This is a genomic window from Enterobacter sp. LU1 (assembly GCF_008271405.2).
Lineage (GTDB): Bacteria > Pseudomonadota > Gammaproteobacteria > Enterobacterales > Enterobacteriaceae > Enterobacter > Enterobacter hormaechei_C.
The window spans coordinates 2,634,588-2,691,821 of the sequence record NZ_CP043438.2 but is presented as its reverse complement, the minus strand read 5'-3'; the positions used below and the strand labels follow the sequence as shown (position 1 = coordinate 2,691,821).

The following is a 57,234-nucleotide window of genomic DNA, read 5'->3' as shown; positions in this document are numbered from 1 at the left end:
TCATCCAGGCGGCAAAGCTGCGCGGCGATGCGCTCGATCACCTGCTGATTTTTGGTCCGCCGGGGTTAGGTAAAACCACCCTGGCGAATATCGTCGCCAATGAAATGGGCGTTAACCTGCGTACCACCTCCGGCCCGGTACTGGAGAAAGCAGGGGACCTGGCGGCGATGCTGACCAACCTCGAACCGCATGACGTGCTGTTTATCGATGAGATCCACCGTCTTTCACCGGTGGTGGAGGAAGTGCTCTATCCGGCAATGGAGGATTACCAGCTGGATATCATGATCGGTGAAGGTCCGGCCGCGCGCTCGATCAAAATCGATCTGCCACCGTTTACCCTGATTGGCGCCACGACCCGCGCCGGCTCGCTGACCTCTCCACTACGCGACCGTTTTGGTATCGTGCAGCGTCTGGAGTTTTATCAGGTGCCCGACCTTCAGCATATTGTAGGGCGCAGCGCGCGCTACATGGGGCTGGATATGAGCGAAGAGGGGGCGTTTGAAGTGGCGAAGCGCTCCCGCGGTACGCCGCGTATCGCCAACCGCCTGCTGCGCCGGGTGCGTGACTTTGCCGAGGTGAAGCACGACGGCACCATATCGGCCGAGATCGCCGCCCAGGCGCTGGATATGCTGAATGTCGATGCCGAAGGCTTTGACTATATGGACCGTAAGCTGCTGCTGGCGGTGCTGGATAAGTTCTTTGGCGGGCCGGTAGGGCTGGATAACCTGGCGGCGGCAATTGGCGAAGAGCGTGAGACTATCGAGGACGTGCTGGAGCCGTATCTGATCCAGCAGGGCTTCTTGCAGCGTACCCCGCGTGGTCGTATGGCAACGGTGCGGGCGTGGAATCATTTCGGCATTACGCCGCCCGCGATGCCGTAAGCAGCGATAAATTGTAGCCCCGGTAAGCGAAGCGCCACCGGGGACATGCTGACTACTGCGCGGTCTTTTTCATCATACTGAAAATAAACAACACCGCCGCGCACAGTACCACCGACGGCCCCGCTGGCGTGTCATAAAACGCCGAGAAGGTTAACCCGCCCGTCACCGCAATCATTCCGATAATCACCGCGATACCGGCCATTTGCTCCGGCGTACGCGCAAAACGGCGCGCAGTGGCGGCAGGAATTATCAGCAGCGACGTGATGATCAGCGCGCCGACAAACTTCATCGCCACGCCGATGGTTAACGCCGTCACCAGCATCAATAGCAGCTTCACGCGCTGAAGCTTCACGCCGTCGACAAAGGCCAGATCCGGGCTGACGGTCATAGCCAGTAAATTTCGCCACTGCCACAGCAGGATCCCGAGCACCACTGCCACGCCAATGGCAATAGAAATCAGATCTTCGGGCGTGACGGCCAGCAGATCGCCGAACAGGTAGGCCATCAGATCTACGCGGATGTTTGACATCAGGCTCACTACCACCAGGCCCAGCGACAGGGCGCTGTGCGCCATAATGCCGAGCAGGGTATCAATTGCCAGGTGAGGGCGTTTTTCCAGCCAGACCAGACCGGCAGCCAGCAGCAGCGTGACGACAATCACCGCATAAAACGGGTTCACGTCCAGTAACAAACCAAACGCCACACCCAGCAATGAAGCATGGGCCAGCGTATCGCCGAAATAGGACATTCTGCGCCAGACGACAAACGAGCCGAGTGGACCCGCGGCGCAGGCAAGCATAATCCCGGCCAGCCAGCCGGGCAGTAACAGTTCAATCATGAGTGTCCATTTCCCCGACGCAGGACGATTCGTCCCTGTAAATCATGGCGGTGATTGTGATTATGACGATAGATGCCCAGCTGTTCGGCGCCGCGATGGCCAAACATAGAGATAAATTCCGGATGCATTGACACCACTTCCGGCGTGCCGGAACAACAAATGTGATGGTTCAGGCACAGCACTTCGTCGGTTTTGGCCATCACCAGGTGCAGATCATGGGACACCATCAGCACCGCGCAGTTTAGCTCCCGACGGAGCTGGTCAATCAGATCGTACAGCGCAACCTGACCGTTGACGTCAACACCCTGCGTCGGCTCGTCCAGGACCAGCAGCTGAGGGCTGCTGAGCAGGGCGCGGGCAAGTAATACGCGCTGGGTTTCACCGCCCGACAGCTTTTGCAAGGGCGCCCCAACAAGATGTCCCGCCTGAACGCGTTTCAGCGCCGGGAGGATATCCGCTTTACGCGTACCGGGACGGAGGCGCAGGAAGCGGCTCACCGTCAGGGGCAGGGTGGCATCGAGGTGTAATTTTTGCGGCACATAGCCGATACGCAACTTGTCTTGGCGGACGATAACACCTGCGTCAGGGGCTACCAGGCCTAATACGACGCGTACCAGCGTCGACTTGCCTGCACCGTTAGGGCCGAGCAGCGTGAGTATTTTGCCGGGCTTCAGATTCAGCGACACCTCAGAAAGGACGCGGCGCTGGCCGAATGAGACCGAAACATTTTCAAGAGAAACTAAAGTCGTCATGTCAATTTAAGCTTGCAGAAGTCATCGAATGTTATAATATCACATCCCACGCATTCATTACGATGATTAGTCGCATTATGTTACAGAAAAATACGCTTCTTTTCGCAGCTTTATCCGCTGCTCTTTGGGGTACAACAGCACAAGATGTTAACGCCGCCGTTGTCGCTTCGCTTAAACCGCTTGGATTTATCGCCTCTGCCATCGCGGATGGGGTCACTGAGACCCAGGTTCTGCTGCCTGACGGTGCTTCCGAGCATGATTATTCCCTGCGTCCATCTGATGTAAAACGCTTACAGAACGCGGACTTAGTCGTCTGGATTGGTCCTGAGATGGAAGCGTTCATGCAGAAGTCAGCCAGTCAGCTTGCCGCTGAGAAACAGGTGACGATTGCCGGGCTGTCCGGCGTGAAACCGTTACTCATGAAAGGAGCTGAGGACGAGGGTGACGAACACGACCACGACCATGCTCACGGTGAAAAAGGTGACGACCATCACCATCACGGCGAATACAACATGCATCTCTGGCTCTCCCCAGAGATAGCGCGGCTTACAGCGGTTGCAATCCACGACAAATTAGTGGAACTTATGCCGCAAAGTCGAATCAAACTCGACGCCAACCTGAAGGATTTTGAGGCTCAATTAGCTGCAACCGACAAACAGGTAGGTAACGAGCTCGCACCGCTTAAAGGAAAAGGGTACTTCGTTTTTCATGATGCCTACGGGTATTACGAGAAACATTACGGTCTGACCCCGCTGGGGCATTTTACCGTCAACCCTGAAATTCAGCCTGGTGCGCAGCGTTTACATGAAATCAGAACACAGTTGGTTGAGCAAAAAGCGACATGCGTTTTTGCTGAGCCACAGTTCAGGCCAGCGGTCGTAGAAGCCGTGGCCAGGGGAACATCCGTGCGCATGGGAACCCTTGACCCGCTAGGTACGAACATCCAGTTGAGCAAAGCGAGCTATTCGCAGTTCCTCAGCCAACTGGCGAATCAGTATGCGAGCTGCCTGAAAGGAGATTAACGAGGAAGTGAATACGTGCAACAGATAGCCCGCTCTGTCGCCCTGGCATTTAACAATCTGCCTCGACCCCACCGCGTTATGCTGGGGTCGCTTACAGTTCTCACATTAGCGGTCGCCGTCTGGCGGCCCTATGTTTACCACCCGAGTTCCGCCCCAATCATTAAAACCATCGAACTGGAGAAGAGCGAGATCCGCTCTCTGCTGCCTGAGGCCAGCGAGCCTATCGATCAGGCCGCTCAGGAAGATGAAGCGATTCCCCAGGATGAGCTGGATGACAAGATCCAGAATGAAGCCGGCATTCATGAATATGTTGTTTCTACTGGCGATACGCTGAGCAGCGTCCTGAACCAGTACGGTATCGACATGGGCAACATCAGCCAGCTCGCCGCATCCGATAAAGAGCTGCGTAACCTGAAAATTGGTCAGCAGCTTTCCTGGACCCTAACGCCCGACGGCGATCTGCAACGTCTGACCTGGGAGATGTCCCGTCGCGAAACCCGCACCTACGATCGCACTGCAAACGGTTTCAAAATGACCAGCGAATTGCAGCAGGGCGACTGGGTTAACAGCGTCATGAAAGGAACCGTCGGCGGCAGCTTTGTTTCCAGCGCACGCGATGCCGGCCTGACCAGCGCTGAAATCAGCTCGGTGATCAAAGCCATGCAGTGGCAGATGGATTTCCGCAAACTGAAAAAAGGCGATCAGTTCTCTGTCCTGATGTCCCGCGAAATGCTGGATGGTAAGCGCGAGCAGAGCCAGCTGGTGGGTGTTCGTCTGCGTTCAGACGGCAAAGACTACTACGCTATTCGCGCGGAAGACGGTAAGTTCTATGACCGCAGCGGTACGGGTCTGGCAAAAGGCTTCCTGCGTTTCCCAACGGCGAAACAGTTCCGCGTCTCCTCCAACTTCAACCCGCGTCGTCTGAACCCGGTAACTGGCCGCGTAGCGCCGCACCGTGGCGTTGACTTCGCCATGCCGCAGGGCACGCCAGTGCTGGCGGTAGGGGATGGTGAAGTGGTCATGGCGAAACGCAGCGGTGCTGCTGGCTATTACGTTGCTATTCGTCACGGTCGTACGTACACCACCCGCTACATGCACCTGCGTAAACTGCTGGTCAAACCGGGCCAGAAAGTGAAACGTGGCGATCGCATCGCGTTGTCCGGTAATACCGGCCGGTCGACGGGGCCGCACCTGCACTACGAAGTGTGGATCAACCAGCAGGCAGTTAACCCGCTGACGGCAAAACTGCCGCGCACCGAAGGGCTGACCGGCAAAGATCGCAAAGATTACCTGGCGCAGGTGAAAGAGGTGATGCCGCAGCTGCGCTTCGACTAAGCTCTCCTGATTTAAAAAGCCGGCGTCAGTATGCGCCGGCTTTTTCTTTTGTGCGCGGGCGGCAGCCTCGCTACACTATCCGAATATATTTTTGCGTCACCAGACCCTGGAACCCGCATGGAAACCAAAAAAAACAATATTGAGTACATTCCCGAGTTTGAAAAATCTTTTCGCCACCCGCGTAACTGGGGCGCCTGGCTTGGCGTATACGCGTTTGCTGGCATGGCGTTGCTACCTGCTTCCCTCCGCGATCCGGTGCTCGGCAAAGTGGGGCGCCTGGCAGGGCGCTTAGGTAAAAGCGCACGCCGCCGCGCGCAAATAAATCTGTTGTACTGTTTTCCGGATAAAAGCGACGCCGAACGCGAAGCAATCATTGATGACATGTATACCACCGCGCCACAGGCCATGGCGATGATGGCGGAACTGGCGCTGAAAGGGCCGGAGAAGATCGTCGAACGCGTTGACTGGAAAGGGCTGGAGATCATCGACGAGATGCGTCGCAATGATGAAAAGGTGATTTTCCTGGTGCCGCACGGCTGGGGGGTAGACATTCCGGCGATGTTAATGGCGTCGCAGGGCCAGAAAATGGCGGCGATGTTCCATAATCAGGGAAACAAAATCTACGACTTCGTCTGGAATACCGTGCGCCGTCGCTTTGGCGGGCGTTTGCACGCCCGAAACGATGGCATTAAGCCTTTCATTCAGTCGGTACGTCAGGGTTACTGGGGCTACTATCTGCCCGATCAGGACCACGGCCCGGAACACAGCGAGTTTGTCGATTTCTTCGCAACCTATAAAGCCACGCTACCCGCGATTGGTCGCCTGATGAAAGTCTGCCGCGCCCGCGTGATCCCACTGTTCCCGGTTTATGACGGTAAAACGCATCGCCTGAGCATTGAGGTACGTCCGCCGATGGACGATCTGCTGACCGCAGACGATCACACCATCGCACGTCGCATGAATGAAGAGGTGGAGGTGCTGGTGGGGCCGCATAAGGAGCAATATACGTGGATCCTGAAGCTGCTCAAAACGCGTAAACCTGGCGAAACAGAGCCGTACAAGCGTAAAGAGCTTTTCCCGAAGAAATAGGAAACCTTCACCCCTCTCCCCTTAGGGGAGAGGGGATTGGAGCTTACTCTACGGTCAGTACGCGGGTGGTATTGGTTGAGCCGATGGTGCTCATCACGTCACCCTGCGTCACGATAACGATATCACCGGATACCAGATAACCTTTGTCGCGCAGCAGGTTCACGGCATCGTGCGCGGCGGCCACGCCGTCGTTGGTGCTGTCGAAGTATACTGGCGTCACGCCGCGATACAGCGCCGTCAGGTTCAGCGTACGCTCGTGACGGGACATGGCGAAGATCGGCAGACCGGAGCTGATACGGGACGTCATTAGCGCGGTACGGCCAGATTCGGTCATGGTGATGATCGCCGTGACCCCTTTCAGGTGGTTGGCTGCGTACATCGCGGACATCGCAATCGCTTCTTCCACGTTGTCGAACTGAATGTCCAGACGGTGTTTAGAGACGTTAATGCTTGGGATCTTCTCTGCACCCAGGCACACGCGCGCCATGGCGGCCACGGTTTCTGCCGGATACTGACCTGCCGCGGTTTCCGCTGACAGCATCACCGCATCGGTACCATCCAGCACGGCGTTCGCCACGTCCATGACTTCCGCACGGGTTGGCATTGGGTTGGTGATCATGGATTCCATCATCTGGGTGGCGGTGATCACCGCGCGGTTCAGCTGACGCGCGCGACGGATCAGCGCTTTCTGGATACCGACCAGTTCAGGGTCGCCAATTTCCACGCCCAGGTCACCACGGGCAACCATCACCACGTCAGACGCCAGGATCACGTCGTCCATCGCGTCCTGATCGCAGACCGCTTCAGCGCGTTCCACTTTCGCAACGATTTTCGCATCGCAGCCTGCATCGCGCGCCAGGCGGCGAGCATAGTTCAGATCTTCGCCGCAGCGCGGGAAGGAGACGGCCAGGTAATCCACGCCGATCTGCGCTGCGGTCACGATATCCGCTTTGTCTTTATCGGTCAGCGCTTCGGCAGACAGGCCACCGCCGAGTTTGTTGATGCCTTTGTTGTTGGAGAGCGGGCCGCCGACGGTCACTTCGGTGAATACCTTCATACCCTGAACTTCAAGCACTTTCAGCTGTACGCGTCCGTCGTCCAGCAGCAGGATGTCGCCAGGCACAACGTCAGCAGGCAGACCTTTGTAGTCGATACCCACTTTTTCCTTATCGCCTTCGCCTTTACTCAGGTTGGCATCCAGCAGGAATTTATCGCCGATGTTGAGGAAGACTTTGCCTTCTTTAAAGGTCGATACGCGGATTTTTGGACCTTGCAGGTCACCGAGGATAGCAACATGGCGGCCCAGTTTAGCTGCGATTTCACGCACTTTGTCGGCACGTAATTTATGGTCTTCTGGCGTACCGTGAGAGAAGTTCATGCGCACCACGTTGGCACCCGCGGCGATAATCTTTTCGAGGTTATTATCGCGGTCGGTGGCCGGGCCTAAGGTGGTGACGATCTTGGTTCTGCGAAGCCTTCTGGACATGTAATACTCCGTTGACTGAAACAACTTTGGTGTTGCGTGAACATAGAATCGGCCTTCATCTATCGCAAGGCAGTAGCGAGGGGACCGAATGCCGTAAATCGTACATCGTAGTTATTAGGGAACATCGCTCTTTATAAGCAATTCTTTATCAAAACGCGATTCTTTCAGGGCTTCCTTGACCCGCTTCAAGTTATCCCGGAATTTTGCGCCCCGGCGTAAGGTAAAACCGGTCGCCAGCACGTCGATGACCGTCAACTGCGCCAGGCGGGAGACCATCGGCATGTACATGTCGGTGTCCTCCGGTACGTCCAGGGTAATGGCGAGCGTCGCTTCCCTGGCCAGCGGCGTACCTGCCGTCGTCAGGGCGATGACCATCGCATCGTTGTCACGCGCGAGCTGCGCCAGCTCCACCTGGCTCTTGGTGCGGCCCGTATGGGAGATGAGTACCACGACATCATCTTCACTACAATTCATACAGCTCATGCGTTGCAGCACAATGTCATCGGAGTAAATCACCGGCACGTTAAAGCGAAAGAACTTATTCATGGCGTCATGCGCCACGGCGGCGGACGAGCCAAGGCCAAAGAAGGCAATCCGTTTGGCCTGCGTGAGAAGATCGACCGCGCGATTCACTGAACTCATGTCCAGAGACTGGCGAACGTGGTCGAGCGTGGCCATAGCCGATTCAAATATTTTTGCGGTGTAAGCATCAACGCTGTCGTCTTCATCTACATTGCGATTAACATACGGGGTGCCGTTTGCCAGACTTTGGGCCAGATGCAGTTTAAAATCAGGAAAGCCGCGCGTGTCCAGACTACGACAGAATCGATTGACCGTCGGTTCGCTGACGCCCGATTCCTGTGCCAGAGCGGCGATGCTTGAATGAATCGCCTGAGCGGGCGCGGCGAGAATAACTTCAGCCACTTTGCGCTCGGATTTGCTAAGGTGTTCCAGTTGAAACTGGATTTTTTCCAGCATGTTCATTGTTAACAAGACGCTCATGAGGGCATAAACGATTTCATAAAGAGATGAAATCTTGATTCGATTTAGCCGATATTACCCCCGGGACTCCCGAAAGGGTAATCGTCGACAAGAAATGTTGTTGTTTTTTTTCATTACTTGATCGACGTCGGGTTTTGCTCTGACCCTGTTGCGCAAAGAATCGACGTTTGTTGCGTCATCAGACGGGCGTAATGGCCCGGGCGACGAAAAATCACCGTATCGCACGCGACGTTAAGCGCTAATGGTTTCAGGAAACGCGTAAAAGCAGTACAGTGCATTGTAATAAAATTACAACGATACCTGGCAGAGTACCAGGCGATCTAACTGAGGAGAATGACATGGCGGTAACGCAAACAGCCCAGGCATGTGACCTGGTCATTTTCGGCGCGAAAGGCGATCTTGCACGCCGAAAATTGCTGCCTTCCCTGTATCAGCTCGAAAAAGCGGGCCAGATCCATCCCGACACCCGAATCCTTGGGGTAGGGCGCGCAGACTGGGATAAGGAGGCTTATACCAAAGTCGTGCGCGAGGCGCTCGAAACGTTCATGAAAGAGAAAATCGATGAAAGCCTTTGGGATAAGCTGAGCGGGCGTCTCGATTTCTGCAACCTGGACGTCAACGATGTAGGCGCCTTTACCCGTCTGGGTGAAATGCTTGACCAGGAAAATCGTGTCACTATTAACTATTTCGCGATGCCGCCAAGCACCTTCGGCGCCATCTGCAAAGGTCTGGGCGAGGCGAAGCTGAACGCCAAACCGGCGCGCGTGGTGATGGAGAAACCGCTGGGTACGTCGCTGGCGACCTCGCGTGAAATCAACGACCAGGTGGGCGAGTTCTTTGAGGAGTGTCAGGTTTACCGTATTGACCACTATCTGGGCAAAGAGACGGTACTGAACCTGCTGGCGCTGCGTTTTGCCAACTCCCTGTTTGTGAACAACTGGGACAACCGCACTATCGACCACGTGGAAATTACCGTGGCGGAAGAGGTGGGCATCGAAGGCCGTTGGGGCTACTTCGACCAGGCCGGCCAGATGCGGGACATGATCCAGAACCATCTGCTGCAAATTCTGTGCATGATTGCCATGTCTCCACCGTCAGATCTGACGGCCGACAGCATTCGTGACGCCAAAGTGAAAGTACTGAAATCACTGCGCCGTATTGACCGCTCCAACGTACGTGAGAAAACCGTGCGCGGCCAGTACACCGCAGGTTTTGCCCAGGGGAAAAAAGTTCCTGGCTATCTGGAAGAAGAGGGCGCGAACAAGTCCAGCAACACCGAGACGTTTGTGGCGATCCGCGTGGATATCGACGACTGGCGCTGGGCCGGTGTGCCGTTCTACCTGCGTACCGGTAAACGTCTGCCGGCAAAATGCTCCGAAGTGGTGGTCTACTTCAAAAATCCGGAACTGAACCTGTTCAAAGAATCCTGGCAGGAACTGCCGCAGAACAAACTGACCATCCGTCTGCAACCGGACGAGGGTGTGGATATTCAGATCCTCAACAAAGTGCCGGGCCTTGATCACAAACACAACCTGCAAACTACCAAGCTGGACCTGAGCTACTCTGAAACCTTCAACCAGACGCATCTCGCCGATGCTTACGAGCGTCTGCTGCTGGAAACCATGCGTGGTATCCAGGCGCTGTTCGTCCGCCGCGATGAAGTGGAAGAGGCGTGGAAGTGGGTCGACTCCATCACTGAAGCGTGGGCAGCCGATCAGGACGCGCCAAAACCGTATCAGGCGGGAACCTGGGGACCTGTCGCCTCCGTTGCGATGATCACCCGTGATGGCCGCTCCTGGAACGAGTTTGAATAACCACCTTCTCTAGCCCAAAGGTGTTATTTTACCGGTAACATGATCTAACACAGCAAGTGGCATAATTTTTATCTTTTAAGCTCCGCGTGGATTCACCCGCGGAGCTTTTTTTATTACACTCCCTTCAGACATTTTGCCCCTGTGCTCCGGATATCAGGCGTTTCAGCGTTGTTAACAACCGTCAGAAACTGTGTAAACTCCCGAGCCTGGACAGATAAATTAGAGGAGCTTTTATGAATCCGACATTGTTACGCGTAACACAACGCATCGTTGAACGCTCGAAAGAGACCCGTGCTGCCTACCTTGCCCGCATCGAACAGGCGAAGAGTGAAACTGTCCATCGCTCTCAGCTGGCCTGCGGGAATCTGGCCCACGGCTTTGCGGCCTGCCAGCCTGGTGATAAAGACGCGCTGAAAAGCATGTTGCGTAACAATATCGCCATCATTACCTCCTATAACGACATGCTTTCAGCCCACCAGCCGTATGAGGCCTACCCGGCTATCATCCGCAATGCGCTGCACAGCGTGAACGCGGTGGGCCAGGTTGCAGGCGGCGTGCCGGCCATGTGTGATGGCGTAACCCAAGGCCAGGACGGTATGGAGCTGTCCTTGCTGAGCCGCGAAGTGATCGCCATGTCGGCGGCAGTGGGCCTCTCTCACAACATGTTTGATGGCGCGCTCTATCTGGGCGTGTGCGACAAAATCGTCCCGGGGCTGGTGATGGCCGCGCTGTCGTTTGGCCATCTGCCAGCGATTTTTGTGCCGTCAGGCCCGATGGCTAGCGGTCTGCCAAACAAGGAAAAAGTCCGTATCCGCCAGCTGTATGCCGAAGGAAAAGCGGACCGTCAGGCACTGCTGGAAGCGGAAGCCGCGTCCTATCATGCGCCGGGCACCTGTACGTTCTACGGTACGGCCAACACCAACCAGATGGTGGTGGAGTTTATGGGTATGCAGCTGCCGGGCTCGTCGTTCATCCAGCCGGATGCGCCACTGCGTAAAGCGCTGACCGAAGCCGCAGCCCGTCAGGTGACGCGCCTGACCGGTAACGGCAACGAGTGGATGCCAATGGGCAAAATGGTGGATGAAAAAGTCATCGTAAACGGGATTGTCGCCCTGCTGGCGACCGGCGGTTCAACCAACCATACCATGCACCTTGTCGCGATGGCGCGCGCGGCGGGCATTCTGATCAACTGGGATGACTTCTCCGATATCTCCTCCGTGGTACCGCTGATGGCGCGTCTGTACCCGAACGGTCCGGCGGACATCAACCACTTCCAGGCCGCGGGCGGCGTGCCGGTGCTGATGCGCGAGCTGCTGAAAGGCGGCCTGCTGCATGAGGATGTCAACACGGTGGCGGGCTTTGGTCTGCATCGCTATACCCTTGAACCCTGGCTGAACAACGGTGAGCTGGACTGGCGCGAAGGGGCGAGCGACTCGCTCGATCCTCAGGTTATCGCAACCTTCGAACAGCCGTTCTCTCCTCACGGCGGCACCAAAGTGCTGAGCGGTAACCTTGGACGTGCCGTGATGAAAACCTCTGCCGTGCCGGAAGAGAATCAGGTTATCGAAGCCCCGGCGGTGGTGTTTGAAAGCCAGCACGACGTTTTACCTGCCTTTGACGCGGGTCTGCTTGATAAAGACTGCGTGGTCGTGGTGCGTCATCAGGGACCAAAAGCGAACGGGATGCCAGAATTACATAAACTTATGCCGCCGCTTGGTGTATTATTGGACCGCCGTTTCAAAATCGCACTGGTAACCGATGGACGCCTTTCAGGGGCATCCGGTAAAGTGCCTTCAGCGATTCATGTCACCCCGGAAGCCTACGACGGCGGCCTGCTGGCGAAAGTGCGTGATGGTGACATGATCCGCGTTAACGGTCAGACAGGCGAGTTAACCCTGCTGGTGGATGAAGCAGAGCTGGCGGCGCGTCAGCCACATATTCCTGACCTGAGCGCGTCACGCGTGGGTACCGGACGCGAAATGTTTGGTGCGTTGCGTGAGAAACTCTCCGGTGCGGAGCAGGGCGCAACCTGTATTACGTTTTAAGACGACTTGATTTTAACGATCTGGCGAGAGAAAACTCTGATGAAAAACTGGAAAACAAGTGCAGAAGCAATCCTGACCACTGGCCCTGTCGTGCCGGTTATTGTGGTAAACAAACTGGAGCACGCTGTCCCAATGGCGAAGGCACTGGTTGCGGGTGGCGTTCGCGTTCTGGAAGTGACCCTGCGTACCGCCTGTGCGATGGATGCGATCCGTGCTATCGCCAAAGAAGTGCCGGAAGCGATCATTGGTGCCGGTACGGTTCTGAATGCGCAGCAGCTGGCGGAAGTGACCGAAGCGGGCGCACAGTTTGCCATCAGCCCGGGGCTGACTGAGCCCCTGCTGAAAGCCGCAACCGAAGGTTCTATTCCGCTGATCCCGGGTATCAGCACCGTTTCTGAACTGATGCTGGGCATGGACTACGGCCTGAAAGAGTTCAAATTCTTCCCGGCTGAAGCGAACGGCGGCACCAAAGCGTTGCAGGCGATTGCGGGCCCATTCTCCCAGGTGCGTTTCTGCCCAACGGGCGGCATCTCTCCGGCCAACTACCGTGACTATCTGGCGCTGAAAAGCGTGCTGTGCATCGGCGGCTCCTGGCTGGTTCCGGCGGATGCGCTGGAAGCAGGCGACTGGGATCGCATCACTAAACTGGCTCGCGAAGCGGTAGAAGGCGCGAAACAGTAAGTTTGTTTGCCGGATGTCGGCTGCGCCTAATCCGGCCAGCCAGACAGTTAAAACGGGCCTTTCGGCTCGTTTTTTTATCCTGCTACGCTGACGTTCGCAGCCGCTCTTTTTGCTCTCGCGACGGCTTCGTCCACATTTTCCCCGGTCGCTAATGCCACGCCCAGACGACGGCTTCCGTCGATCTCCGGTTTGCCGAACAGCCGGACCTGCAAGCCTGCGCCAACCGCACCTTCGACGTTATCAAAGGTGACATTCTGGCTGGTCAGCTGCGGCAGGATCACCGCCGAGGCTGCCGGGCCGTACTGACGGATGCCGCCAACCGGCAGACCGAGGAAAGCGCGTACGTGCAGCGCGAACTCGGAGAGATCCTGTGAAATCAGCGTAACCATCCCGGTATCGTGCGGACGAGGGGAGACTTCGCTGAAGATCACCTCGTCGCCGCAAACAAACAACTCCACGCCGAACAGGCCGTAGCCGCCCAGCGCCAGCACCGTCTTGCGGGCGATCTCCTGTGCGCGTGCCAGCGCCAGCGCGCTCATCTGCTGCGGCTGCCAGGATTCGCGATAATCGCCGTCTTCCTGGCGATGACCAATCGGGTCGCAGAAATAAACGCCATCCACGGTGCTGACGGTGAGCAGGGTAATTTCAAAATCAAACTTCACCACGCCTTCCACGATGACGCGCCCGGCCCCGGCTCGGCCGCCCTGCTGGGCATAGTCCCAGGCGTTGTCCAGCGTGCTGCTGTCGCGGATAAAGCTCTGCCCTTTGCCGGAGGAGCTCATTACCGGCTTAATGATGCACGGGTAGCCAATCTCCTCTACGGCCTGGAGAAACGCAGCTTTATCCCCGGCAAAACGGTAGCTGGAGGTCGGGAGCTGTAATTCTTCTGCCGCCAGGCGACGAATGCCTTCCCGGTTCATGGTCAGTTTTGCCGCAGTGGCGCAGGGCACCACGCGCTGGCCTTCCTGTTCAAGGGCAATCAACATCTCAGTGGCAATGGCCTCAATTTCAGGTACCACGAAATCCGGTTTTTCGTCGGCAATTAACCCCCGCAGCGCATTACCGTCAAGCATATCGATGACGTGCGAGCGATGCGCGACGTGCATGGCGGGCGCATTCGCGTAACGGTCCACCGCAATCACTTCCACACCTAAACGCTGGCATTCAATGGCCACTTCTTTACCCAGTTCACCCGATCCCAACAGCATGACGCGCGTCGCGGCGGGACGCAGCGCGGTTCCTAAACGAGTCATAAAAATCCCCCTGAAAAAGATGCGGGCAGTATAAACGAAAACGTTTGCGTTTGTCTTGTATGGGGATAACCGGACAGCAGGGAAATTTGCGCTTCTTTAGTACTGATAGACATTTCCTGACACCCGCTCGCTTAGGCTGTGAAGGTTACGCACTGTTACGTGAGGAAAAATATGTCAGGCTGGATGAATCAACTGCAATCCCTGTTGGGACAAAAAGGCTCGTCGTCCGGCGAGCAGGGTCTGAGCAAGCTGCTGGTGCCGGGTGCGCTCGGCGGGCTGGCCGGTTTGCTGGTTGCCAATAAATCATCGCGGAAACTGCTTACCAAATACGGTACCGGCGCGCTGCTGGCGGGCGGAGGGGCTATTGCAGGCTCCGTCTTATGGAACAAATACAAAGACAAGGTGCGCAGCGCGCATCAGGATGAACCGCAGTACGGGAAGCAGGTATCGCCGTTAGATTTACGCACCGAGCGGTTGATCCTCGCCCTGGTCTTTGCGGCCAAGAGCGACGGGCATATTGATGCCAGTGAACGTGCCGCAATTGAACAGCAGATGCGGGAAGCGGGCGTTGAGGAACAGGGCAGGGCGCTGGTGGCGCAGGCCATCGAACAGCCGCTTGATCCGCAGCGTCTGGCGCAAAGCGTGAAAAACGAAGAAGAGGCGCTGGAACTCTATTTTCTGAGCTGTGCCGCCATCGATATCGATCACTTTATGGAGCGCAGCTACCTGAACGCCCTGGGCGATGCGCTGAAGATCCCACAGGATGTTCGTGAGGGAATTGAGCAGGATATTCAGCAGCAGAAGCAGACCCTCGTGGGCTAGAAGGCCATGTTTCGCTTGCATCATACGTGTGTTTTGCCAACCTTATAGGATGTAAAACGAAAAAGTAAGAATGCCATGCCTCCAAAAGCCCGACGTACTCCTTATGCGATCACCACGCATGGCGATACGCGTATCGATAACTACTACTGGCTGCGGGACGATTCTCGTTCCCGGCCAGAGGTGCTGGACTATCTGCACGAGGAAAACGACTATGGCCGCCAGGTCATGGCCAGCCAGCAGGCGCTTCAGGATCAACTTCTGAAGGAAATGGTGCAGCGTATCCCCCAGCGTGATGTCTCTGCCCCGTGGTGCAAAAACGGTTATCGCTATCGCCATATTTATGAGCCGGGAAACGAATATCCCATCTACCAGCGCCAGTCTGTGCTGAGCGCCGAGTGGGATGAATGGGAGATCCTGCTGGATGCAAACAAACGTGCTGCCCACAGTGAGTTTTATACGCTGGGCGGCATGTCCATTTCCCCCGATAACGCCATTATGGCGCTGGCTGAGGATTACCTCTCCCGCCGCCAGTACGGTTTGCGTTTCCGCAATCTTGAAACGGGAAACTGGTATCCCGAAATGCTGGATAATGTCTCCCCCGATTTTGTCTGGGGTAACGATTCAGAAACGGTCTACTACGTTAAAAAGCATGTCTCAACGCTGCTGCCTTATCAGGTCTGGCGTCATACGGTGGGGACCGATTCCGCCGACGATGAACTGGTGTATGAGGAAAAAGATGAGACGTTCTATGTCAGCCTGCACAAAACGTCGTCTCGCCACTACGTGATCATTTTCCTCTCCAGCGCCACCACCTCAGAAGTGCTGCTGCTGGATGCAGAGCTGCCGGATGCGCAGCCTCTGTGCTTCCTGCCGCGCCGTAAAGATCATGAGTACAGCCTGGATCACTTCCAGCACAGCTTTTACCTGCGTTCGAACCGCGAGGGCAAAAACTTTGGCCTTTATAAAACCAAAGTGCGCGATGAACGCAAATGGGAAGTGTTAATTCCCGCGCGCGATCAGGTGATGCTGGAGGGGTTCACCCTGTTTACCGACTGGCTGGTGGTGGAAGAGCGTCAGCGCGGACTGACCAGTATCCGCCAAATCAACCGCAAAACCCGCGAAGTGGTGGGCATTGCGTTCGATGACCCGGCTTACGTAACGTGGATCGGCTTTAACCCGGAACCGGAATCGTCCCGCCTGCGGTACGGCTATTCGTCGATGACCACCCCGGATACGTTGTTTGAACTGGATATGGACACCGGGCAGCGTCAGGTGATTAAACAGGCTGAGGTCCGGGGTTTTGAGTCGGAAAATTATCGCAGTGAGCACCTGTGGGTGACCGCACGCGACGGCGTTGAAGTCCCAGTGTCGCTCGTCTATCACAAGGCGCACTTCAACAAAGGTAAAAACCCCATCCTCGTCTATGGCTATGGCTCCTATGGATCCAGCATGGACGCCGATTTCAGCAGCAGCAGGCTGAGCCTGCTCGACCGCGGTTTTGTTTATGCGATTGCCCATATTCGCGGCGGCGGCGAGCTGGGTCAGCACTGGTATGAAGACGGAAAATTTCTCAAAAAGAAAAATACCTTTAATGACTACCTTGATGTTTGCGATGCGCTGATCGCGCAGGGTTATGGCGATCCGCAGCTCTGCTTTGGCATGGGGGGCAGCGCCGGGGGCATGCTTATGGGCGCCGTGATCAACCAGCGGCCTGAACTGTTTAAAGGCGTTATCGCCCAGGTGCCGTTTGTGGACGTGGTGACGACCATGCTGGATGAGTCCATTCCACTGACCACCGGGGAGTTTGAGGAGTGGGGGAACCCGCAGGATGAAACCTATTATCGCTACATGAAAGAGTACAGCCCGTACGATAACGTCGAGGCGAAAGCCTATCCGCATATGCTGGTGACCACCGGCCTGCACGATTCCCAGGTACAGTACTGGGAGCCCGCGAAATGGGTGGCGAAGTTGCGTGAGCTGAAAACTGACGATAATTTGCTGCTGCTGTGTACCGATATGGACTCGGGGCACGGAGGGAAATCAGGGCGATTTAAATCCTATGAAGGGGTGGCGCTGGAGTACGCCTTTTTGATTGGCCTGGCGCAGGATACGCTGCCAGGCCGGGCGGGGACTCAGGCTTCGCCTAAATAATGCTTCAGCGTCAGGCGCAGTTCCGGGCTCATTCTGTCGAGGTTGTTGTACAGCCAGCGCAGATAGCCCGGATCTTTGTCCGCCACTTCCGATACTGGCTTCCCGCGATATTTTCCGAACGTAAAGGTGGTCAGTAGCGCGGGGCGCCCGGTAATGGTCGCCATATCGTCTGGCGTCCAGCCGGAAGTATTCATGATATCAATCAGGAGCGCTGCGGTGATGTAGCAGTCGTAAAGAGCGCGGTGATGATGCAGCCCTTCCGGCGTCCGCACGCTGAGTTTGCGCGACTTATACAGCGCCATATTGCTGTATTTGATCCCTGGCCACAGACGGCGCGCCAGCTTCATGGTGCAAATCCATTCGCCGGGCATCTCCGGCAGCACGCGGCGGTCAAAGCTGGCGTTATGGGCGACATACCACTGGCTACCGTGGTAAAGAGGGATGATCTCTTCAATCCACGGCTTGTCCGCCACCATCGATTCCGTAATGCGATGTATCGCCATCGCCTGCGCACTGATGGGACGATCCGGGCGCACCAGATGGCTCATGGGGTTGATTATCTTTCCATCAATCACGTCGACAGAAGCGACTTCCACAATTCCACCCTGCAAATCACAGGTTTCGGTATCGATAACGCGCAGCATTGATCGCTCCTGATCCAAAAAAGCCTAGCCTAATGGAATGATATCGCCTTGCCAACCCTGTTGGCCTAAAGAACCGGTTAGCAGCAGTTCTCCCTTATCGGCACGTACGATCAGCTGACCTTTTTCATCCCATAACGCGCTACCGCCGCGCGCGTTCGCCATTAATACCGCGATGGCGTACTTGTGCGCGAAGCGTTGTAACGAACCGATGGATTGCCGCCAGCGATGCTCGCCCACGGCCAGGCTGCTGGTGAACAGCGTTGCCTCCGGGTCCAGTTCCGGGGCGTCAGCCTGGTTATCCACGATGGTTAACCGTTTATCGCCAGGAATAACACCCGCACCGTTGCCCTGCGGATAACGCCGAATGGTCGACAGGTTAGGGGTGAAAAGCGCGAGTCCTTTCTGGGGCTGGCCGTGTTGCTGGAGCGTAATACCAGCAATCACCGTGATGAAACGTGACTGGGCGGCGTGAAGGAGGGGGGCAAGCTGCAAATCGTCAGGGGGTGGGGGTAAGGATGTTCCGCCTGGGCCGGTAAGCGAAAGCTCCGGAAAGACGATCAAATCGCACCCATGCCATGCAGCCTCGGCAATAAAGTGCAGGTGATGTTTTACGTGCTCATCAACACAGTTGTGCCGCGGGGCATACTGAGCCGCGGCAATATTCCATCGTGACATCGTGACTTCCTTATACACTAAGTCGCTGGGATTTTAAGATTACACCTAAATTTATCAGGGTTTTCTTATCCTGCCACATAACGCGTAAGGAAGTGTAACGAGACGTTAAGCTTATTTAACTTTAGGTTCGTACGGCAGGCGCGAGAGATTGACGGAGGCGAGGCGATGCGCAATGAGACGTTCGCGAAACCAGTCGCGCAGATGCGCGGGTTGTTCACGCTCTACCACTTCAGCCACGACGGGCATGTTGTAACGCTCTTTGAATGCGACCCCCGCGGCGGCGAGATCGACATTCACTTTGTCCATCTCGTCCTGAGGAAGGGCGGCCAGGTTAACGTTCATTTCCTTCTCCTTTTTCTGCGGCGGCAACGTTACCGCGATTGTTCAACGATGACAAGGGAGCAAAGGATGTTCCTCGACTCGTTAATTATACAGAGTTATTCTTTAGCATTCAGGCATAACGAAAAGGAATGATTGTGATGCATTTTACCCCTTCCCGTGTCGCGTGCGCGCTGGTCTTTCTGCTCTCTTCAGCCATCACGCCCTCAGTTCTGGCCCATGCGCATCTTAAGCAGCAATCCCCGCAGGAAAATACCGTTGCGGTGGCACCAGAGGTCATTACCCTGAACTTCTCGGAAGGCATTGAGCCTGCCTTCAGCGGCGTGGTGGTGACGGACGCGCAGCAGCACAAGATCCAGACCGGCGCGGTGAAGCGTGACGAGAAGGATAACGCAAAGCTGATTGTTCCTCTTGAGAAACCGTTGACGTCCGGCACCTACACGGTGGACTGGCATGTGGTCTCCGTGGATGGCCACAAAACCAAAGGCAGCTATCACTTTAGCGTGAAATAGCATGCTGACCCTGAGCTACGTCGCGTTACGCTTTATCCATTTTGCTGCGCTGATGCTGCTTTTCGGCAACGCGCTCTACAGCGTCTGGTTTGCGCCGTCTTCGTTGCAGCGCCTCATGACCCGGCGTTTCCAGCGGCAGCAGAAACTCGCGGCCTTAATCAGCCTGATAGCGGCTCTGCTGATGTTTGGCCTGCAAAGTGGGTTGATGGGCAACGGCTGGGGCGATGTCATTCGTCCGGCGGTCTGGCGCAGCGTGCTGGGAACGCAATTTGGCGGCGTCTGGTTGTGGCAAATGGTGCTGGCCGCTGTGACGGCGGGCGCTGCATGGCTTACCCCGCAAAAAGGCTCACGGCTGTTACTGCTCGCGATGGGGCAGCTGGTGCTGCTGGCGGGCGTGGGACATGCCGCGATGAACGGTGGCGCACCGGGAGCGTTGCATCGTCTCAACCATGCGCTTCACCTGCTCTGCGCCGCGACCTGGGTGGGTGGTTTACTGCCGCTGCTGTTTTGCATGCGTCTGGCGAAAGGCCGCTGGCAGCCAGCCGCTATCTTTACCATGATGCGCTTCTCCCGCGTGGGGCATTACGCCGTGGCAGGCGTGCTGCTGACCGGGATAATCAATACGCTCTTTATTGTTGGCATAAACGTGCCGTGGCAGGCGCCTTATGTCCAGCTGTTGTTGTTCAAATGTGCGCTGGTCATGATGATGGTGGCAATTGCGCTGGCGAATCGGTATTTTCTTGTGCCACGCTTTCGCCCGGAGGCCGGGCGGGAACAACAGATTTTTATCAGGATGACACAGGCAGAGGTGGTGCTGGGCGCGCTGGTACTGGCCGCCGTCAGCCTGTTCGCGACCTGGGAACCCTTCTGACAAGGTTAAATAACATATGAAAAAGACACTGCTTTCTCTTTTACTTCTCACCTGTGCCAGCAGTGCGTTAGCCGCGCCGCAGGTCATCACTGTCAGCCGGTTTGAAGTGGGTAAGGACAACTGGGCATTTAATCGTGAAGAAGTCATGCTTACCTGCCGTCCCGGTAACGCGCTGTATGTCATCAATCCCAGTACGCTCGTGCAGTATCCGTTAAATGACGTGGCGGAGCAGCAGGTTGCCAGCGGGAAAAGTAACGGACAGCCTGTCAGCGTGATCCAGGTAGATGACCCGGCAAACCCCGGGCAGAAGAAGAGTCTGGCACCGTTTATTGAGCGCGCTGAAAAGCTCTGCTAGCCGTCAGGTTTCCAGTAAAAAAAAACCGCAGGTGCTTGTAAAAGCTCTGCGGTTTTTCACATTTAGTGATGTTCTGACGCTTTTTTTCAGACCACTTTTACTGTGGACTGGAAAACCTGACGTCGTCATCTATTCTTAAAGGGCAAGGCGATTGAGCCTGCATTAATGCCAACTTTTAGCGCACGGCTCTCTCCCAAGAGCCATTTCCCTGGACCGAATACAGGAATCGTATTCGGTCTCTTTTTATCTGCTTGAAAATAAACGATAAAATCCGGTTTTCGTCTCAGCAGAAGGTTCACTTCCTGTGCGCCTGCTTCAAACATACCACAACCCGGCAGGCGTAAGTCCAGTCCTTTTTGGCTGTTTTGTTAAATTTTTGTTTGTATTTTGCCTGAGAAGACTGCGGGATCAATGCGCGCATGTACGGAAGCCGCAATATCATCAAGTAACGCAAAGCGGCGACGGTATTCGGCGCGTTTTTTGCTGGCAATCTCCTCCAGTGCTTTACGTTCCATCTGAAGCGGCAACTGCCAGCAGAAGGGGGAGAGTTTCTTTCCGTTCAGGCCTTCCCAAAACTCGTCGTAGCTGGCGTGAAAATGACGGCCTTTGCTCAGACGGTAGCGCAGCGCGCGGAAAACATGGCCTTCATCGCTGACGGCAAAAATCGCACTAATGTTCGAGCGTGAGGCAAGCTGGAAGATCACCTCCATCAGCACGCGTTTCGGGAAAAGCCCATGGCAGGCACGGGTAGCCTGCTTAATCACCTCCCGTGAAACATGACGACGTGGACCCTGAAGGCCGCCGATCACCAGCACCGTACGGCCGTTACTGCGTGCGACACAGAACGTCAGGCTGGCAAGCAGCGTATTGTCATTGTCGTGCAGCCAAAGCGTGCTTTCGCCTTCACGTTCGGCCTTACCTGCGGACGAGGCGTGGACGGTATAGATTTCGCCGTTTTTTGCCTCGAACCGGACAACCGGCACCTCTTGCGGGCTGGTCAGCGCGTGGGCGAGGGCGATGTTTTTCAGACTATCAATCCACTGATAGTGGCTGATGATAGCATCGGCCCGATCGTTTGAGTTCAGGCCGCGCATCAGATACTGGCGGTGAGTTTTGCTCGGCAAGGTAATTTGAGAGGTGAGCAGCCTGTCGAAATCATCGCGCCCGGACAGAGCCTCCAGCATGCGATGGGTGGAGGACCAGAATAAAAGCGAGCGTAGAAGGAACTTTAACCGGTAATCACGTTTGTGCCAGATTGGGCCGGGAACGCGTTTTCCTCTCACCAGTTCAGAAATAATATTTGTGCGATGCGGATAAAAAACATCGTTTTGCAGGTGTATGTTTGACACGTGAAAATCCCTCTTTTTATTCCGCTCTATTTTAAAGGCCAGGGAATAAGGGATTAATAGCGCAGCGATCTTTATTTCCGGCTGGTTTATGGTTTGTTTGGATTCGCAAAATCCAACGCCAGCTCATGACATTTTCTGTGGCAGCTATACTTCTTACAGGAGGCGTTATGTATCAGAAAATAGAGGGAGAACACTGGCGTCATGTCTGGGTTGTCAGCGATATTCATGGTTGCTATCAGTGGCTTATAGATGAGCTGAAACGACGGCATTTTAATCCTGATACGGATCTGCTGATCTCGGTGGGGGATATTATCGATCGCGGGCCTGACAGCGTAAAATGTTTACAGCTGATGCAGGAAAACTGGTTTTATGTGGTACGCGGTAATCACGAGCAAATGGCGTTAGATGCGCTTGAAAATAATGATTTTAGTCTCTGGTCGATAAATGGCGGTAACTGGTATACCGGGCTTAAGGACGCTCAACAAAAACAGGCGAAGGGTTTACTCGATGCGTGTCGGGACTTACCGCACATTATTGAAATAACCTGCAAAAACGGTCTGAACGTGATTGCTCATGCGGATTATCCCTCCGCTGAATATGGCTGGCATAAGCCGGTGGATGCCCAGCGCGTGCTGTGGGATCGCGACCGGTTAATGGGCTTTATGGTGGGCAAAGGGCAGGGCATTAGCGGCGCGGATCACTTCTGGTTTGGACATACGCCTGTGGACAAACGCTACGATTTTAACAATCTGCACTACATTGATACGGGGGCAGTATTCGGGGGCTTTCTGACGCTGGCGCAGCTTCAGTAATAAATAACCCGCCTTCGGGCGGGTTCTCTTTGGGTCAGGCAAGACGCAAGACCCAGGCATCGGTTTTACTGTCGTAATGCTCACGGTACAGAACGGAATGTTCCCCATCAAGGATCGCCGGGACGCTGGTATCTGCATCCCAGGCGTCCAGCTGCATGCACAAATCCGGATCGGATTTGCAGGGAATACTTAACGTTCGTTCGCCTTGTGATTCGCCGCGCAATTCAGCGTCGTCGATTTCAAAAGCGCCAATGCGTACGCTGGTTTTCGTCATAATGCTCTCCGGTTTGTTGCCCAAAATCTGGTATGACCAGTGCAGTCACCCATTTTTGATCCTAGACAAGGAGAGCGAAATCGCCAGTAAAAAAATGCGCTTTTTTTCAGGCGCTGCGGTTGTTACCGGTAAACAGGCGGCCATCGCGTACCAGTTCGCGCGGATAGCTGTTTTTCAGCCGCGAGCCGACTTTTTTCGCCAGCCCCAGCGGATAGCCCTGATACGTCACGATGACTTCATCCTGTGAAGGGCCGTCTTCCGGGTAAACGTCACGACCGCGATACCACTCTTCCGCTTCCTGATGCGTCAGGGCAAAGGTGTTCTCACTGCCGGCCAGCGCAATGACCGCTTCGTGCTGCCAGCGATAGCCTTTGTTGTGGATCTCCGCCAGGCGAATACCGAGGCGGGAGAAACGCACCTTACCAATCAGCGGTTCGATGTTGACCGGGAACAGCCACAGCTCTTTGTCACGCATCCAGAGGCGCAGGCTCTCATCCCAGTGCAGGCCGACTTTGCTCGCAGCCGCTTGCGCCTGTGCCGCCTCACGGCCTTTGACCGGCGTGAACGGGAAGTTGCCGACCTTAAACTTAGGGGCAGGCAAGGGATCGACGGCGCGGGTTTTACGCAGACGGGCAACAAAGAAGCCTTCGCAATCGTAAATCTGCGGGAAGACATGCAGGAAGCCTTCAGGGGTGGCCGCATGACTGGCCGAGTCGAAGAGGGTGTCCAGCGGCAGAAACTCGACGGCATCCGCATAGCGTTGCTTGAGCCACAGGCAGACGTCCTCGTTTTCATCGCGATTCAGCGTGCAGGTAGAGTAAACCAGCGTCCCGCCTGGGCGCAGGGCATGAAACGCGCTGTCGATCAGTTCGCGCTGCGTGGCGGCGATCTCCAGGTTGCTTTCAACGGACCAGTTTTTTAACGCATCAGGATCTTTACGCACCACGCCTTCGCCGGAGCAGGGCGCGTCGAGCAGGATGGCATCAAAGGCTTCCGGCAGGGTAGCGCCAAACACGCGACCATCGAAGTGCGTTAACGCGACGTTGTGGATCCCGCAGCGGCTGATATTGGCATGCAGGACTTTAACGCGGCTGGCGGAAAATTCGTTGGCGAGGATCGCGCCGCGGTTGTTCATCCGGGCGGCAATCTGCGTGGTTTTAGAGCCCGGCGCCGCCGCGACATCCATAACCCGCTCAGGCTGGTTCCCGTCGGCAAACAGCGCAGCAACCGGCAGCATGGAGCTGGCTTCCTGAATATAAAACAGCCCGCTCAGGTGCTCGGCGGTGCTGCCGAGCGGCAGGCTCTCCTCGTCATCCCGTTCGATCCAGAAACCCTCTTCACACCACGGCACTGGCGTTAATTGCCAGCCGTAGGGGGAGACGAGATCCAGAAACGCCCCGACGCTGATTTTCAGCGTATTGACGCGAATACTCCGGCGCAAAGGGCGCTGGCAGGCGGCAACGAAATCGTCGAAAGAGAGATGAGCTGGAAGCGCCTCGCGCATCTGTGCGAGGAATTGTTCGGGAAGAAATACGGAGTTTTGAGCCACGGGCACACCACAGGGAAACATTCAGGCGCGTAGTGTAACATAAAGGCTCCGGCGCGTTGACACCGGAGCCTGCGAGATTAACGTGGCAGCGCCGTTCCCCATTCGCGCCACTCTTTCGGTTCACTTTCCAGCAGCAGGAAGTGTTTACCTGCCTGCGCCTTAGGCGCCAGAGGCGTGCCAGGCGGCGTCGCGAAGGCAATGCCGCCGCGAATGAACTGATTAAAGGTCCCCGTTTTGACCACGCCACCGGTCAGGCCGAAGTCCAGCGAGTAGCCTGAAGCGAGCCAGAACACCGAGTTGTTGCGCACCAGATGCTGATAACGCTGGCTGATGCGCAGGCCGACCATCACGCGATCGGACAGATTACCCAGCGTCAGGCTTGTTACTGTCCCTACTTCAATGCCGCGGAACAGGACCGGCGTACCGATGCCCAGCGAACCGGCTTCCGGCACTTCAACCACAATGCTCAAACCGTCCAGATAACGGGAGTCGGTGATGGTGGCCTCCTGCAACTCAAATTCACGACGCGCGTTGCCGCGACCCGGTTCAACGTTAATGTACGGCTGAAGTATGGTGTCGAGATGCTCAACCCCTGCGGCAGAAATTTGCGGCGTAACCACCGAGAAGCGCGAGCCTGCCCGGGCAAACGTCTGCACATATTCCGGATAAAGCACGGCGGTCGCCTGCACTTCGTTGCGTGCGGTGATCAGCGTCAGCTTCTGGACCTGCCCGATATCAATGCCGAGATAGCGGATGGGCATGCCTTCAGCCAGTTTACCGGCATCAAAGGTGTGCAGGGTAATTTGCCCCCCGACCGCGCGCGCCGCGGTTTCGGACGGGAAGAGGATCCGCTTGTCACCTTTACGCATGTTGCCGCCCGCGCCGCTCAGGTTATCGAAGCTGATCGCACCGCGCAGGGCACGGGAGAGAGGCGATGCCTGTACGGTCAGCCCGCTGCCGTTGAGCTGCACTTTCGCGCCACCCTCAGCCCAGAACACGCTGTTTGGCGTGAGCAGCTTGCGGTACTCCGGCTTGATATGCAGTTCGATATCAAACGCGTCCGCACGAGGACGAACGGTGATCACTTCCCCCACCTCAAACTTACGGTAAAGCACGACGGAGCCTGCCTGGACATTCGGCAGCGTTTCAGCGCTTAAGGTCAGCGTGGTGGTTGGCAGGTCGCCGAGGCTATTTTCAATGGCTTTGTCCAGATTGGCGAACAGCGGATAGCTTTCGCGCAGCGCACCTTTGCTGCCCGGCAGAATGCGGATCCCGCCGTTAACCCACTCACTGGCGCTGGCGCCGAGGAACTCAACCCCGTCCAGACCCACCTTCACGTCGACCCGGCTGTTAACCACAAATTTACTGTCGCTGTGGACCAGGTTGCCATACTGCGGATCGATGGCGGCGGAGAAGGAGACCCCTTTTTCCGACAGCTTACGTTCGAGGACCTGGCCCACCTGCACACCGTGCAGGATCAGCGGTTGCCCGGCTTCGATACCGTAGCTTTCCGGCGCATTCAGCGTAACCGTCAACACGCCCGGTTTTTGCAGCAGGGCTTTATCCGCCGGCGCGATAACAAAGTTTTTGTTCGGCGCGCCTTCACCGGGGATCAGCTCAAAGGTGCTTCCCGTCAGCAGGGAACTGATGCTGGCGTCGCTGAGGGAGAGCTTCGGATTACGCAGTTCAATGCGCGTTTTATCCCGCAGGAGATCCACCACGCTCGGATCCACCGTCATTTCGCCGGTAACGGAGCCGCCCGCATTGAGGGTTAATTTTGTCAGTTGCCCGACCTCTAAACCCTGGTACATCAGCGGGGTCGAACCGGCTTTCAGGCCTTTGGCATCCGGCAGGGTCAGCTTGACGATGACACCGCGCTGGCTGTGCGCCAGGTCGGCGTACAGGCCAAAGGTATCTTCTGCGGCGGCAGGGCTGGAGTTAGCAGGTGAGTCGAAGGCGATAGCGCCATTCACCAGCGCCGCCAGGCTCTCAAGCTTCACTTTCGCACCGCTTAAGCTCAGGTCGGCATCGACGCCTGAGACGTTCCAGAAGCGGCTGCCTTTTTTCACCAGGTTGGTAAAACGGCGCTCGATGAGTACATCAATGGTCACGCCATCTTTGTTCGGGTTAATGGCGTAGTCGTAAACGCGGCCTACCGGAATTTTGCGGAAATAGACCAGAGAACCACTGTTCAGCGAGCCCAAATCCGGCGCGCGGAGATGGATCATCAAATCGCCGTTATTCAGCCGATATTTCGGCTGGGTATCCAGCGCAACAAAGTGATCCTGTGGCTCACCTTTGCCGGGCATCATGCCGATATAGTTACCGCCCACAAGCGCATCCAGCCCGGAAACGCCGGCCAGGGAGGCTTTAGGCGTGACCAGCCAGAACTGCGTTTCGGCACGCAGGGCATCCTGCATATCAGACTTAATGCTCGCCCGGACCTGGATTTTGTTCAGCCCTTTGCCAAGGGAAATATCCTGCACGGTACCCACTTCCACCCCCTGGAAGCGAACGGGGGTACGTCCGGCGACAATGCCGTCCGCAGACTGGAAATCAATCGTGATGGTACTTCCGCGATCTTCATAGCTCGTCCAGATAAGCCAGCCTGCGATCATCAGCGCGATAACAGGCAGCAACCAGAATGGCGAAATGCGGCGTTTTGTTTTAATTCTCGCTTCAGTCGGCGAAGCGGGCGTTTCCTGACTCATGTGCGTCCCAAAGTAAGCGGCTGTCCAGCCATTCCACTGCAAGAATAGTCAATATCACCGCAGAGCCGAAATAAAAAGCTGCGGGTCCCATGGTAAAAGCAAGTAACTGATCGCGATTGATGAGCGACATCATCAGCGAAATCACGAACAGATCCAACATCGACCAGCGACCAATCCAGGTCACGAATCGCAGAAGCAGGATGCGGGTGCGTAGTCCTTGTTCGCATTTAAAGTGAATGCTAATAAGCAGCGTAAACATCACCACCACTTTGGTAAAGGGCACCAGAATACTGGCGATGAAAACAATGGCGGCGACCCCCACGTTACTGTGCGCCAGAGAGATAATCCCCGAAAGGATAGTATCTTCCTGACGGGCGCCGTTCACATAAATTACGGAGATCGGCAGCATGTTGGCCGGGAACAAAAATACCAGGGAGGCGATTAGCGCCGCCCAGCACTTTTGCAGGCTGTAGTTGCGTCGCAATCTTAACGGAATGTGGCAGCGTGGGCACCTCCCGCGTTTATCCGGAAAACCGGTGTAATGGCAGCCCAGGCAGACTCGCAGGTTTTCATCAGGCCGGGTCGCGGGGCGCTGCGGGTAAAATCGCTCCCAAAGCTGTTCAACATTGAGATGAATCAGGGTCAAAATACTCAGCAGGACCAGTGAAATAAACGCGAAAAGGCCAATGCCGGGTTGTAAAAACGCATAATCCTGCACCTTGATGGAGGCCACGCCAATGCCTACCAGATAGATGTCCAGCATCACCCACTCCTTGAGCTTTTCCAGCATGAGCAGGACAGGGCGCAGGTTCATCCCCAGAATGTTGCCAAACCACAGGTAGGCAATTGCCGCGACCAGCACCAACGGCGCGCCGACGACGCAGAACAGCACCATGGCGGCCGTAAGCGGATCGCCCTGGCGCGTCATCTGCCAGATCCCCTGCAACACGTTAGCGTCAATACGCACGCCAAGCAGGTAGAGCTTTAACAGCGGCTCGGTCCAGGCGAAGGGCATCAGCAGCAGCATGGTGACCGCCATTGCCGCCAGACGCGTCAATGACCAGTCCCGGCCATCGCGAATTTTGGCATCGCAGCAAGGACAAAAAGCACTTTGGTGCGATTTCATCTTCGGCAACATAAAAAGCGTATCGCACTGGGGACAACGCTGATAATGTGCACGGGGCAGAGCCTGGCTTACCGTACGGACAACGATCTTTCGTGTCGGCGTAATTTGGGGTGTTTTTAGGGCCATCAGTCGCACACAGATTAGTATTGTTGAAAGTTATAATAACTCATGAACGGATTCATCTTGAGCATGAGCGCATTTAATGCTTATTTTAATAGGCTATGCGGTAACTATGTAAGATAACTAAGTGATTGAATAATGAACAAAACAGAATTCTACGCGGATCTGAATCGCGATTTTAAGGCATTAATGGCAGGGGAAACCAGTTTCTTAGCCACTCTGGCAAATACCAGTGCATTACTGTTCGAACGCCTTTCTGACGTGAACTGGGCGGGCTTTTATCTGCTGGAAGGCGACACGCTGGTGCTGGGGCCTTTCCAGGGTAAACTCGCCTGCGTGCGTATCCCGGTAGGTCGCGGCGTGTGCGGTACCGCAGTGGCGACCCGTCAGGTTCAGCGTGTCGAAGATGTTCATGCGTTTGACGGCCACATTGCCTGCGATGCCAGCAGCAATTCTGAAATCGTACTGCCGCTGGTGGTTAAAAATCAGATTATTGGCGTTCTGGATATCGACAGCACGGTCTTCAGCCGCTTTACTGCCGAGGATGAGCAGGGGCTGCGCGCGCTGGCCGCAAACCTGGAAAATGTTCTGGCAGAGACCGATTATCATAAATTCTTTGCGAGCGTCGCAGGATAATCAACGGATAACGTAGCATTTACTGATAGCGTCATTATAATGTCGCCTGTTCATGCCTGCGCTTGTTGGCAACGTCCGTTGTAATCAGGAAATTTCATGGAAAATCAACCTAAGTTGAATAGCAGTAAAGAAGTTATCGCATTTCTGGCCGAGCGTTTCCCGCAGTGCTTCAGCGCTGAAGGTGAAGCGCGTCCTCTGAAAGTCGGTATCTTTCAGGATCTGGTCGCGCGCGTTGAGGGGGAGATGAACCTCAGCAAAACGCAGCTTCGTTCTGCCTTGCGCCTTTATACCTCGAGCTGGCGTTACCTGTACGGTATCAAGCCGGGTGCGACCCGTGTCGACCTTGACGGCAACCCGTGCGGTGAGCTGGACGAGCAGCACGTAGAACATGCGCGTAAGCAGCTTGAAGAAGCCAAAGCTCGCGTGCAGGCACAGCGTGCGGAACAGCAGGCGAAAAAACGCGAAGCCGCAGCGGCAAACGGTCAGGAAGACGCCCCTCGTCGCGAGCGTAAACCGCGCCCGGCACCGCGTCGTACTGAAAATAACGATCGCAAACCGCGTGCTGACAAACCCGCAGCTAAAGCCCCACGTGCGCCGCGCGAAGAGCCGCGTCACACCCCGGTTTCTGACATCAATGCGCTGAGCGTAGGTCAGTCTCTGAAGGTGAAAGCGGGTAACAACGCGATGGACGCCACCGTACTGGAAATCACCAAAGATGGCGTTCGTGTACAGCTGACTTCTGGTATGTCAATGATTGTACGCGCAGAACACTTGTTGTTCTGAAACGGAGGCCGAGCCTGGCATGAACACTTTTTTTAAGCTCACCGCGCTGGCTGGCCTGTTTGCTATAACAGGCCACGCTTTCGCTGTGGACGATATTACGCGTGTTGATCAAATTCCGGTGCTCAAGGAAGAGACTCAGCACGCGACGGTGAGTGAGCGCGTGACGTCGCGCTTTACTCGTTCGCACTATCGTCAGTTCGATCTCGATCAGGCCTTTTCGGCCAAAATCTTTGACCGTTATCTGAACTTGCTGGATTACAGCCATAACGTACTGCTGGCCAGCGATGTCGAACAGTTCGCTAAACGCAAATCCGAAGTGGGTGATGAGCTGCGCTCCGGAAAGCTCGATCTGTTCTACGATCTGTACAACTTATCGCAAAAGCGCCGTTTTGAGCGTTATCAATACGCGCTGAAAGTGCTGGAACGTCCGATGGACTTCACCGGCAACGACACCTTTAATCTGGACCGCAGCAAAGCGCCATGGCCGAAAGACGAGGCTGAACTGAATGCGCTGTGGGACGGAAAAGTCAAATATGACGAACTGAGCCTCAAGCTTACAGGCAAAGACGAGAAAGAGATCCGTGAGACGTTAAACCGTCGCTACAAGTTCGCTATTCGTCGTCTGGCGCAGACCAACAGTGAAGATGTTTTCTCGCTGGCGATGACCGCGTTTGCGCATGAAATTGATCCGCACACTAATTATCTCTCTCCACGTAACACCGAACAGTTCAATACCGAAATGAGCCTGTCTCTGGAAGGTATCGGTGCTGTGCTTCAGATGGACGATGACTACACCGTAATCAACTCCATGGTGGCCGGTGGCCCTGCGTCGAAAAGCAAAGCGATCAGCGTAGGCGACCGTATTGTCGGTGTGGGGCAAACCGGAAAGAGCATGGTGGACGTGATTGGCTGGCGTCTTGATGACGTTGTTGCGCTGATCAAAGGGCCGAAGGGCAGCAAAGTTCGCCTGGAGATCCTGCCAGCCGGTAAGGGGACTAAAACCCGTATCGTTACTCTCACCCGTGAGCGTATCCGTCTGGAAGATCGCGCGGTGAAAATGTCGGTGAAAACCGTGGGTAAAGAGAAGGTTGGCGTTCTGGATATCCCAGGTTTCTACGTCGGCCTGACCGATGATGTGAAAGTGCAGCTCCAGAAGCTTGAAAAGCAGAATGTCAGCAGCGTGATCATTGACCTGCGCAGCAACGGCGGCGGGGCATTGACCGAGGCCGTCTCGCTTTCCGGGCTGTTTATCCCGTCTGGCCCGGTGGTACAGGTGCGCGATAACAACGGTAAAGTGCGTGAAGATGCCGATACCGATGGTGTGGTCTACTATAAGGGTCCGCTGGTGGTGCTTGTCGATCGCTTCAGCGCCTCTGCATCGGAAATCTTCGCTGCTGCCATGCAGGATTACGGCCGGGCATTAATCGTCGGCGAACCGACGTTTGGCAAGGGCACCGTTCAGCAGTACCGCTCTCTGAACCGTATTTACGACCAGATGCTGCGCCCTGAGTGGCCTGCGCTGGGCTCAGTACAGTACACCATTCAGAAGTTTTACCGCGTCAACGGCGGCAGTACGCAGCGCAAAGGCGTGACGCCGGATATCATGATGCCGACAGGTACCGAAGAGACGGAAACGGGCGAGAAGTTTGAAGATAACGCGCTGCCGTGGGATAGCATTGATGCCGCGACATTCGTGAAATCGGGTGATATGAAACAGTTCGGACCGGAACTGCTGAAAAATCACAACGATCGCATCGGGAAGGATCCGGAATTCCAGTACATCATGAAGGACATCGCGCGTTTCAACGCTTTGAAAGCGAAACGGAACATTGTGTCTCTGAACTATGCCCAGCGTGAGAAAGAGAACAATGAAGATGACGCGACACGTCTGGCGCGTATCAACGATCGCTTCAAACGTGAAGGCAAGCCTCTGCTCAAAAAACTGGACGATCTGCCTAAGGATTACCAGGAGCCCGATCCGTATCTGGACGAGACGGTGCATATCGCGCTTGATCTCGCGAAGCTGGAAAAAGAGAAACCTGCCCTGCAACCTGCTCCGACAAAATAATCCCCCAACAGGCACAAGAAATTGTGCCTGTTTCTTTATGTACCTCCTCCTTCCGTCAGGCAGATTTCCAATTGTGTAAAGTTGTGTCTTTCTGGTGACTTACGCCGTCTGGATGCTTGAAAATAGCCGTAATACCCATACGATGTGGGTAATCGCATAGTGCGTTTTGTTAAACTGAGGTTAAAAGAATATTATGATGCGAATCGCGCTCTTCCTGCTCACCAACCTGGCGGTGATGGTGGTATTCGGGCTGGTGCTAAGCCTGACGGGAATTCAGTCGAGCAGCGTTCAGGGTCTGTTGATTATGGCGCTGCTGTTTGGTTTCGGTGGCTCTTTCATTTCACTTCTGATGTCCAGGTGGATGGCACTGAAATCCGTGGGCGGTGAAGTTATTGAGCAACCGCGTAACGATATGGAGCAGTGGCTGATGAGCACGGTTGCTCAGCAGTCAAAGCAGGCGGGCATTGCCATGCCGCAGGTAGCCATCTACCACGCGCCAGATATTAACGCGTTTGCTACCGGTGCGCGTCGTGACGCGTCCCTGGTGGCCGTCAGTACCGGCCTGCTGCAAAACATGAGCCGTGACGAAGCGGAAGCGGTTATTGCTCACGAGATCAGCCATATCGCCAATGGCGATATGGTCACCATGACCCTGATCCAGGGCGTGGTGAACACCTTCGTTATCTTTATTTCTCGTATTCTGGCACAGATTGCTGCCGGGTTTATGGGTGGCAACCGTGATGAGGGTGAAGAGAGCAACGGCAACCCGCTGATCTATTTTGCTGTTTCAATGGTGCTGGAGCTGGTGTTCGGTATCCTGGCAAGCATCATTACCATGTGGTTCTCCCGTCATCGTGAGTTCCACGCGGATGCCGGTTCCGCGAAACTGGTGGGTCGTGAAAAGATGATTGCTGCGCTGCAACGACTGAAAACCAGCTACGAGCCGCAGGAAGCAAACAGCATGATGGCCTTCTGCATCAACGGCAAATCAAAGTCGCTGAGCGAGCTGTTTATGTCTCACCCGCCGCTGGATAAACGTATTGAAGCGCTGCGTAGCGGGGAATACCTGAAGTAACGTAATCGGGTTGAAAAGAACCGGGCTGGAGCCATTCTCCGCCCGGTTTTTTTATGCCTGCGCCTTTGGCTGGGTGACGCGAAGGCCGCTAATGACAGCCGCGAGGGTCGCCAGGGTCCCTGCGGTAATCAGCGCAACGTGTGTCGCATTCTGCCCGGCAAGGTTAAACATCAACGCCACCAGTGCGGCCCCGGTGCTTTGCCCTAACAGTCTTGCCGTGCCCAGCATCCCGCTGGCGCCACCGCTGCGATGACGTGGGGCAGAGGTGATAATCGTGTGGTTATTAGGGGACTGGAACAGACCAAAACCGGCCCCGCACAGGATCATGCGCCAGATAATATCCAGATCCCCCGGCGAGGCGGGCAGGAGCGCCAGCGAAAACAGTCCCACCGCCATGACAACCAGCCCAATCGCCCCCAGAAGCCCGGCATGGACGCGCTCAATAAGGTAACCGGCCAGCGGGGCCATCACCATGGTTGCCAGCGGCCAGGGCGTGAGCAGCAAGCCTGTCTCCACTTCTGAACGGCCAATCACGCTCTGCAAAAAGAACGGCAGCGCAACCAGCGCCAGCATCTGGGCGCAGAACGAGCAAATGGAGGTACAAATGGATAGCGAAAACAGCGGAATACGCAGCAAATCCACCGGCAGTAACGGCACGGGCAGCGCCAGCTGACGTCGTACAAAGAAAAAGCCGATGATAAGCATGGCAACGATTTCTGCGGCAATGAGCGACAGAGACTGTCCCTGCGCAAATCCGCTCAGCGCCGTAATTAGCAGGCCAAAAGTCAGCGCGTTCATCACGGCGCTGGGCAGATCGAAACGTGGCATGGTACTTTTCGGACCATTTTCCGGAAGATAGCGCAGGGCGAAGAAGATCGCCACAATGCCCAGCGGCACGTTAATGGCAAACAACCACTGCCACGAGGCAACGGACAGGATGGCGGCGGCAATCGTTGGGCCGGCGGCGGACGACACGGCCACAATAAAGGAGTTAATGCCCATGCCGCGCCCCAGGTGGCGTTGAGGATAAATAAGCCGTATCAGGGCCGTGTTCACGCTCATTAGCGCCGCGCCGCCAAAGCCCTGCGCGATACGCGCCAGCGTAAGGGTGTGCAGTGAATCTGAAAGGGCACAGAAGAGCGAGGTGAGGGTAAAGACCACCAGCCCGCACTGGTAAACCCGGCGATAACCAAACATATCGCCCAGGAAAGAGAGTGACAGAAGGGAAATCACAATCGCTATCTGGTACGCGTTCACAATCCAGATGGAGCTTGCCGGCGAAGCATTAAGGTCTTTGGCAATGGTAGGAAGAGCCACGTTGGCAATCGCACCGTCAAGGACAGCCATCGAAATACCGATGACAATAGTGGCAATTGCCCCGTACCGCTGCGGTAAGGGCAGGCCATCAGAAACGTTTTTTTGCATGGGGAAAGAATGACTCAGCGTGAAATTATTTTCAGAGTAACTATTTTAGCATCGTTATTTCGGTTTTATGTCGCAGATTTGTAACGAAGTAAACCCAGATAGATTGCAGCACGCATCACACGAATTTATAATAAAAACCGGTTCTGATTTTTATAAAACACTCTCCATGAGGTGATGAATGGCAATCGCAGATTTGGATAAGCAGCCAGATTCTGTTTCTTCCGTGCTGAAGGTGTTTGGCATCTTGCAGGCGCTCGGAGAAGAGCGTGAAATTGGTATTACAGAGTTGTCGCAGCGTGTGATGATGTCGAAAAGCACCGTTTATCGCTTTTTGCAGACGATGAAATCATTGGGTTATGTCGCGCAGGAAGGAGAATCAGAAAAATATTCTCTGACCCTGAAACTGTTTGAACTGGGCGCCCGTGCCTTGCAGAACGTGGATCTGATCCGCAGCGCTGACATTCAGATGCGTGAACTTTCACGACTGACGAAAGAGACAATTCACCTCGGTGCGCTGGATGAAGACAGCATTGTTTACATCCACAAAATTGACTCCATGTACAACCTGCGCATGTATTCACGCATTGGTCGTCGTAACCCGCTGTATAGCACCGCAATTGGTAAAGTACTGCTGGCCTGGCGCGATCGCGAAGAGGTGAAGCAAATCCTTGACGGGGTGGAGTACAAACGCAGCACCGACCGCACGATTACCAGTACGGAAGAACTGCTGAGCGTGCTGGATAAAGTGCGTGAGCAGGGTTACGGGGAAGATAACGAAGAGCAGGAAGAGGGGCTGCGTTGCATCGGTGTGCCGGTGTTTGACCGCTTCGGCGTTGTCATTGCGGGCCTGAGCATTTCGTTCCCAACGCTGCGTTTCTCTGAAGAGCGTCTTCATGAATATGTGGCGATTCTGCATACCGCAGCGCGCAAAATTTCAGAGCAGATGGGCTATAACGATTATCCGTTCTGATCGACGCCACCAATAAAAACGCCGCACTTTTGCGGCGTTTCTGTAAGCGAAGCTCAGCGCTGATTAACCGTTATCAACCACAACAGATGATTTACGCAGCACAGGACAGTTGGTTAACCCGATGATCCCGCTGTCGGAATGGATGTACTGAGCCGTGCTTATCCCCTGGGCGGTAAGATATTTACACTGGATACCCAGACCCGCGGCATTTTCTTTGCTCCCCATTAATACGCCGTACCCACTTAATAACAGGCCGATCCAGACAATGGCCAGTACAATTACTGTACGAATAAGTAAACGCATCGTTGCCTCTTTTTTCTTTGTTGTCATAGAGTAAGCGTAACGGCTTTACGCAGTGAAACAAGTGCACGATTCCGAAAAGCGTCTGTTGAAGGTACAGTTAGCCCCTGTTTAAGATAACCGTGATAACCTGGCTGTATCAGGTCATAAGACGGAGTGTGGAGTGAAAAAAATACGCTGGGTAATTCTGATTATAGTGTTGATAGCATGCGTGGTGCTGTGGACGCAGACTATCAATGTGATGTGCGATCAGGATGTACAGTTCTTTAGCGGCATTTGTTCAATCAATAAGTTTATCCCCTGGTAGAGACCATTTTTACGCTGAGTGATGTCCTTACGCGGCGGCAGTGGTAAAATGGCGGTTTTTACTGAGGTGGTGAAATGGGTGAGTTACTGAATTCGGGGCTGCTGAGCATTGCATCCTTGGTAATGTCTTTGTTGGTGCTGGTCGTTGGGCTGGTGCTGTGGTTTTTCGTTAACCGCGCCAGCTCCCGCACAAACGAGCAGATTGAGCTGCTGGAAGCATTGCTCGATCAGCAGAAACGGCAGACTGCGCTGCTGCGTCGATTGTGCGAAGCCAACGAGCCGGAGGAGAAAGCGGTACCGAAGGACGCTGTTGCTCAACAACAAGACGAGGAAGACTTCATTCGCCTGGTAGCTGAACGATAGTCTGCCCGGAGCGGGGAGGTGGCCTGACGTACGGCGTAAATCCCCTCCCTTATCAAATGCATCCCACAACTTCCCGGCATTTAATTAAGCAGCAGTTAACTCATGTTTTAGCACACTGAAAACTGGCGAATATTTATCCTTATTTAACAAATTCAGTTTCGTTGAATAAATAGTGTGCTTTATCTTTCCTGAAGTGTTTTATTTTTATCGAAACGTTTTGCTTGCCTTGTTTTGAGGCAGAGTCATAAAAATTTCATTATTTTGGTGCAGAATAACACTTATTAAATGGTGGTTTTTAATACAGTTAGCAAAATGTAATTAACATCGTATATTCCCTGACACATGTTGGTGCGTTGCAATGTTTTCAGCATAACTTTTCACAAAATGTTCTAACTCAGTCATTCCTTTAAAGAAATTCTGGGATTGGGATGGACGCTTTGAAATGATTGAGCTATGTTTAAAAAGTCTTTGATTACAGGGCGCGTCAACGCACCCTGCGGGCAGTGAGGTCAGGTGGCGCTTCATTTGACAATTCGCATAACTGTGCAGATTGTTATGGAGTAACGTCTGAATTTGTGCGGCGGATCGAGACACGTTTAAAAATGGCTTGCCATATTAAACGTTGTGTGTGATAACACGTTTTGGGTCAAACGAGGTACAGTTCTGTTTATGTGTGGCATTTTCAGTAAAGAAGTCCTGAGTAAACACGTTGTCGTTGAATACCGCTTCTCTGCCGAACCTTATATTAGTGCCTCAAGCAGTAATGTCTCAGTTTTATCTATGTCAAAGCCCGCGGGCTAAGAAAACACTCTAAGGAATTTTGCAAATGGCAAAGATTAAAGGTCAAGTTAAGTGGTTCAACGAGTCTAAAGGTTTTGGTTTCATTACTCCTGCTGACGGCAGCAAAGACGTGTTCGTACACTTCTCTGCAATCCAGGGTAACGGCTTCAAAACTCTGGCTGAAGGCCAGAACGTTGAGTTCGAAATTCAGGATGGCCAGAAAGGCCCAGCTGCGGTTAACGTAACTGCTATCTGATCGAATCACTGCTGACTGAAGCGCTCAGCGCTTCGATCTCAGACATAAGCCTCGCCGATGCGGGGCTTTTTTATTCGCTTATTTTTCAAAATATTACGTAATCCTCCTCTGTTATTATCTTGTTGCAAACCCGCGAGATTATTAGCATTGTTTTCCCGCCTTATTATCCGCTTTTCTCGTTAAATCAGGGCGTTGATTAACAGCCCTGGGGTTAAGGTGAAAAAAAAGACAATAACCACCACCGGAAATTTTACTCCGGCACGTTTTGCACTTTTGTGTCTCGCCATCTTTTGTAGCCTTGCGTTTCTGCTGGGCCGCGTAGCGTGGCTACAAATTATCAAACCGGATAATCTGGTGAAGCAGGAGGATATGCGCTCCCTGCGCGAAGTGGCGATAGACGCCCCGCGTGGGATGATTGTTGACCGTGAAGGGCGACCCCTTGCGGTGAGCGTACCCGTCCAGGCCGTCTGGGCCGATCCCAAAACAGTGCTGGAAAAAGGGGGGATCGGTTTTGACTCGCGCTGGCAGGCCCTGGCAAATGCCTTACACCTTTCTCTGAGCACGCTCGCATCGCGAATTAACAGTAACCCGCACGGGCGATTCATTTACCTGGCCCGTCAGGTTGATCCCGCCCAGGCAAAGTGGATCGATAAGCTGCGTCTCCCCGGCATCAACCTTCGCGATGAGTCCCGCCGCTTTTATCCTGCCGGGCACGTGGCGGCGAACCTGATTGGCTTCACCAATATTGATGGTCAGGGCATTGAGGGCGTCGAGAAAAGCTTTAACACGCAGCTTACCGGGAAGGCAGGCGTGCGGCTGGTCAGGAAAGATCGCTACGGACATGTGGTGGAGAACCTTACGGAGGTGGCTCCCGTACCTGCACATAATATTCAGCTTAGTATCGATGAACGCCTGCAAACTATCACCGAAGACGCGCTGGATAATGCCGTGGCGTGGAACAAAGCTGAGTCAGGCGCGTCGGTGCTGATTAATATCCGAACGGGCGAAATTCTGGCGATGGCGAGCTTCCCCGACTTCAACCCCAACAACCGGGAAGGGGCAACGCTGGATGATTTTCGCAATCGCGCGATCAGCGACACCTTTGAACCTGGCTCGACCGTTAAGCCTCTGGTGCTGATGACGGCGCTACAGCAGGGGCTGGTACAGCCTGACAGCGTGATAGATACGCATCCCTACACCATTGATGGTCATCGTATTCGTGATGTGGGCTACTACCCCGAGCTGACGATGACCGGGATTTTGCAAAAATCCAGCGACACAGGCGTATCCCGTCTTTCGCTGGCGATGCCCGTGCAACGGTTACTGGATACCTATAAAAACTTTGGTTTTGGCGAGAGTACCGGGCTTGGTTTAACGGGAGAAAGCGCAGGTTTATTGCCGCAGCGAAAATTCTGGAGTCAGTTAGATCGGGCGACCTTTGCCTTTGGGTATGGCCTGATGGTAACCCCCCTCCAGCTGGCGCATGTGTATGCCACCATCGGCAGCTACGGCATTGAACGGCCTCTGTCCATCACCCGTATTGACCCGCCGGTGATTGGCAAGCGGGTGATGCCCGAGGAAATTGTTCACGAGGTGGAGCACATGATGGAGAGCGTTGCGTTACCCGGCGGTGGCGGGGTCAAAGCGGCGGTGCGTAACTATCGCGTGGCGATAAAAACCGGGACGGCCAAAAAAATCGATGAACATGGTAAGTATGTGGATAAATACGTCGCCTATACCGCAGGCGTTGCGCCTGCCAGCGATCCCCGTTTCGCGCTGGTGGTGGTGATCAACGATCCGCAAAACGGTGCCTACTATGGCGGGGCCGTTTCTGCGCCCGTGTTCAGCGAAATTATGGGTAACGTCCTGCGCCTGGAAAACGTGAAGCCAGACGGGCTGCCGGCAGATTCTGACCATCTGATCGTGATGCGTCACCCAGCCGTTTATAACCCTGGCGAATAGCGGTACACTTCGCCTTTTGGTTTACGCCCTGGAGCTGTCATGTCTTTCAGTTGTCCCCTTTGCCACGCGCCGCTGACGCGCGCGGAGAAAACGTTTATCTGTCCACAGGGACATCAGTTTGACCGGGCGAAAGAGGGCTATGTAAATCTTCTGCCGGTACAGCACAAGCGCTCCCGGGACCCGGGTGACAGCGCGGAGATGATGCAGGCGCGCCGGGCGTTTCTCGATGCCGGGCACTATCAACCGCTCAGGGATGCCGTTGTCGCCTTACTCCGTCAATATCTGACAGAAGGCGCATCCGCCATGCTGGATATCGGCTGCGGCGAAGGTTACTACACCGCCACGTTTGCTGACGTGGCGGCTGAGAAGGGTGCCGAAACTTTCGGGCTGGACGTGTCGAAAGTGGCTATCCGTGCAGCAGCTAAACGCTACTCAGCGGTAACGTTCTGCGTGGCCTCCAGCCACCGCCTGCCGTTTGAGGAAGCGAGTATGGACGCCGTGGTGCGTATCTATGCGCCGTGCAAGGCAGAGGAGCTGGCGCGCGTCGTTAAGCCTGGCGGCTGGGTTATCACCGTCACGCCAGGGCCGCGTCATCTGCTGGAGTTAAAAGGGCTGATCTATGATGAAGTTCACCTGCATGCGCCGCACTCTGAACAGCTGGCGGGCTTTGCGTTAAAGCAGGCGCAGTCGGTAGCGTATGAAATGACGTTGCAGGGAAGTGAAGCCGTGGCGTTACTGCAAATGACGCCGTTTGCATGGCGGGCAAAACCAGAGGTGTGGGAAACGCTGGCAGCGCAGACAGAATTTCGCTGCCAGACGGATTTCAGCATCCATTGCTGGCAGCGCGAAGGTTAACCCGCGAAGTGTGCCCAAAGGATTTGGGCACCAATCCCGATCAACACGATACCGCCCAGAATTTCGGCTCGTTTGCCTAACAGCGGGCCAATGAACCGACCCACCATCATCCCCAGAGTTGACATGATCAGCGTGGCGCAGCCAATCGCCAGCGCGGTGGCGATAATATTGACCTGCAAAAACGCCAGACCGACACCCACGGCCATTGCATCCAGGCTGGTTGCGATGGCGGTTGTCACCAGAAGCCAGAAGCCGTGGCGTTGCAGCGGCGCATCATCTTCATCGCCGTTACCACGAAAGCCTTCAATCACCATGCGTCCGCCGAGGAACACCAGCAGCACGAAAGCAATCCAGTGATTCCACTCCAGCACGAACTGGCTGGCGAGCATCCCCAGACCCCAGCCGATAAGCGGCGTCAGCGTTTCGATAGCACCAAATATGAGACCGGTACGCAGGGCGTCGGAAAATTTAGGTTTATGGAGGGTGGCACCTTTACCAATAGAGGCGGCAAATGCGTCCATGGACATACCAAAAGCCAGAAGGATCGTAGCGGAGATATTCATAAGAGCGTCCAGACCGGGGATATCCATATGACACATCACTGCCCCCAGTAAACAGCAGTTGATGTATCTATGGTCTCGCCTGATCGCTTTTGGCACAGTAAGTGTGCTGAAAACGATCCGTACGCGCCACGTTTTTCAACGAGTATGTTGACACGTACATTTCCCGCAGGCAGGAAATCGGCTACTCCCCAACGACGGGCGCAACCTTAACATATTTTGAGAATATAAAACAACAACGAAGATGGCTTTATATAGCCACTATATTGATAACGATTTTCATTTAGATTTATGCGTGAAAATATCGTTAAAAAATATAAGGCAATTAACAGAGGAGATATAGCACCGGCTATATTGCTGGTTTAAGAATAATGCAATATATAGCCGATGCTATAATATTAACTCATTGAGTTTTAACGATTAATTTGTAGATCTTTTCCAGGTCATCAATATTTTTGACCCGGATGAGCAGGCGGCGTTGTTCTAATTGCATCACCAGAACCCCGTCTTCGGATAAATTCATCTCTTTAATACGGTTATATTCTATCCAGACATTAGCGAAGAAGAATCCGTGTTTTTTAAAAATGAGTTTTGGCGAGCGGATCCAGAACAGGTAAATCGCCATTAATGCCAGCGCACATAATAACCATGTGGTTAATATTGCGCCGTGGCTGGTCACATTATTGTAAATCAGGATGACTACCAGACCGGCGAAGATAAACGCATCAATGCGTCCACGGCGTAATAGGGGAAGGGTCAGCAGCGTCTCGCCGTGGCGGCGAGGCATAATGAACTCGTCATAGATCGCGTAAGCCAGAAGGGCAACAATAAATAAAACCAGTACGGTGTCCGTGACAGTCATTCATCCTCCAGATAAAAAGACCGGGGGCAAGCCCCCGGTCGGTAACGCATTTTATTACAGACCCAGCAGGCCGACGGCGTAGCCCGCGATACCGATGACGAAGAAGCCAACGATGATCCACAGCGGGTTCACTTTCTTACGCAGCAGCCACATACAGGCGAAGGTTAACAGCAGCGGTACCAGGCCCGGCATCAGCTGGTCCAGAATCGTCTGCACGGTGGTAACGCGCGTCTGACCATCCTGACCAGTGATCGTCGATACCACCAGCGGGATGTTCACGTGCGTCCACTTGTTAACCAGCGCCCCCATTACAAACAGGCCGAGGATTGACGCCCCCTCAGTCAGTTTTTGCAGGAAGCCGCCGCCCATATCCTTAACGATATCCACCCCTTTACGATAGCCGTACGCCACGCCGTAGTAACGGGTCAGCAGACGCACCGCGTTGAACAGGATGAAGAACAGCAGAGGACCGAGCAGGCTGCCGCTCATGGCGATCCCGGCGCCCAGCGCCGCAAAGACCGGACGCACGGTACCCCAGAAGATCGGGTCGCCCACGCCTGCCAGCGGCCCCATCAGACCAACTTTGATACCGTTGATGGCACCATCGTCGATCTCAGCCCCGTTCGCACGCTGCTCTTCCATTGCCAGCGTCACGCCCAGAACCGGCGCCGCAACATAAGGATGGGTGTTGAAGAATTCCAGGTGACGCTTAATTGCCTGACGGCGTGCTTCGTTGTTTTCCGGATACAGGCGTTTGATGGCCGGCACCATGGAGAAGCAGAAGCCGAGCGCCTGCATACGTTCGAAGTTCCATGAACCCTGAAACAGGTTAGAACGGATGAACACGCCACGAATATCACCCGGAGTGAGTTTTTTCTCAGTGGTAGTTTTTGTCATATCAACCATTTCGCTCACCTGTTAGTCCAGTTCGTTATCGAGATCGTTGTTACCAGCAGCCTGCGCAGGGGCACCCGCGACACGGTTGTATTTCGGGCTGAGCTGGATATAAAGAATCGCCATCACCGCACCAATCACACCCAGCGCAACCAGGTTGAAGTTGGTGAACGCAGCGGTAACGAAGCCGAGGTAGAAGAATGGCATCAGGTAGCCTGCACGCATCATGTTGATGACCATCGCATAACCGACCACCACGATCATACCCCCGGCGATATTCAGACCGCTGGTAACCACTTCAGGGATCGCATTCAGCATGCCCTGAACTTCGCTGGTACCGACAGAAATCGCCACGATAACCGCAGGGATTGCGATACGCATCGCTTGCAGGAACAGGGAAGAAACGTGGATCCAGGAGAGCGCGGTGAGGTTGCCGTTTTCGGCCGCCTTATCCGCCGCGTGCTGGAAGGCAACGGTAATAGTACGGACGATAATGGTCAGCACCTGACCCGCTGCGGCCAGCGGGATGGCCAGCGCGATACCGGCACCAATACTCTGATGACCAGCGATAACCAGAACGGTTGAAATAATGGACGCCAGCGCGGCATCTGGCGCAACTGCCGCACCGATGTTCATCCAGCCGAGGGCGATCATTTCCAAAGTACCACCGATGATGATACCGGTTTTCATGTCACCGAGAACGGCGCCAATCAACGTACAGGCCACCAGAGGGCGGTGGAACTGAAATTCATCAAGTACGGACTCCATACCCGCAATACATGCGACGATGAACACCAGCACAATCTGAAGAGTAGTAATCTCCATTGCACTTCTCCTATTACATAAGCTCTATATGAAAAACCGGCCCGGGCTTATTTCCCCACTTTGCCGATCAAATCCATCATTTTCAGTTTCTGGTCCGTGGAAACCTTACGGGCTTCCAGTTCGATACCGCGTGCATTCAGTTTGTTGAAGGCCTCGATATCTTTCGCATCCACTGAAATCGCGTTGTTGACCTGCGTTTTGCCCTGACGGAATGCCATACCGCCAATGTTAACGGAGGTGATTTTCACGCCGCCTTCAACAATGCGTTCGACGTCTGTCGGGTTGGTGAAGAGAAGCATCACGCGCTCACCCGCATATTTCGGGTTGTTGTAAACGCGGATCATTTTGGCGACATCCACGACGTGCGCGGTGACGCCCGGCGGTGCAACCTGGGTAAGAAGGGTTTTACGGACAGTGTCGGCGGCCACTTCGTCACTGACCACGATGATGCGTTGTACGTTGGTCTCTTTGGTCCAGCGTGTTGCCACCTGGCCGTGGATCAGACGGTCATCAATACGCGCAAGGCCGATAACCATGTAATCGTTCGGACCTATTGGCTTCGCCGGTGCTGCCGCCCTTGGTGCAGCAGGGGCAGGGGCCGGTTTTTCAACCGGCTGCGCTTTCAGCGCCTTCACGCCTTCGCGACCGGTTTCCACCGCCAGTGCCACCAGTTCATCAAAACCTGGGTTGTCGTCACGCGCCATGAAGGTTTCCACCAACATCGGGATATTCACCCCGGCGACGACTTCATAATGCTCTTTATCGACGACAATGCGGCTGGCAGCGTTGAACGGGCTGCCGCCCCATGTATCCACGAGAAACAGCACGCCTTTGCTGGTATCCAGCTTCTCAAGCTGAGCAGTGTATTTTTCAATCAGCGTCTCGGCATTTTCACCGGGAACGAAATCGATCCAGCCGACGTTTTCCTGCTCGCCCAACAGCATTTCTGCCGTTTTGAGTAACTGCTCCGCAGCCCAACCATGTGTGCCTATGACAATAGCAATGGTCACTTGCTACCTCCTTTTATTATCATGTATACGTCTGCCAGGCAGGCGTACTGAGAATCGTATTGGCGAACCGAATCGATTCAGATAAGGGTTAGAGTTCAAAAAACTAAGACTTCCGCGAATTATTTTAGATAGTGAAAAAATAATTTATGTGATGAAGATCCGTAATTTAGCTAAGCCTTACAGATTTTTCTTTAAGTTAATCCGCGTGTGTTACAGAAGTTTGCAAAGGAACGTAAATCTTTGCTAAAAACCAATTGTCTCTGATATGTTTAGCGTCCGTTTAATTATTCAGGAGTATAGGGCTACAGCCCACTATATGGACCGTCACCGACGTCAGTCATCTTCCAGGCCATTCCGCGCCTTATTCATCGGCGATCTTCGCCACGCATCGACTCTCATTCCCTTTGAAATGCCCGAAATTAGCGGGGCACCGTTTTGTCATTCCTTTAGCAGGAGCGTGTCATGGAATTCTTAATGGACCCGTCAATCTGGGTAGGCTTGCTTACGCTGGTCGTGCTGGAGATCGTTCTCGGTATTGATAACCTGGTGTTTATCGCCATCCTCGCGGATAAGCTGCCGCCGAAACAGCGTGATAAAGCCCGTCTGATCGGCCTCTCGCTGGCGCTGATCATGCGTCTGGGCTTGCTGTCTGTGATCTCGTGGATGGTTACCCTGACGAAGCCGCTGTTCACCGTCATGGATTTCACCTTCTCCGGCCGCGATTTAATCATGCTGGTGGGGGGACTGTTCCTGCTGTTCAAAGCCACAACAGAGCTGCATGAACGGCTGGAGAACCGGCAGCACGATGATGGCCACGGTAAGGGTTACGCCAGCTTCTGGGTGGTTGTTCTCCAGATTGTGGTGCTTGATGCGGTCTTCTCTCTGGATGCGGTGATTACGGCAGTCGGCATGGTGAACCATCTGCCGGTGATGATGGCGGCGGTGGTGATTGCGATGGCGGTAATGCTGCTGGCGTCAAAACCGCTGACGCGTTTCGTCAACCAGCATCCGACGGTCGTTGTGCTGTGTCTGAGCTTCCTGCTGATGATTGGTCTGAGCCTGGTGGCAGAAGGGTTTGGCTTCCATATTCCGAAAGGCTACCTGTACGCCGCGATTGGCTTCTCGATTCTGATCGAGCTGTTTAACCAGATTGCGCGCCGTAACTTTATTAAGCAGCAGTCGAATCAGCCGCTGCGAGCCCGTACCGCAGATGCGATTCTGCGACTGATGGGCGGACGTCGTCAGGTCAACGTGCAGGCTGATAACGAGAACCGTAACCCGGTTCCGGTGCCGGAAGGCGCGTTTGTGGAAGAAGAACGCTACATGATCAACGGCGTGCTTTCGCTGGCTTCCCGCTCCCTGCGCGGCATTATGACGCCGCGCGGTGAGATCAGCTGGGTGGACGCCAACCTGAGCGTCGACGAAATTCGTCAGCAGCTGCTCTCCTCGCCACACAGCCTGTTCCCGGTCTGCCGGGGTGAGCTGGATGAGATTATCGGTGTGGTACGCGCGAAAGAGATGCTGGTGGCGCTGGAAGAGGGCGTTAACGTCGAGGCCGTAGCGGCCGCGTCGCCCGCCATCGTGGTACCGGAGACGCTGGATCCGATCAACCTGCTGGGCGTATTGCGTCGTGCCCGCGGGAGCTTTGTTATCGTCACCAATGAATTTGGTGTGGTACAGGGCCTGGTGACGCCGCTGGACGTGCTGGAAGCCATTGCCGGTGAATTCCCTGATGCGGATGAAACCCCGGAAATCGTTGCCGACGGTGACGGCTGGCTGGTGAAAGGCACCACCGACCTGCACGCGCTCTCGCACACGCTGGGCGTCGAAAACGTGGTCAATGATGATGAAGACATTGCCACCGTCGCGGGGCTGGTGATTGCCGTTAACGGGCAGATCCCGCGTATTGGTGATGTGCTGGAGCTGCCGCCGCTGCAAATTACCATCGTCGAAGCCAACGACTATCGCGTTGATATGGTGCGTATTGTTAAAGAGCACTCTGCACACGACGAAGAAGAGTAACGCTATCTAGCGTAACGGCAGTAAGGGCACGATGTGTCCGTTGTGACGGGCTGGCGGAGAGTGACTTTCCGCCAGCCATTTCGGAAACTCGCGCAGCGGCATTGGCCGCGCATACAAGTACCCCTGCAAAATATGTACGCTGTGACGGCGCAGGTAGCGTGACTGCTCCTCGGTTTCCACCCCTTCCGCAACCAGTTCAATATTCAGCCGCTGACCCAGCGCAATAATAATATCCGTTACCGTTGAGTTCACGGCGTCGGTGCCGATCGCGGTGGTGAAGGATTTATCAATTTTCAGCACATCCGGATGCAGTTTTTCTAGCCATGAAAGTGAGCTGTTGCCGGTACCAAAATCATCAATCGCAAGTTTCACCCCTTTGCGGTGCAGCTCCCGCACTATGCGGTAATCCACATCCAGCAACGCATCGCGTTCGGTTAACTCCACGATCAACTGTTGAACAGGGCTGGCGTTAAACCAGATGCGGTTGAGATCCTGGATCAGCGCAGCGCGGCGAAAATGGCTGGCGGCCACGTTAATGCCGATATGGAAATCGCGCGAGGCCGGGAAATAGCCTATCTGCCGCACCGTTTCGCTGATGACGTAGCGGGTAAGCGGAACAATCAGGTTATGTTCTTCGGCCAGAGGGATAAAGACATCGGGCGAAATCCATCCCTGACGCGGGTTGTTCCAGCGCAGGAGGATCTCGACGCCGACGCATTCCCGGGTGCGGGCATTCACCAGCGGCTGGCAGAAGAGCTCAAACTCCCTGGCCGCAATTCCCATATTGATTTCCCAGGTGAAACTGATGCGCCGCGCGGTGGCGAGCCAGGCGATATAGCCCATCAGTAAGCTGAGCATCAACGCCAGCGGCAGCTGGGTGGGCAGATTTTTCAACGCCATTTCGCCAGGCCCGGGGCCGCTCACCGTGACGCTGAAAGGGTAATGTTGTGACGATTGTTCCAGCAGGGAGGCGTTGTCATCGAAGGTCGGCGTAGTCGTCACCTGTTGCCCGTCGCGGAGGAAGTTATCTCCTACTCTCAGGACAACGTCGGTGATCTGCGGCCGCTGCGGCTCAAGAATCATTTTAGTGATGAGATCGATATTCACCACCTCCATCACCCCGTCGTTGCCGTCGCTCGCGAGGGGAGACCACTGAATCAGTACCGGGCTGCCTTTTACCAGCCACCGATCGGTCAGCAGCAACAGCCTGGATTCACTGACCGGCAGCTCCGGCACAAACTCACTGACGGGCACATTACGGCTGCCAAAGACGCTTGAGCAATACAGTATTCCGTCTTGAATGAGGGTGATGGAGCGTACGGTCTGGAGGATCGCCGCCTGTTTTCGCAGGATCAGATTTGCTTCGGAACAGGGTATGCCAACCAGTGAAAGTAGCGTTTCCCGCTGGGCCTCTAACGAAAGAAGCACCTTATCAAGCGCACGCACGGTGTGGTGGGTAAAGTCGTGGATCCGATCCTGATTTATGTTGCGCTGTGAAATAAAGCGAATACCCAGCGTCAGGACGAGCGTAACGAGCGCAACCGTGACACAGACGATAACGCGTTTTCGGCGATAGTCTTTAATGATCGTTTGTGCAGTTTGCATGAACGGTCGCCTGTTAAGCACCGGCCGGAAAAGCCAGACGCAACAGTGACAGTGTAGTGGGGAATACGTGAAGCGACGAGACGAGAGGGGAAAATTCGCCCATCCGTTGCAGATGGGCGAAAGGAAGGCTTAGTCGCACTGCACCTTAATGGCCAGACCGCCGCGCGAGGTCTCACGGTACTTCGCGTTCATGTCCTTGCCGGTTTCGTACATAGTTTCAATAACCTTATCCAGCGACACGCGTGGCTCGCTGGTACGGCGCATCGCCATACGTGAGGCGTTGATCGCTTTGACGGAGGCGATGGCGTTACGCTCAATGCACGGCACCTGCACCTGGCCGGCAACCGGGTCACAGGTCAGACCGAGGTTGTGCTCCATACCGATTTCCGCCGCCACGCACACCTGCTCAGGGCTGGCGCCCAGCAGTTCCGCCAGACCCGCTGCTGCCATAGAGCAGGCCACGCCCACTTCACCCTGACAGCCTACTTCGGCACCAGAGATGGACGCATTCATTTTGTACAGCGCGCCGATAGCACCTGCCGCGAGGAAATAGCGGATATAGATGTCCGGCGTCACGGGCTCAATAAAGTGATCGTAATAGGCCAGCACCGCCGGAACGATACCGCACGCGCCGTTGGTTGGCGCCGTCACGACGCGACCACCCGCTGCGTTCTCTTCGTTAACCGCGAGGGCAAACATGTTCACCCAGTCGACCACGTTCATTGGGTCATTGGAGAACTTGTCGGTAGTGACCAGCATGCGGCGCAGAGCAGAGGCACGACGCGGCACGCGCAGTGGCCCAGGCAGAACACCCTCGGTGTTCATCCCGCGGTCAATACAGGCGCGCATGGTTTGCCACACGTTAGCAAAATAGTCTTCGATCTCTTTCTTGCTGTGCAGCGCCAGTTCGTTCTGCATCACCATGCCTGACAGGGACAGACCGGTCTCTTTGCAGTAGCCCAGCATCTCGGTGGCCGATTTAAACGGATAGGGCACATTGACGTCGCCCGCGCTCTCTTTACCAAAGTGTTCTTCGTCAACGATAAAGCCGCCGCCGATGGAGTAGTAAGTTTTGCTGTAGATCTCTTTTTCGCCACTCCAGGCGTGGATGGTCATGCCGTTTTCATGCAGCGGCAGGTTGTCGCTACGAAAACGCATCCCGTCATCCTGCGGGAAGTCCACTTCGTGCTGGCCGTTAGCCAGCAGCAAACGACCGCGCGTTTCCACGTCGCGGATAAATGCCGGAATGGCATCAATATCAACTGTGTCCGGCATATTGCCCGCCAGACCCATAATAATGGCGATATCGGTGTGGTGGCCTTTACCCGTTAATGACAGTGAACCGTAAACGTCTACGGCGACACGGGTAACGCTTTCCAGTAATCCTTTTTCGACCAGATCATCGACGAACTGTTTACCGGCCTTCATCGGCCCTACAGTGTGGGAAGAAGATGGACCAATCCCCACTTTGAACATGTCGAATATACTAATCACTTTCACACTCCTGACAGGGTTACTGGGGTTCCAGTAACGATGTTATAACTGCGCATAGTGTAAGAGGGAACACCAACCTCGGCTTAACTATTCACATGAATTAAACTAATGGTTAACGATGGTTTTGCTAATAGCGCGACGCCGATCGCACACCTGCCAGAAAAGGGTGGAATGTAAAGTATAGTCAAGGCTTCAGGCCGATTTGCAGGGCCAGCTCACGAATGATGCCTGCCGTCATGCCCCAGACAAAATAATGCTGATACCACGACAGCCAGACCCGATGATCGTGTCCGCGGCGGTGAATATCCAGCGGGTGATAGCGACCCAGACGAAGGGCCTCTTCCAGCGGCATTTCGAATACCGCTGAAACTTCATCGACGCTGGCGTGATACTGAAGATCGGGCGGAATAATGCCAACGACCGGCGTGACCTGAAAACCGGTTACGCTGTCCACTGGCGGCAGCACGCCGATCACCTCGACCGCCTCCGGGGGGATCGCCACTTCCTCATGCGCTTCGCGCAGTGCGGCGGCAATCAGGGATGCATCGGTGCTGTCCACCGCGCCGCCCGGGAACGCAACCTGACCGGCGTGTTTTCGCATATGCGGTGAGCGCTGGGTAAGCAACAGACCCGGCTGCTCACGACGCACGACCGGGATCAGCACCGCCGCCTGACGTTGATTCAGCGTGGCGCGGTTAACCTGGGGCCGCAGAAGCTGAAAGCGCGACAGAAAATCATCCAGCGTCAGGTTGTCTTTCTTCACCGTGAGTTCTCCAGTTGTTTCAGGATACGATTCACTTTATCAAAGGTTTCCTGATATTCCGCCTCCGCCTGGCTGTCGGCCACAATGCCACCGCCTGCGGAACAGTACAGGTTACCGTCGCAGGCCGTCAGGGTGCGAATAGTGATGCTGGTATCCATGGTGCCGCACAGACTCACATAGCCGATGCTGCCGCACCAGGCGTTGCGGCGATGCGGTTCCAGTTCGTCGATGATCTCCATCGCCCGGACCTTCGGCGCGCCGGTAATGGAGCCGCCCGGAAACGCGGCGCGGAGCAGATCGCAGGCGGTTCGCGAGGCCGGCAGACGTGCGGTGATGGTGCTGACCAGATGATGCACCGCCGGGAATGGCTCCACGACGAACAGCTCCGGCACGCGCACGCTGCCCGGCTCGGCGACGCGGCCAATATCATTGCGCATCAGATCGACAATCATCAGGTTTTCAGCGCGATCTTTCGGCGAGGCCGCCAGCGTCTCCGCCTGCTGACGGTCGGCGTCGGCATCGGCAAGGCGCGGCAGGGTGCCCTTTATCGGGCGGGTCTGAATCATACCGTCAGCCAGGTGAATAAAACGCTCAGGTGAAAGGCTGAGGATGGCGCCGTGTTCAAGGCGTAAAAATGCGCTGAACGGGGCCTTATTGCTGGCATTGAGGCGGGTAAACGCCTGCCATTCGTCTCCCTCGTATGCCGCCTGGAAACGCTGGGCGAGGTTGACCTGATAACAGTCGCCGCTGTGAAGATACGCCTGCACGCGGGAGAATTTTTCCGCGTATTCCTCCGCGCTCATGTTCGAGCGCCAGCCGGAGGTTAGCATAAAGCGTTCCGGGGCGGCGGGCCGTTGCGCCTCAAGCCAGGCCAGACGCGCCTGCACGTCCCGGTGGCTTAGCAGAGAAACCGTCTGCTTACGGTGATCCACGATCAGCGCCCAGTCATACAGCCCCACCGCCATATCCGGCAGGGAAATATCCGCCTGCGCATGCTCGGGCAGCTTTTCGAAACGGCGACCCAGATCGTAACCAAACAGGCCCAGCGCGCCCCCCTGGAAAGGCAGATCCGGATCCGGTGTGGCAGAAAAGCCCAGAGCATGGATCTCGTTCTGGAGCCGCATCAGCGGATCGTCCGTTGGCGACAGCGCATCGGTCGTCAGCGTTTTAACCGGGTCGGCCACCAGAATGTCAAAGCGGCTGTAGGGGTGATCCGCATGCCCGGAGTGCAGGAGCATCGCAAAAGGAAGGTGGCTCAGACGGGCAAACCAGAACTCGGCGGCGTCTGCACGCCAGGGCAAGGTCATAACAGTGGGGAAGCGCATGTTCATGTATGGCATACTACCGGGCAGCGTGAAATAATTAGCGCGAATAATTTAGCAGGAGTTAACGATGTTTGCAGGTTTACCTTCTCTCAGCCATGACCAACAGCAGAAAGCCGTTGAACGTATTCAGGAGCTGATGTCCCAGGGGATGAGCAGCGGACAGGCAATTTCCCAGGTTGCGGAAGAACTGCGCGCCACCCATACCGGCGAGCGGATCGTGGCGCGCTTTGAGGATGAAGATGAAGAATAACCGGCTTACACTGCCGCGATAATCTTGATCTCAACCTTATATTCCGGTTTCATCAGCGTGGCCTGTACGGTGCAGCGTACAGGCGCGTGACCCGCCACCACCCACGCATCCCAGGCTTTATTCATCGCCGCGAAATCGTCTTTATTCGCCAGAAAAATCGTCGCATCCAGAATGCGGGATTTATCGCTGCCCTGTTTTTCCAGTACGGCGTCGATCTGCGCCAGGGTGTTGGCGGTCTGCTCGAAGGCGTCAGCGTCCAGATTGGCAGGGACGCCGGTGTAGTACAGCGTCTGGTTGTGGATCACCACATCAGACCAGCGGGCTTCGGCATCAATGCGCGTAATTGTCATAAACGTATCCTCGTTATCTTTCGTCGTCAGGCGGCAAGACTGCCATAATGTTCCGCCGTCGTCACTATTTGGGGTGGCACCGGAGAGAAGGGGCTGACATAATCCCTGTGCAAAAATACAGTGAGAGAACACCGTGGCAGACGATTTTTCCCCAGAAGGTCAGTTAGCACAGGCTATTCCCGGCTTTAAACCGCGCGAACCCCAACGTCAGATGGCGCATGCCGTCGCGCACGCCATCGACAAGGCGCAGCCGCTGGTCGTGGAGGCCGGCACCGGTACGGGGAAAACGTATGCTTACCTCGCTCCTGCGCTGCGGGCGAAAAAAAAGGTGATCATCTCTACGGGATCAAAAGCGCTCCAGGATCAGCTCTACAGCCGCGATTTACCCACGGTGGCGAAAGCGCTGAAATATAAAGGGCGTCTGGCCTTGCTGAAAGGGCGTTCTAACTACCTGTGTCTGGAGCGTCTTGAACAGCAGGCGCTGGCGGGCGGCGACCTGCCGGTACAAACCCTGAGCGATGTGATCGTCCTGCGCGCCTGGGCCAACCAGACGGAGGAGGGGGACATCAGCACCTGCGCGAGCGTGCCGGAAGACTCCCCGGCCTGGCCGCTGGTGACCAGCACCAATGACAACTGCCTCGGCAGCGACTGCCCGCTGTATAAGGACTGTTTTGTGGTGAAAGCGCGTAAAACCGCGATGGACGCCGACGTGGTGGTGGTGAACCATCACCTGTTTCTTGCGGATATGGTGGTCAAGGACAGTGGTTTCGGCGAGCTGATCCCGGAGGCGGAGGTGATGATCTTCGATGAAGCCCATCAGCTACCGGACATCGCCAGCCAGTATTTTGGTCAGTCGCTCTCCAGCCGTCAGCTTCAGGATCTGGCGAAAGATATTACCATTGCCTATCGCACCGAACTCAAAGATACCCAGCAGTTGCAGAAGTGCGCGGACCGCCTGGCGCAATGCGCACAGGATTTCCGCTTACAGCTTGGCGAGCCGGGCTATCGCGGCAACCTGCGCGAACTGCTCGCAGACAAAAATATCCAGCGCGCGCTGCTGCTGCTCGATGATGCCCTTGAACTCTGTTACGACGTGGCGAAGCTGTCCCTCGGACGTTCAGCGCTGCTGGACGCCGCTTTCGAGCGCGCCACGCTCTACCGTGGGCGGCTGAAGCGGCTGAAAGAGATCAACCAGCCGGGCTATAGCTACTGGTACGAATGTACCTCGCGCCACTTCACCCTGGCGCTCACGCCGCTGACCGTTGCTGATAAATTCAAAGAGGTGATGGCGCAAAAGCCCGGCACCTGGGTCTTTACCTCGGCCACGCTGTCGGTCAATGACGATCTGCACCACTTTACCGAGCGCCTCGGCATTGAGCAGGCGGAATCCCTGCTTCTGCCGAGCCCGTTCGACTATGAGAAACAGGCGCTGCTGTGCGTGCCGCGCAATCTGCCGCTGCCTAACCAGCCGGGCGCGGCGCGCCATCTGGCGGCCATGCTGAAGCCGATGATTGAGGCCAACAACGGGCGCTGCTTTATGCTCTGCACCTCACACGCCATGATGCGCGATCTGGCCGAGCAGTTCCGCGCCACCATGACGCTACCGGTGCTGTTGCAGGGGGAAACCAGCAAAGGCCAGCTGCTCCAGCAGTTTGTCAGCGCCGGTAATGCCCTGCTGGTGGCGACCAGCAGCTTCTGGGAAGGGGTGGACGTGCGCGGCGATACGCTCTCGCTGGTGATTATCGATAAGCTGCCGTTCACATCGCCGGACGATCCGCTCCTGAAAGCGCGCATGGAGGATTGCCGTCTGCGCGGGGGCGATCCGTTCGACGACGTCCAGCTGCCGGACGCGGTCATCACGCTTAAACAGGGGGTAGGGCGACTGATCCGCGACGTCACCGACCGCGGGGTGCTGGTGATCTGCGACAACCGCCTGGTGATGCGTCCCTACGGCGCCACCTTCCTCGCCAGCCTGCCGCCCGCGCCGCGCACGCGGGATATTAAACGCGCGGTCCGCTTCCTGGCGAACCCGACGGCGGAGTAATTCTTCCCGGAGTGTGTTAAGATGCGCGCCATTTTGTGACTGACCATTGCGAGAGCGCGACGACTGATGCGAATTCTGGCTATTGATACCGCGACAGAGGCCTGTTCCGTTGCCCTGTGGAACGACGGTACGACTTTTGCTCATTTCGAAGAGTGCCCACGGGAACACACCCAACGTATTCTGCCCCTGGTAAAAACCATTTTAACCGAGGGCAACACCGCCCTGACTGACCTCGACGCGCTGGCCTACGGCCGTGGTCCGGGCAGCTTTACGGGCGTACGTATCGGGATTGGCATTGCGCAGGGGCTGGCGCTGGGCGCTGACCTGCCGATGATCGGCGTCTCAACGCTTGCGACCATGGCTCAGGGCGCCTGGCGCATGACCGGGGCCACCCGCGTGCTGGCTGCGATTGATGCCCGCATGGGGGAAGTCTACTGGGCGGAGTACACCCGTGACGAAAACGGCGTCTGGCACGGCGAAGAGACGGAAGCGGTGCTTAAACCTGAAGCCGTCACCGGGCGCCTGAAGCAGCTCTCCGGTGAGTGGGCGACGGTCGGAACCGGCTGGCCGGCATGGCCTGAGATGGCGAAGGACACCGGCCTTACGCTGGTGGACGGTAACATGCTCCTGCCCGCCGCAGAAGATATGCTGCCGATTGCCTGTCAGCTACTTGCCGCAGGAAAAACCGTGGCGGTTGAACATGCTGAACCGGTTTATTTACGAAACACCGTCGCGTGGAAGAAACTTCCTGGCCGCGAGTGAATCTCAGTAACAGGAACTGAGAAAAAGGAGTCGCATCATGGCGGTTCAGACTAAAGTTGTACGCTTTCTTATGGCAGGCGCGGTTGCCATAGCATTGAGCGGGTGCGTCACCGTTCCTGATGCGATCAAGGGCACTAGCCCGACGCCACAGCAGGATCTGGTACGCGTGATGAATGCCCCGGAGCTGTATGTCGGGCAGGAAGCGCGGTTTGGCGGCAAGGTGGTTGAAGTGATAAACCAGCAGGGTAAAACCCGACTGGAGATTGCCACTGTCCCGCTGGACGACGGCGCGCGGCCTGTTCTGGGTGAAGCCTCGCGCGGGCGGATCTACGCTGACGTCAGCGGCTTCCTCGATCCGGTAGATTTCCGCGGGCAGCTGGTAACCGTCGTCGGGCCGATTACCGGTTCGGTGGCGGGGAAAATCGGCAATACGCCATACAAATTTATGACCATGCAGGTGAACGGCTACAAACGCTGGCGTATCGCCCAGCAGGTGGTGATGCCGCCACAGCCAATTGATCCGTGGATGTGGGGACCGCATCCGTATCGTTACGGCTACGGTGGCTGGGGTTGGTACAATCCAGGCCCTGCACAGGTTCAAACAATCGTAACTGAGTAACTTACTGTTATTGTTAGGAAAGAGACAGCGGCTCAGCCGCTGTCTCTGTTTTTTTACGGATAAAACGAAAAAAAAGAGTGACGCGCTTCGCAACCTGCAATCTGAACAATTAATAAACTGGTACGCTGAGTTAATATAATGTTAACAAACTGTTTATTATCGGGGCTGTGATGACGACGAACACTCATTTCAGAGGTGATGCATTGAAAAAGGTTTGGCTTAACCGTTATCCCGCGGATGTCCCTGCGGAGATCAATCCTGACCGTTATCAATCCCTGATTGAATTATTTGAACACTCGGTACGGCGTTACGCTGACCAGCCTGCATTTGTGAATATGGGCGAAGTGATGACCTTCCGTAAGCTGGAAGAGCGCAGCCGGGCGTTTGCAGCCTATTTACAGGAAGGGTTGGGCTTGCAGAAAGGGGATCGCGTCGCGCTGATGATGCCAAACCTGCTGCAATACCCGGTGGCGCTGTTCGGGATCCTCAGGGCAGGGATGATCGTGGTTAACGTTAACCCGCTCTATACCCCGCGCGAGCTGGAACATCAGTTGAATGACAGCGGCGCGGCGGCGATTGTGATTGTCTCCAACTTTGCCCACACGCTGGAAAAAGTCGTTGAAAGAACCCAGGTTAAACACGTCATCCTGACGCGCATGGGCGACCAGCTCTCTACCGCGAAAGGTACGCTGGTCAACTTTGTCGTTAAATACGTTAAGCGGCTGGTGCCGAAATACCACCTGCCGGATGCCATCTCTTTCCGCCGCGCCCTGCATGCGGGCTACCGGATGCAGTACGTGAAGCCGGAGATCGTGTCCGAGGATCTGGCCTTCCTGCAATACACCGGCGGTACCACCGGCGTGGCCAAAGGGGCGATGCTGACCCACCGTAACATGCTGGCGAACCTTGAGCAGGTTAATGCCACCTACGGGCCGCTGCTGCATCCGGGCAAGGAGCTGGTGATCACCGCGCTTCCGCTGTATCACATTTTTGCGCTGACCATGAACTGCCTGCTGTTTATTGAGCTTGGCGGTCAAAACGTATTGATCACCAACCCGCGCGACATTCCGGGGCTGGTCAAAGAGCTGGCGAAATACCCGTTCACCGCCATGACCGGCGTGAACACCCTGTTTAACGCGCTGCTTAACAATAAAGAGTTCCAGCAGCTCGATTTCTCCACGCTGCACCTCTCTGCGGGTGGCGGGATGCCGGTTCAGCAGGCGGTTGCCGAGCGCTGGGTGAAACTCACCGGGCAATATCTGCTGGAAGGCTATGGCCTGACGGAGTGCGCCCCGCTGGTCAGCGTTAACCCGCATGATATCGACTATCACAGCGGCAGTATCGGTCTGCCGGTCCCGTCGACGGAAGCAAAACTGGTGGATGATGAGGATAACGAAGTGCCTCACGGTGAGCCAGGAGAGCTGTGCGTCAGAGGGCCGCAGGTGATGCTGGGCTACTGGCAACGTCCGGATGCCACGGATGAGATCATCAAAGACGGCTGGCTGCACACGGGCGACATCGCGGTGATGGATGACGAAGGCTTCCTGCGCATCGTCGATCGC

General features: G+C 55.4%; 55 protein-coding genes, 1 pseudogene and 1 riboswitch (2 of these 57 running past the window's edge). Of the genes and pseudogenes, 30 read left to right on the top strand and 26 right to left on the bottom strand.

Features of this window, described 5'->3' with window-relative positions; translation table 11 throughout:
- Positions 1-881, top strand: the 3' portion of a protein-coding gene (gene ruvB, locus FZF21_RS12925; RefSeq protein WP_003859753.1) for a Holliday junction branch migration DNA helicase RuvB. The gene continues 130 nt to the left of window position 1, outside the view; the window shows 881 of its 1,011 coding nt (coding positions 131-1,011); the start codon falls outside the window, past its left edge; it ends in the stop codon at positions 879-881.
- Positions 882-933: 52 nt separating this feature from the next.
- Here the strand turns inward: ruvB and znuB are convergent, their stop codons facing one another.
- Both znuB and znuC read right to left on the bottom strand, forming a co-directional pair.
- Positions 934-1,719 (bottom strand): zinc ABC transporter permease subunit ZnuB, encoded by a 786-nt coding sequence (gene znuB, locus FZF21_RS12920; RefSeq protein WP_015570280.1) that lies wholly within the window; start codon positions 1,717-1,719, stop codon positions 934-936.
- A complete protein-coding gene (gene znuC, locus FZF21_RS12915; RefSeq protein WP_047738752.1) occupies positions 1,716-2,471 on the bottom strand; it encodes a zinc ABC transporter ATP-binding protein ZnuC in 756 nt (251 codons plus the stop codon). Before znuC ends, znuB begins: the two co-directional genes overlap by 4 nt.
- 77 nt (positions 2,472-2,548) lie before the next feature.
- Here znuC and znuA point away from each other — a divergent pair, with 77 nt between their 5' ends.
- The 3 genes from znuA to lpxM all read left to right on the top strand — a co-directional run bounded on the left by znuA (position 2,549) and on the right by lpxM (position 5,917).
- Positions 2,549-3,493 (top strand): zinc ABC transporter substrate-binding protein ZnuA, encoded by a 945-nt coding sequence (znuA, locus tag FZF21_RS12910; RefSeq protein WP_026080689.1) that lies wholly within the window; start codon positions 2,549-2,551, stop codon positions 3,491-3,493.
- A gap of 15 nt (positions 3,494-3,508) precedes the next feature.
- On the top strand, positions 3,509-4,828 hold the full coding sequence (gene mepM, locus FZF21_RS12905) for a murein DD-endopeptidase MepM (protein WP_003859762.1): 1,320 nt from the start codon (positions 3,509-3,511) through the stop codon (positions 4,826-4,828).
- A gap of 117 nt (positions 4,829-4,945) precedes the next feature.
- Complete coding sequence (gene lpxM / locus FZF21_RS12900) at positions 4,946-5,917, top strand: lauroyl-Kdo(2)-lipid IV(A) myristoyltransferase (protein ID WP_015570283.1); 972 nt, start codon at positions 4,946-4,948, stop codon at positions 5,915-5,917.
- 43 nt (positions 5,918-5,960) lie between these two features.
- Here lpxM and pyk read toward each other — a convergent pair whose 3' ends face one another.
- Positions 5,961-7,403, bottom strand: a complete 1,443-nt coding sequence (gene pyk / locus FZF21_RS12895; RefSeq protein WP_003859767.1) for a pyruvate kinase — start codon at positions 7,401-7,403, stop codon at positions 5,961-5,963.
- 114 nt (positions 7,404-7,517) lie between these two features.
- Entirely contained in the window at positions 7,518-8,387 is an 870-nt protein-coding gene (locus tag FZF21_RS12890) for a MurR/RpiR family transcriptional regulator (protein ID WP_003859769.1), read from the bottom strand.
- A gap of 356 nt (positions 8,388-8,743) precedes the next feature.
- Here FZF21_RS12890 and zwf point away from each other — a divergent pair, with 356 nt between their 5' ends.
- The 3 genes from zwf to kdgA all read left to right on the top strand — a co-directional run bounded on the left by zwf (position 8,744) and on the right by kdgA (position 12,945).
- Positions 8,744-10,219, top strand: coding sequence for a glucose-6-phosphate dehydrogenase (gene zwf, locus FZF21_RS12885; RefSeq protein WP_003859771.1), 1,476 nt, complete (start codon positions 8,744-8,746; stop codon positions 10,217-10,219).
- 233 nt (positions 10,220-10,452) lie between these two features.
- Positions 10,453-12,264 carry a phosphogluconate dehydratase gene (gene edd, locus FZF21_RS12880; RefSeq protein ID WP_017384346.1) on the top strand — a complete coding sequence of 604 codons (1,812 nt, stop codon included), beginning with the start codon at positions 10,453-10,455 and terminating at the stop codon, positions 12,262-12,264.
- A 39-nt stretch (positions 12,265-12,303) separates the two neighbouring features.
- Complete coding sequence (kdgA, locus tag FZF21_RS12875; protein WP_003859774.1) at positions 12,304-12,945, top strand: bifunctional 4-hydroxy-2-oxoglutarate aldolase/2-dehydro-3-deoxy-phosphogluconate aldolase; 642 nt, start codon at positions 12,304-12,306, stop codon at positions 12,943-12,945.
- Positions 12,946-13,019: 74 nt separating this feature from the next.
- On the opposite strand, the gene purT is transcribed toward kdgA, so the two are convergent.
- Positions 13,020-14,198, bottom strand: a complete 1,179-nt coding sequence (gene purT / locus FZF21_RS12870; protein WP_045335113.1) for a formate-dependent phosphoribosylglycinamide formyltransferase — start codon at positions 14,196-14,198, stop codon at positions 13,020-13,022.
- Between the two features lie 171 nt (positions 14,199-14,369).
- On the opposite strand from purT, the gene FZF21_RS12865 reads away from it, so the two are divergent.
- Both FZF21_RS12865 and ptrB read left to right on the top strand, forming a co-directional pair.
- Positions 14,370-15,020, top strand: coding sequence for a tellurite resistance TerB family protein (locus FZF21_RS12865; protein ID WP_015570286.1), 651 nt, complete (start codon positions 14,370-14,372; stop codon positions 15,018-15,020).
- Between the two features lie 75 nt (positions 15,021-15,095).
- The gene (gene ptrB, locus FZF21_RS12860; protein ID WP_017693247.1) at positions 15,096-17,171 is read left to right on the top strand and encodes an oligopeptidase B; all 2,076 of its coding nucleotides are present in this window, start codon (positions 15,096-15,098) and stop codon (positions 17,169-17,171) included.
- On the opposite strand, the gene exoX is transcribed toward ptrB, so the two are convergent.
- From exoX to FZF21_RS12845, 3 genes are all read right to left on the bottom strand, one after another.
- Entirely contained in the window at positions 17,153-17,815 is a 663-nt protein-coding gene (gene exoX / locus FZF21_RS12855; protein ID WP_039270549.1) for an exodeoxyribonuclease X, read from the bottom strand. The two genes, ptrB and exoX, sit on opposite strands and share 19 nt — an antisense overlap.
- A 24-nt stretch (positions 17,816-17,839) precedes the next feature.
- Positions 17,840-18,490 carry a carbon-nitrogen hydrolase family protein gene (locus FZF21_RS12850; RefSeq protein WP_015570289.1) on the bottom strand — a complete coding sequence of 217 codons (651 nt, stop codon included), beginning with the start codon at positions 18,488-18,490 and terminating at the stop codon, positions 17,840-17,842.
- A gap of 111 nt (positions 18,491-18,601) precedes the next feature.
- The gene (locus tag FZF21_RS12845; protein ID WP_003859784.1) at positions 18,602-18,832 is read right to left on the bottom strand and encodes a DNA polymerase III subunit theta; all 231 of its coding nucleotides are present in this window, start codon (positions 18,830-18,832) and stop codon (positions 18,602-18,604) included.
- 137 nt (positions 18,833-18,969) lie between these two features.
- Between FZF21_RS12845 and yobA the strand changes: the two genes are divergently transcribed.
- Genes yobA through FZF21_RS12830 form a run of 3 tightly spaced genes read left to right on the top strand, consistent with a single transcriptional unit; the run spans position 18,970 to position 20,567 of the window.
- Positions 18,970-19,341: a CopC domain-containing protein YobA gene (gene yobA / locus FZF21_RS12840; RefSeq protein WP_023296802.1), complete on the top strand. Its 372-nt coding sequence runs from the start codon at positions 18,970-18,972 to the stop codon at positions 19,339-19,341.
- Position 19,342: 1 nt separating this feature from the next.
- Positions 19,343-20,212, top strand: coding sequence for a copper homeostasis membrane protein CopD (copD, locus tag FZF21_RS12835; protein ID WP_017693249.1), 870 nt, complete (start codon positions 19,343-19,345; stop codon positions 20,210-20,212).
- Between the two features lie 16 nt (positions 20,213-20,228).
- Positions 20,229-20,567, top strand: a complete 339-nt coding sequence (locus FZF21_RS12830) for a YebY family protein (protein ID WP_003859787.1) — start codon at positions 20,229-20,231, stop codon at positions 20,565-20,567.
- Positions 20,568-20,692: 125 nt separating this feature from the next.
- Here FZF21_RS12830 and FZF21_RS12825 read toward each other — a convergent pair whose 3' ends face one another.
- The gene (locus tag FZF21_RS12825; RefSeq protein WP_017693250.1) at positions 20,693-20,890 is read right to left on the bottom strand and encodes a hypothetical protein; all 198 of its coding nucleotides are present in this window, start codon (positions 20,888-20,890) and stop codon (positions 20,693-20,695) included.
- A 45-nt stretch (positions 20,891-20,935) separates the two neighbouring features.
- Entirely contained in the window at positions 20,936-21,916 is a 981-nt protein-coding gene (locus tag FZF21_RS12820) for a VirK/YbjX family protein (RefSeq protein WP_062938806.1), read from the bottom strand.
- 167 nt (positions 21,917-22,083) lie between these two features.
- Between FZF21_RS12820 and pphA the strand changes: the two genes are divergently transcribed.
- Positions 22,084-22,728 (top strand): protein-serine/threonine phosphatase, encoded by a 645-nt coding sequence (gene pphA / locus FZF21_RS12815; protein ID WP_063945922.1) that lies wholly within the window; start codon positions 22,084-22,086, stop codon positions 22,726-22,728.
- Between the two features lie 34 nt (positions 22,729-22,762).
- Here the strand turns inward: pphA and FZF21_RS12810 are convergent, their stop codons facing one another.
- The 4 genes from FZF21_RS12810 to yebS all read right to left on the bottom strand — a co-directional run bounded on the left by FZF21_RS12810 (position 22,763) and on the right by yebS (position 28,514).
- Positions 22,763-23,002, bottom strand: a complete 240-nt coding sequence (locus FZF21_RS12810) for a YebV family protein (protein WP_003859885.1) — start codon at positions 23,000-23,002, stop codon at positions 22,763-22,765.
- Positions 23,003-23,108: 106 nt separating this feature from the next.
- Positions 23,109-24,557: a 16S rRNA (cytosine(1407)-C(5))-methyltransferase RsmF gene (gene rsmF, locus FZF21_RS12805; RefSeq protein ID WP_202816777.1), complete on the bottom strand. Its 1,449-nt coding sequence runs from the start codon at positions 24,555-24,557 to the stop codon at positions 23,109-23,111.
- Between the two features lie 71 nt (positions 24,558-24,628).
- Positions 24,629-27,262 carry a PqiB family protein gene (locus tag FZF21_RS12800; protein WP_063945919.1) on the bottom strand — a complete coding sequence of 878 codons (2,634 nt, stop codon included), beginning with the start codon at positions 27,260-27,262 and terminating at the stop codon, positions 24,629-24,631.
- Complete coding sequence (yebS, locus tag FZF21_RS12795; RefSeq protein ID WP_047728099.1) at positions 27,231-28,514, bottom strand: membrane integrity lipid transport subunit YebS; 1,284 nt, start codon at positions 28,512-28,514, stop codon at positions 27,231-27,233. Before yebS ends, FZF21_RS12800 begins: the two co-directional genes overlap by 32 nt.
- Before the next feature lie 132 nt (positions 28,515-28,646).
- On the opposite strand from yebS, the gene FZF21_RS12790 reads away from it, so the two are divergent.
- The 4 genes from FZF21_RS12790 to htpX all read left to right on the top strand — a co-directional run bounded on the left by FZF21_RS12790 (position 28,647) and on the right by htpX (position 33,070).
- Entirely contained in the window at positions 28,647-29,144 is a 498-nt protein-coding gene (locus tag FZF21_RS12790; RefSeq protein WP_006811006.1) for a GAF domain-containing protein, read from the top strand.
- Positions 29,145-29,240: 96 nt separating this feature from the next.
- Complete coding sequence (proQ, locus tag FZF21_RS12785; RefSeq protein ID WP_003859895.1) at positions 29,241-29,927, top strand: RNA chaperone ProQ; 687 nt, start codon at positions 29,241-29,243, stop codon at positions 29,925-29,927.
- A gap of 19 nt (positions 29,928-29,946) precedes the next feature.
- Positions 29,947-31,995 (top strand): carboxy terminal-processing peptidase, encoded by a 2,049-nt coding sequence (gene prc, locus FZF21_RS12780; protein ID WP_015570296.1) that lies wholly within the window; start codon positions 29,947-29,949, stop codon positions 31,993-31,995.
- Between the two features lie 193 nt (positions 31,996-32,188).
- On the top strand, positions 32,189-33,070 hold the full coding sequence (gene htpX, locus FZF21_RS12775; RefSeq protein ID WP_015570297.1) for a protease HtpX: 882 nt from the start codon (positions 32,189-32,191) through the stop codon (positions 33,068-33,070).
- Positions 33,071-33,121: 51 nt separating this feature from the next.
- On the opposite strand, the gene FZF21_RS12770 is transcribed toward htpX, so the two are convergent.
- The gene (locus tag FZF21_RS12770; protein WP_039270566.1) at positions 33,122-34,495 is read right to left on the bottom strand and encodes an MFS transporter; all 1,374 of its coding nucleotides are present in this window, start codon (positions 34,493-34,495) and stop codon (positions 33,122-33,124) included.
- 178 nt (positions 34,496-34,673) lie between these two features.
- Between FZF21_RS12770 and kdgR the strand changes: the two genes are divergently transcribed.
- Positions 34,674-35,465 (top strand): DNA-binding transcriptional regulator KdgR, encoded by a 792-nt coding sequence (gene kdgR / locus FZF21_RS12765; protein ID WP_015570299.1) that lies wholly within the window; start codon positions 34,674-34,676, stop codon positions 35,463-35,465.
- Between the two features lie 63 nt (positions 35,466-35,528).
- Here kdgR and FZF21_RS12760 read toward each other — a convergent pair whose 3' ends face one another.
- Positions 35,529-35,768: a YobH family protein gene (locus FZF21_RS12760; RefSeq protein WP_017384332.1), complete on the bottom strand. Its 240-nt coding sequence runs from the start codon at positions 35,766-35,768 to the stop codon at positions 35,529-35,531.
- 160 nt (positions 35,769-35,928) lie between these two features.
- Between FZF21_RS12760 and mgrB the strand changes: the two genes are divergently transcribed.
- From mgrB to rlmA, 6 genes and pseudogenes are all read left to right on the top strand, one after another.
- Positions 35,929-36,072: a PhoP/PhoQ regulator MgrB gene (gene mgrB, locus FZF21_RS12755; RefSeq protein WP_003859906.1), complete on the top strand. Its 144-nt coding sequence runs from the start codon at positions 35,929-35,931 to the stop codon at positions 36,070-36,072.
- A gap of 74 nt (positions 36,073-36,146) precedes the next feature.
- A complete protein-coding gene (locus tag FZF21_RS12750; RefSeq protein WP_032648590.1) occupies positions 36,147-36,434 on the top strand; it encodes a YebO family protein in 288 nt (95 codons plus the stop codon).
- Positions 36,435-37,103: 669 nt separating this feature from the next.
- Positions 37,104-37,248 (top strand): annotated as a pseudogene (locus FZF21_RS12745) (DUF2627 domain-containing protein).
- A 12-nt stretch (positions 37,249-37,260) separates the two neighbouring features.
- Positions 37,261-37,470: a transcription antiterminator/RNA stability regulator CspE gene (gene cspE, locus FZF21_RS12740; RefSeq protein ID WP_001062678.1), complete on the top strand. Its 210-nt coding sequence runs from the start codon at positions 37,261-37,263 to the stop codon at positions 37,468-37,470.
- A 216-nt stretch (positions 37,471-37,686) separates the two neighbouring features.
- Positions 37,687-39,432, top strand: coding sequence for a peptidoglycan glycosyltransferase FtsI (ftsI, locus tag FZF21_RS12735; RefSeq protein WP_032648589.1), 1,746 nt, complete (start codon positions 37,687-37,689; stop codon positions 39,430-39,432).
- Between the two features lie 39 nt (positions 39,433-39,471).
- The gene (gene rlmA / locus FZF21_RS12730; protein WP_015570301.1) at positions 39,472-40,287 is read left to right on the top strand and encodes a 23S rRNA (guanine(745)-N(1))-methyltransferase; all 816 of its coding nucleotides are present in this window, start codon (positions 39,472-39,474) and stop codon (positions 40,285-40,287) included.
- On the opposite strand, the gene mntP is transcribed toward rlmA, so the two are convergent.
- The 5 genes from mntP to manX form a co-directional block, all read right to left on the bottom strand.
- Positions 40,284-40,850 carry a manganese efflux pump MntP gene (gene mntP / locus FZF21_RS12725; RefSeq protein ID WP_023296797.1) on the bottom strand — a complete coding sequence of 189 codons (567 nt, stop codon included), beginning with the start codon at positions 40,848-40,850 and terminating at the stop codon, positions 40,284-40,286. The two genes, rlmA and mntP, sit on opposite strands and share 4 nt — an antisense overlap.
- Position 40,851: 1 nt before the next feature.
- Positions 40,852-41,052, bottom strand: a riboswitch (yybP-ykoY riboswitch).
- 198 nt (positions 41,053-41,250) lie between these two features.
- A complete protein-coding gene (locus FZF21_RS12720; RefSeq protein WP_047738739.1) occupies positions 41,251-41,709 on the bottom strand; it encodes a DUF986 family protein in 459 nt (152 codons plus the stop codon).
- Positions 41,710-41,763: 54 nt separating this feature from the next.
- Entirely contained in the window at positions 41,764-42,615 is an 852-nt protein-coding gene (locus tag FZF21_RS12715) for a PTS mannose transporter subunit IID (RefSeq protein ID WP_006810994.1), read from the bottom strand.
- Between the two features lie 12 nt (positions 42,616-42,627).
- Positions 42,628-43,428: a PTS mannose transporter subunit IIC gene (manY, locus tag FZF21_RS12710; protein WP_003859914.1), complete on the bottom strand. Its 801-nt coding sequence runs from the start codon at positions 43,426-43,428 to the stop codon at positions 42,628-42,630.
- A 47-nt stretch (positions 43,429-43,475) separates the two neighbouring features.
- The gene (gene manX, locus FZF21_RS12705) at positions 43,476-44,438 is read right to left on the bottom strand and encodes a PTS mannose transporter subunit IIAB (protein ID WP_149121302.1); all 963 of its coding nucleotides are present in this window, start codon (positions 44,436-44,438) and stop codon (positions 43,476-43,478) included.
- Positions 44,439-44,900: 462 nt separating this feature from the next.
- Between manX and yoaE the strand changes: the two genes are divergently transcribed.
- Positions 44,901-46,460 carry a CNNM family cation transport protein YoaE gene (gene yoaE / locus FZF21_RS12700; RefSeq protein WP_006810992.1) on the top strand — a complete coding sequence of 520 codons (1,560 nt, stop codon included), beginning with the start codon at positions 44,901-44,903 and terminating at the stop codon, positions 46,458-46,460.
- A gap of 6 nt (positions 46,461-46,466) precedes the next feature.
- On the opposite strand, the gene FZF21_RS12695 is transcribed toward yoaE, so the two are convergent.
- From FZF21_RS12695 to pabB, 4 genes are all read right to left on the bottom strand, one after another.
- Positions 46,467-48,065: a cyclic diguanylate phosphodiesterase gene (locus FZF21_RS12695; protein WP_047738737.1), complete on the bottom strand. Its 1,599-nt coding sequence runs from the start codon at positions 48,063-48,065 to the stop codon at positions 46,467-46,469.
- Between the two features lie 129 nt (positions 48,066-48,194).
- On the bottom strand, positions 48,195-49,559 hold the full coding sequence (gene sdaA / locus FZF21_RS12690) for an L-serine ammonia-lyase (protein ID WP_003859920.1): 1,365 nt from the start codon (positions 49,557-49,559) through the stop codon (positions 48,195-48,197).
- 184 nt (positions 49,560-49,743) lie between these two features.
- Complete coding sequence (locus FZF21_RS12685; RefSeq protein WP_017384324.1) at positions 49,744-50,322, bottom strand: CoA pyrophosphatase; 579 nt, start codon at positions 50,320-50,322, stop codon at positions 49,744-49,746.
- Positions 50,319-51,653: an aminodeoxychorismate synthase component 1 gene (gene pabB, locus FZF21_RS12680; RefSeq protein WP_039270572.1), complete on the bottom strand. Its 1,335-nt coding sequence runs from the start codon at positions 51,651-51,653 to the stop codon at positions 50,319-50,321. The genes FZF21_RS12685 and pabB overlap by 4 nt, the downstream gene beginning before the upstream one ends.
- A gap of 61 nt (positions 51,654-51,714) precedes the next feature.
- On the opposite strand from pabB, the gene FZF21_RS12675 reads away from it, so the two are divergent.
- Positions 51,715-51,897, top strand: a complete 183-nt coding sequence (locus FZF21_RS12675; RefSeq protein WP_003859925.1) for a YoaH family protein — start codon at positions 51,715-51,717, stop codon at positions 51,895-51,897.
- Between the two features lie 5 nt (positions 51,898-51,902).
- On the opposite strand, the gene FZF21_RS12670 is transcribed toward FZF21_RS12675, so the two are convergent.
- The gene (locus tag FZF21_RS12670; protein WP_003859927.1) at positions 51,903-52,247 is read right to left on the bottom strand and encodes a RidA family protein; all 345 of its coding nucleotides are present in this window, start codon (positions 52,245-52,247) and stop codon (positions 51,903-51,905) included.
- A gap of 133 nt (positions 52,248-52,380) precedes the next feature.
- Between FZF21_RS12670 and FZF21_RS12665 the strand changes: the two genes are divergently transcribed.
- The 4 genes from FZF21_RS12665 to fadD all read left to right on the top strand — a co-directional run.
- On the top strand, positions 52,381-54,291 hold the full coding sequence (locus FZF21_RS12665) for an ATP-dependent DNA helicase (protein WP_023303884.1): 1,911 nt from the start codon (positions 52,381-52,383) through the stop codon (positions 54,289-54,291).
- Positions 54,292-54,357: 66 nt separating this feature from the next.
- Positions 54,358-55,053, top strand: coding sequence for a tRNA (adenosine(37)-N6)-threonylcarbamoyltransferase complex dimerization subunit type 1 TsaB (tsaB, locus tag FZF21_RS12660; RefSeq protein WP_015570308.1), 696 nt, complete (start codon positions 54,358-54,360; stop codon positions 55,051-55,053).
- A 37-nt stretch (positions 55,054-55,090) separates the two neighbouring features.
- A complete protein-coding gene (locus FZF21_RS12655) occupies positions 55,091-55,672 on the top strand; it encodes a Slp family lipoprotein (protein ID WP_023303883.1) in 582 nt (193 codons plus the stop codon).
- 203 nt (positions 55,673-55,875) lie between these two features.
- Positions 55,876-57,234 carry the 5' portion of a long-chain-fatty-acid--CoA ligase FadD gene (fadD, locus tag FZF21_RS12650; RefSeq protein WP_017693264.1) on the top strand. It continues 327 nt past the right edge of the window, so the window shows 1,359 of its 1,686 coding nt (coding positions 1-1,359); the start codon lies at positions 55,876-55,878; its stop codon lies off the right edge, out of view.

Excerpts from the sequence above, each read along its gene's own strand:
- znuB (WP_015570280.1), bottom strand. The coding sequence starts at position 1,719 with ATGATTGAACTGTTACTGCCCGGCTGGCTGGCCGGGATTATGCTTGCC.
- znuC (WP_047738752.1), bottom strand. The coding sequence starts at position 2,471 with ATGACGACTTTAGTTTCTCTTGAAAATGTTTCGGTCTCATTCGGCCAG.
- znuA (WP_026080689.1), top strand. The coding sequence starts at position 2,549 with ATGTTACAGAAAAATACGCTTCTTTTCGCAGCTTTATCCGCTGCTCTT.
- lpxM (WP_015570283.1), top strand. The coding sequence starts at position 4,946 with ATGGAAACCAAAAAAAACAATATTGAGTACATTCCCGAGTTTGAAAAA.
- pyk (WP_003859767.1), bottom strand. The coding sequence starts at position 7,403 with ATGTCCAGAAGGCTTCGCAGAACCAAGATCGTCACCACCTTAGGCCCG.
- FZF21_RS12890 (WP_003859769.1), bottom strand. The coding sequence starts at position 8,387 with ATGAACATGCTGGAAAAAATCCAGTTTCAACTGGAACACCTTAGCAAA.
- zwf (WP_003859771.1), top strand. The coding sequence starts at position 8,744 with ATGGCGGTAACGCAAACAGCCCAGGCATGTGACCTGGTCATTTTCGGC.
- edd (WP_017384346.1), top strand. The coding sequence starts at position 10,453 with ATGAATCCGACATTGTTACGCGTAACACAACGCATCGTTGAACGCTCG.
- kdgA (WP_003859774.1), top strand. The coding sequence starts at position 12,304 with ATGAAAAACTGGAAAACAAGTGCAGAAGCAATCCTGACCACTGGCCCT.
- purT (WP_045335113.1), bottom strand. The coding sequence starts at position 14,198 with ATGACTCGTTTAGGAACCGCGCTGCGTCCCGCCGCGACGCGCGTCATG.
- FZF21_RS12865 (WP_015570286.1), top strand. The coding sequence starts at position 14,370 with ATGTCAGGCTGGATGAATCAACTGCAATCCCTGTTGGGACAAAAAGGC.
- ptrB (WP_017693247.1), top strand. The coding sequence starts at position 15,096 with ATGCCTCCAAAAGCCCGACGTACTCCTTATGCGATCACCACGCATGGC.
- exoX (WP_039270549.1), bottom strand. The coding sequence starts at position 17,815 with ATGCTGCGCGTTATCGATACCGAAACCTGTGATTTGCAGGGTGGAATT.
- FZF21_RS12850 (WP_015570289.1), bottom strand. The coding sequence starts at position 18,490 with ATGTCACGATGGAATATTGCCGCGGCTCAGTATGCCCCGCGGCACAAC.
- FZF21_RS12845 (WP_003859784.1), bottom strand. The coding sequence starts at position 18,832 with ATGAACGTTAACCTGGCCGCCCTTCCTCAGGACGAGATGGACAAAGTG.
- yobA (WP_023296802.1), top strand. The coding sequence starts at position 18,970 with ATGCATTTTACCCCTTCCCGTGTCGCGTGCGCGCTGGTCTTTCTGCTC.
- copD (WP_017693249.1), top strand. The coding sequence starts at position 19,343 with ATGCTGACCCTGAGCTACGTCGCGTTACGCTTTATCCATTTTGCTGCG.
- FZF21_RS12830 (WP_003859787.1), top strand. The coding sequence starts at position 20,229 with ATGAAAAAGACACTGCTTTCTCTTTTACTTCTCACCTGTGCCAGCAGT.
- FZF21_RS12825 (WP_017693250.1), bottom strand. The coding sequence starts at position 20,890 with ATGTTTGAAGCAGGCGCACAGGAAGTGAACCTTCTGCTGAGACGAAAA.
- pphA (WP_063945922.1), top strand. The coding sequence starts at position 22,084 with ATGTATCAGAAAATAGAGGGAGAACACTGGCGTCATGTCTGGGTTGTC.
- FZF21_RS12810 (WP_003859885.1), bottom strand. The coding sequence starts at position 23,002 with ATGACGAAAACCAGCGTACGCATTGGCGCTTTTGAAATCGACGACGCT.
- FZF21_RS12800 (WP_063945919.1), bottom strand. The coding sequence starts at position 27,262 with ATGAGTCAGGAAACGCCCGCTTCGCCGACTGAAGCGAGAATTAAAACA.
- yebS (WP_047728099.1), bottom strand. The coding sequence starts at position 28,514 with ATGGCCCTAAAAACACCCCAAATTACGCCGACACGAAAGATCGTTGTC.
- FZF21_RS12790 (WP_006811006.1), top strand. The coding sequence starts at position 28,647 with ATGAACAAAACAGAATTCTACGCGGATCTGAATCGCGATTTTAAGGCA.
- proQ (WP_003859895.1), top strand. The coding sequence starts at position 29,241 with ATGGAAAATCAACCTAAGTTGAATAGCAGTAAAGAAGTTATCGCATTT.
- prc (WP_015570296.1), top strand. The coding sequence starts at position 29,947 with ATGAACACTTTTTTTAAGCTCACCGCGCTGGCTGGCCTGTTTGCTATA.
- htpX (WP_015570297.1), top strand. The coding sequence starts at position 32,189 with ATGATGCGAATCGCGCTCTTCCTGCTCACCAACCTGGCGGTGATGGTG.
- FZF21_RS12770 (WP_039270566.1), bottom strand. The coding sequence starts at position 34,495 with ATGCAAAAAAACGTTTCTGATGGCCTGCCCTTACCGCAGCGGTACGGG.
- kdgR (WP_015570299.1), top strand. The coding sequence starts at position 34,674 with ATGGCAATCGCAGATTTGGATAAGCAGCCAGATTCTGTTTCTTCCGTG.
- FZF21_RS12760 (WP_017384332.1), bottom strand. The coding sequence starts at position 35,768 with ATGCGTTTACTTATTCGTACAGTAATTGTACTGGCCATTGTCTGGATC.
- FZF21_RS12750 (WP_032648590.1), top strand. The coding sequence starts at position 36,147 with ATGGGTGAGTTACTGAATTCGGGGCTGCTGAGCATTGCATCCTTGGTA.
- cspE (WP_001062678.1), top strand. The coding sequence starts at position 37,261 with ATGGCAAAGATTAAAGGTCAAGTTAAGTGGTTCAACGAGTCTAAAGGT.
- rlmA (WP_015570301.1), top strand. The coding sequence starts at position 39,472 with ATGTCTTTCAGTTGTCCCCTTTGCCACGCGCCGCTGACGCGCGCGGAG.
- mntP (WP_023296797.1), bottom strand. The coding sequence starts at position 40,850 with ATGAATATCTCCGCTACGATCCTTCTGGCTTTTGGTATGTCCATGGAC.
- FZF21_RS12720 (WP_047738739.1), bottom strand. The coding sequence starts at position 41,709 with ATGACTGTCACGGACACCGTACTGGTTTTATTTATTGTTGCCCTTCTG.
- FZF21_RS12715 (WP_006810994.1), bottom strand. The coding sequence starts at position 42,615 with ATGGTTGATATGACAAAAACTACCACTGAGAAAAAACTCACTCCGGGT.
- manY (WP_003859914.1), bottom strand. The coding sequence starts at position 43,428 with ATGGAGATTACTACTCTTCAGATTGTGCTGGTGTTCATCGTCGCATGT.
- yoaE (WP_006810992.1), top strand. The coding sequence starts at position 44,901 with ATGGAATTCTTAATGGACCCGTCAATCTGGGTAGGCTTGCTTACGCTG.
- FZF21_RS12695 (WP_047738737.1), bottom strand. The coding sequence starts at position 48,065 with ATGCAAACTGCACAAACGATCATTAAAGACTATCGCCGAAAACGCGTT.
- pabB (WP_039270572.1), bottom strand. The coding sequence starts at position 51,653 with ATGAACATGCGCTTCCCCACTGTTATGACCTTGCCCTGGCGTGCAGAC.
- FZF21_RS12675 (WP_003859925.1), top strand. The coding sequence starts at position 51,715 with ATGTTTGCAGGTTTACCTTCTCTCAGCCATGACCAACAGCAGAAAGCC.
- FZF21_RS12670 (WP_003859927.1), bottom strand. The coding sequence starts at position 52,247 with ATGACAATTACGCGCATTGATGCCGAAGCCCGCTGGTCTGATGTGGTG.
- tsaB (WP_015570308.1), top strand. The coding sequence starts at position 54,358 with ATGCGAATTCTGGCTATTGATACCGCGACAGAGGCCTGTTCCGTTGCC.
- FZF21_RS12655 (WP_023303883.1), top strand. The coding sequence starts at position 55,091 with ATGGCGGTTCAGACTAAAGTTGTACGCTTTCTTATGGCAGGCGCGGTT.